This window comes from Pseudomonas sp. PA-1-6B (assembly GCF_021609545.1).
Classification (GTDB): domain Bacteria; phylum Pseudomonadota; class Gammaproteobacteria; order Pseudomonadales; family Pseudomonadaceae; genus Aquipseudomonas; species Aquipseudomonas fluorescens_BV.
This window is the reverse complement of record NZ_WJZM01000045.1, coordinates 1-48,436: the sequence shown is the minus strand read 5'-3', so window position 1 is coordinate 48,436 and position 48,436 is coordinate 1. Positions and strand designations below refer to the sequence as shown.

The 48,436-nt window shown below is 59.5% G+C and carries 51 protein-coding genes; 24 read left to right on the top strand and 27 right to left on the bottom strand.

The features are described 5' to 3' along the window. Positions 1-160 precede the first annotated feature (160 nt). Positions 161-1,087: a LysR substrate-binding domain-containing protein gene (locus GIV35_RS19900; RefSeq protein ID WP_003189553.1), complete on the top strand. Its 927-nt coding sequence runs from the start codon at positions 161-163 to the stop codon at positions 1,085-1,087. Between the two features lie 47 nt (positions 1,088-1,134). Here the strand turns inward: GIV35_RS19900 and GIV35_RS19895 are convergent, their stop codons facing one another. The 7 genes from GIV35_RS19895 to GIV35_RS19865 all read right to left on the bottom strand — a co-directional run bounded on the left by GIV35_RS19895 (position 1,135) and on the right by GIV35_RS19865 (position 7,691). Continuing rightward, positions 1,135-1,539, bottom strand: coding sequence for a hypothetical protein (locus tag GIV35_RS19895; RefSeq protein WP_105226142.1), 405 nt, complete (start codon positions 1,537-1,539; stop codon positions 1,135-1,137). A gap of 27 nt (positions 1,540-1,566) precedes the next feature. Further along, positions 1,567-2,523, bottom strand: coding sequence for a hypothetical protein (locus GIV35_RS19890; RefSeq protein WP_105226143.1), 957 nt, complete (start codon positions 2,521-2,523; stop codon positions 1,567-1,569). 41 nt (positions 2,524-2,564) lie between these two features. Next, positions 2,565-3,749 carry an amidohydrolase family protein gene (locus GIV35_RS19885; protein ID WP_236265369.1) on the bottom strand — a complete coding sequence of 395 codons (1,185 nt, stop codon included), beginning with the start codon at positions 3,747-3,749 and terminating at the stop codon, positions 2,565-2,567. Positions 3,750-3,767: 18 nt separating this feature from the next. Further along, the gene (locus GIV35_RS19880) at positions 3,768-4,787 is read right to left on the bottom strand and encodes a TauD/TfdA family dioxygenase (protein WP_197882916.1); all 1,020 of its coding nucleotides are present in this window, start codon (positions 4,785-4,787) and stop codon (positions 3,768-3,770) included. A 142-nt stretch (positions 4,788-4,929) separates the two neighbouring features. After that, on the bottom strand, positions 4,930-6,000 hold the full coding sequence (locus tag GIV35_RS19875) for a fatty acid desaturase family protein (RefSeq protein ID WP_236265367.1): 1,071 nt from the start codon (positions 5,998-6,000) through the stop codon (positions 4,930-4,932). Positions 6,001-6,180: 180 nt separating this feature from the next. Further along, positions 6,181-6,717, bottom strand: coding sequence for a hypothetical protein (locus GIV35_RS19870; RefSeq protein ID WP_052199952.1), 537 nt, complete (start codon positions 6,715-6,717; stop codon positions 6,181-6,183). A gap of 14 nt (positions 6,718-6,731) precedes the next feature. Beyond that, positions 6,732-7,691, bottom strand: a complete 960-nt coding sequence (locus tag GIV35_RS19865; RefSeq protein ID WP_236265365.1) for an isopenicillin N synthase family dioxygenase — start codon at positions 7,689-7,691, stop codon at positions 6,732-6,734. Positions 7,692-7,968: 277 nt separating this feature from the next. On the opposite strand from GIV35_RS19865, the gene GIV35_RS19860 reads away from it, so the two are divergent. Continuing rightward, on the top strand, positions 7,969-8,928 hold the full coding sequence (locus GIV35_RS19860) for a LysR substrate-binding domain-containing protein (protein ID WP_198715008.1): 960 nt from the start codon (positions 7,969-7,971) through the stop codon (positions 8,926-8,928). 32 nt (positions 8,929-8,960) lie between these two features. Here GIV35_RS19860 and GIV35_RS19855 read toward each other — a convergent pair whose 3' ends face one another. From GIV35_RS19855 to GIV35_RS19845, 3 genes are all read right to left on the bottom strand, one after another. Beyond that, positions 8,961-9,896, bottom strand: a complete 936-nt coding sequence (locus GIV35_RS19855; protein WP_202691287.1) for a LysR family transcriptional regulator — start codon at positions 9,894-9,896, stop codon at positions 8,961-8,963. 137 nt (positions 9,897-10,033) lie between these two features. Beyond that, on the bottom strand, positions 10,034-11,221 hold the full coding sequence (locus GIV35_RS19850; protein ID WP_236265364.1) for a cyanate transporter: 1,188 nt from the start codon (positions 11,219-11,221) through the stop codon (positions 10,034-10,036). 182 nt (positions 11,222-11,403) lie between these two features. Then, the gene (locus GIV35_RS19845; RefSeq protein ID WP_236265362.1) at positions 11,404-13,026 is read right to left on the bottom strand and encodes a 5-guanidino-2-oxopentanoate decarboxylase; all 1,623 of its coding nucleotides are present in this window, start codon (positions 13,024-13,026) and stop codon (positions 11,404-11,406) included. Between the two features lie 111 nt (positions 13,027-13,137). Between GIV35_RS19845 and GIV35_RS19840 the strand changes: the two genes are divergently transcribed. Continuing rightward, entirely contained in the window at positions 13,138-14,010 is an 873-nt protein-coding gene (locus GIV35_RS19840; protein WP_236265361.1) for a LysR substrate-binding domain-containing protein, read from the top strand. Positions 14,011-14,522: 512 nt separating this feature from the next. Here the strand turns inward: GIV35_RS19840 and GIV35_RS19835 are convergent. Together GIV35_RS19835 and GIV35_RS19830 are read right to left on the bottom strand one after the other, a co-directional pair. Next, entirely contained in the window at positions 14,523-15,137 is a 615-nt protein-coding gene (locus tag GIV35_RS19835; protein WP_236265619.1) for an NAD(P)-dependent oxidoreductase, read from the bottom strand. 34 nt (positions 15,138-15,171) lie between these two features. Beyond that, positions 15,172-16,038: an MBL fold metallo-hydrolase gene (locus GIV35_RS19830; RefSeq protein ID WP_236265617.1), complete on the bottom strand. Its 867-nt coding sequence runs from the start codon at positions 16,036-16,038 to the stop codon at positions 15,172-15,174. A gap of 105 nt (positions 16,039-16,143) precedes the next feature. Here GIV35_RS19830 and GIV35_RS19825 point away from each other — a divergent pair, with 105 nt between their 5' ends. Together GIV35_RS19825 and GIV35_RS19820 are read left to right on the top strand one after the other, a co-directional pair. Next, on the top strand, positions 16,144-17,049 hold the full coding sequence (locus tag GIV35_RS19825) for a LysR family transcriptional regulator (protein WP_096143699.1): 906 nt from the start codon (positions 16,144-16,146) through the stop codon (positions 17,047-17,049). Positions 17,050-17,140: 91 nt separating this feature from the next. After that, entirely contained in the window at positions 17,141-17,320 is a 180-nt protein-coding gene (locus GIV35_RS19820; RefSeq protein WP_003189580.1) for a hypothetical protein, read from the top strand. Here the strand turns inward: GIV35_RS19820 and GIV35_RS19815 are convergent. Further along, positions 17,313-18,188, bottom strand: a complete 876-nt coding sequence (locus tag GIV35_RS19815; RefSeq protein ID WP_014717471.1) for a helix-turn-helix domain-containing protein — start codon at positions 18,186-18,188, stop codon at positions 17,313-17,315. The two genes, GIV35_RS19820 and GIV35_RS19815, sit on opposite strands and share 8 nt — an antisense overlap. A 189-nt stretch (positions 18,189-18,377) precedes the next feature. Between GIV35_RS19815 and pobA the strand changes: the two genes are divergently transcribed. Next, positions 18,378-19,562 carry a 4-hydroxybenzoate 3-monooxygenase gene (pobA, locus tag GIV35_RS19810; protein ID WP_419789668.1) on the top strand — a complete coding sequence of 395 codons (1,185 nt, stop codon included), beginning with the start codon at positions 18,378-18,380 and terminating at the stop codon, positions 19,560-19,562. 66 nt (positions 19,563-19,628) lie between these two features. Further along, positions 19,629-21,146, top strand: coding sequence for an MDR family MFS transporter (locus GIV35_RS19805; protein WP_060764433.1), 1,518 nt, complete (start codon positions 19,629-19,631; stop codon positions 21,144-21,146). Positions 21,147-21,175: 29 nt separating this feature from the next. Here GIV35_RS19805 and GIV35_RS19800 read toward each other — a convergent pair whose 3' ends face one another. Genes GIV35_RS19800 through GIV35_RS19790 form a run of 3 tightly spaced genes read right to left on the bottom strand, consistent with a single transcriptional unit; the run spans position 21,176 to position 23,211 of the window. Then, the gene (locus GIV35_RS19800) at positions 21,176-22,015 is read right to left on the bottom strand and encodes a cache domain-containing protein (protein ID WP_213154006.1); all 840 of its coding nucleotides are present in this window, start codon (positions 22,013-22,015) and stop codon (positions 21,176-21,178) included. A gap of 55 nt (positions 22,016-22,070) precedes the next feature. Continuing rightward, positions 22,071-22,541: a cyanase gene (gene cynS / locus GIV35_RS19795; protein ID WP_014717475.1), complete on the bottom strand. Its 471-nt coding sequence runs from the start codon at positions 22,539-22,541 to the stop codon at positions 22,071-22,073. Between the two features lie 28 nt (positions 22,542-22,569). Then, entirely contained in the window at positions 22,570-23,211 is a 642-nt protein-coding gene (locus GIV35_RS19790; RefSeq protein WP_054919998.1) for a carbonic anhydrase, read from the bottom strand. A 112-nt stretch (positions 23,212-23,323) separates the two neighbouring features. Between GIV35_RS19790 and cynR the strand changes: the two genes are divergently transcribed. Further along, positions 23,324-24,175, top strand: a complete 852-nt coding sequence (gene cynR, locus GIV35_RS19785; RefSeq protein WP_198715000.1) for a transcriptional regulator CynR — start codon at positions 23,324-23,326, stop codon at positions 24,173-24,175. 568 nt (positions 24,176-24,743) lie between these two features. Here cynR and GIV35_RS19780 read toward each other — a convergent pair. Then, positions 24,744-25,517 carry a transporter substrate-binding domain-containing protein gene (locus tag GIV35_RS19780; RefSeq protein ID WP_105226156.1) on the bottom strand — a complete coding sequence of 258 codons (774 nt, stop codon included), beginning with the start codon at positions 25,515-25,517 and terminating at the stop codon, positions 24,744-24,746. Positions 25,518-25,882: 365 nt separating this feature from the next. Between GIV35_RS19780 and GIV35_RS19775 the strand changes: the two genes are divergently transcribed. The 5 genes from GIV35_RS19775 to GIV35_RS19755 all read left to right on the top strand — a co-directional run bounded on the left by GIV35_RS19775 (position 25,883) and on the right by GIV35_RS19755 (position 30,539). Next, positions 25,883-27,253, top strand: coding sequence for a glutamine synthetase family protein (locus GIV35_RS19775; RefSeq protein ID WP_054919996.1), 1,371 nt, complete (start codon positions 25,883-25,885; stop codon positions 27,251-27,253). 100 nt (positions 27,254-27,353) lie between these two features. Further along, positions 27,354-27,953, top strand: a complete 600-nt coding sequence (locus GIV35_RS19770; protein WP_236265135.1) for a class I SAM-dependent methyltransferase — start codon at positions 27,354-27,356, stop codon at positions 27,951-27,953. 122 nt (positions 27,954-28,075) lie between these two features. Beyond that, complete coding sequence (gene rnd / locus GIV35_RS19765; protein WP_213154002.1) at positions 28,076-29,209, top strand: ribonuclease D; 1,134 nt, start codon at positions 28,076-28,078, stop codon at positions 29,207-29,209. After that, the gene (locus tag GIV35_RS19760; RefSeq protein ID WP_003189597.1) at positions 29,206-29,499 is read left to right on the top strand and encodes a YcgL domain-containing protein; all 294 of its coding nucleotides are present in this window, start codon (positions 29,206-29,208) and stop codon (positions 29,497-29,499) included. The genes rnd and GIV35_RS19760 overlap by 4 nt, the downstream gene beginning before the upstream one ends. Positions 29,500-29,606: 107 nt before the next feature. Then, positions 29,607-30,539 (top strand): D-2-hydroxyacid dehydrogenase, encoded by a 933-nt coding sequence (locus GIV35_RS19755; protein WP_236265134.1) that lies wholly within the window; start codon positions 29,607-29,609, stop codon positions 30,537-30,539. Positions 30,540-30,661: 122 nt separating this feature from the next. Here the strand turns inward: GIV35_RS19755 and GIV35_RS19750 are convergent, their stop codons facing one another. Next, positions 30,662-31,255: a nitroreductase family protein gene (locus tag GIV35_RS19750; protein WP_003189601.1), complete on the bottom strand. Its 594-nt coding sequence runs from the start codon at positions 31,253-31,255 to the stop codon at positions 30,662-30,664. A gap of 153 nt (positions 31,256-31,408) precedes the next feature. Between GIV35_RS19750 and GIV35_RS19745 the strand changes: the two genes are divergently transcribed. Together GIV35_RS19745 and GIV35_RS19740 are read left to right on the top strand one after the other, a co-directional pair. Continuing rightward, a complete protein-coding gene (locus tag GIV35_RS19745) occupies positions 31,409-31,858 on the top strand; it encodes a YcgN family cysteine cluster protein (RefSeq protein ID WP_003172524.1) in 450 nt (149 codons plus the stop codon). A gap of 13 nt (positions 31,859-31,871) precedes the next feature. After that, entirely contained in the window at positions 31,872-33,092 is a 1,221-nt protein-coding gene (locus tag GIV35_RS19740) for a hypothetical protein (RefSeq protein ID WP_236265133.1), read from the top strand. A gap of 65 nt (positions 33,093-33,157) precedes the next feature. On the opposite strand, the gene GIV35_RS19735 is transcribed toward GIV35_RS19740, so the two are convergent. The 4 genes from GIV35_RS19735 to GIV35_RS19720 all read right to left on the bottom strand — a co-directional run bounded on the left by GIV35_RS19735 (position 33,158) and on the right by GIV35_RS19720 (position 35,353). Next, complete coding sequence (locus GIV35_RS19735; RefSeq protein WP_019818260.1) at positions 33,158-33,508, bottom strand: YgaP family membrane protein; 351 nt, start codon at positions 33,506-33,508, stop codon at positions 33,158-33,160. Positions 33,509-33,575: 67 nt separating this feature from the next. Beyond that, positions 33,576-34,043 (bottom strand): RNA methyltransferase, encoded by a 468-nt coding sequence (locus GIV35_RS19730; protein WP_003189607.1) that lies wholly within the window; start codon positions 34,041-34,043, stop codon positions 33,576-33,578. Positions 34,044-34,202: 159 nt separating this feature from the next. Next, positions 34,203-34,577 (bottom strand): YajD family HNH nuclease, encoded by a 375-nt coding sequence (locus GIV35_RS19725; RefSeq protein WP_003189609.1) that lies wholly within the window; start codon positions 34,575-34,577, stop codon positions 34,203-34,205. A gap of 89 nt (positions 34,578-34,666) precedes the next feature. Continuing rightward, entirely contained in the window at positions 34,667-35,353 is a 687-nt protein-coding gene (locus GIV35_RS19720; protein ID WP_034126624.1) for a spermidine synthase, read from the bottom strand. 78 nt (positions 35,354-35,431) lie between these two features. Between GIV35_RS19720 and GIV35_RS19715 the strand changes: the two genes are divergently transcribed. Further along, entirely contained in the window at positions 35,432-35,713 is a 282-nt protein-coding gene (locus tag GIV35_RS19715; RefSeq protein WP_034126625.1) for a hypothetical protein, read from the top strand. Here GIV35_RS19715 and GIV35_RS19710 read toward each other — a convergent pair. Continuing rightward, positions 35,710-37,752, bottom strand: a complete 2,043-nt coding sequence (locus tag GIV35_RS19710) for a S9 family peptidase (RefSeq protein WP_105226160.1) — start codon at positions 37,750-37,752, stop codon at positions 35,710-35,712. The two genes, GIV35_RS19715 and GIV35_RS19710, sit on opposite strands and share 4 nt — an antisense overlap. Positions 37,753-37,776: 24 nt before the next feature. Between GIV35_RS19710 and GIV35_RS19705 the strand changes: the two genes are divergently transcribed. The 3 genes from GIV35_RS19705 to GIV35_RS19695 are packed head-to-tail and all read left to right on the top strand — an operon-like array spanning position 37,777 to position 39,670. Further along, on the top strand, positions 37,777-38,310 hold the full coding sequence (locus GIV35_RS19705) for an MFS transporter (RefSeq protein ID WP_236265132.1): 534 nt from the start codon (positions 37,777-37,779) through the stop codon (positions 38,308-38,310). A gap of 30 nt (positions 38,311-38,340) precedes the next feature. Then, complete coding sequence (locus GIV35_RS19700; protein WP_003189615.1) at positions 38,341-39,117, top strand: class II glutamine amidotransferase; 777 nt, start codon at positions 38,341-38,343, stop codon at positions 39,115-39,117. Between the two features lie 10 nt (positions 39,118-39,127). Then, positions 39,128-39,670 (top strand): DUF2937 family protein, encoded by a 543-nt coding sequence (locus GIV35_RS19695; protein WP_034126628.1) that lies wholly within the window; start codon positions 39,128-39,130, stop codon positions 39,668-39,670. 123 nt (positions 39,671-39,793) lie between these two features. On the opposite strand, the gene GIV35_RS19690 is transcribed toward GIV35_RS19695, so the two are convergent. After that, on the bottom strand, positions 39,794-40,714 hold the full coding sequence (locus GIV35_RS19690; RefSeq protein ID WP_034126629.1) for a LysR family transcriptional regulator: 921 nt from the start codon (positions 40,712-40,714) through the stop codon (positions 39,794-39,796). A 175-nt stretch (positions 40,715-40,889) separates the two neighbouring features. On the opposite strand from GIV35_RS19690, the gene GIV35_RS19685 reads away from it, so the two are divergent. The 4 genes from GIV35_RS19685 (at position 40,890) to GIV35_RS19670 (ending at position 43,892) form a co-directional block, all read left to right on the top strand. Further along, complete coding sequence (locus GIV35_RS19685) at positions 40,890-41,630, top strand: 5-oxoprolinase subunit PxpA (protein ID WP_236265131.1); 741 nt, start codon at positions 40,890-40,892, stop codon at positions 41,628-41,630. Further along, positions 41,627-42,331, top strand: coding sequence for a 5-oxoprolinase subunit B family protein (locus tag GIV35_RS19680; RefSeq protein WP_236265130.1), 705 nt, complete (start codon positions 41,627-41,629; stop codon positions 42,329-42,331). Before GIV35_RS19685 ends, GIV35_RS19680 begins: the two co-directional genes overlap by 4 nt. Continuing rightward, positions 42,328-43,239 carry a biotin-dependent carboxyltransferase family protein gene (locus GIV35_RS19675; protein WP_105226162.1) on the top strand — a complete coding sequence of 304 codons (912 nt, stop codon included), beginning with the start codon at positions 42,328-42,330 and terminating at the stop codon, positions 43,237-43,239. The genes GIV35_RS19680 and GIV35_RS19675 overlap by 4 nt, the downstream gene beginning before the upstream one ends. A 209-nt stretch (positions 43,240-43,448) precedes the next feature. Continuing rightward, positions 43,449-43,892: a hypothetical protein gene (locus GIV35_RS19670; protein ID WP_236265129.1), complete on the top strand. Its 444-nt coding sequence runs from the start codon at positions 43,449-43,451 to the stop codon at positions 43,890-43,892. Positions 43,893-43,934: 42 nt separating this feature from the next. Here the strand turns inward: GIV35_RS19670 and GIV35_RS19665 are convergent, their stop codons facing one another. From GIV35_RS19665 to GIV35_RS19655, 3 genes are all read right to left on the bottom strand, one after another. Continuing rightward, complete coding sequence (locus tag GIV35_RS19665) at positions 43,935-45,113, bottom strand: vWA domain-containing protein (protein ID WP_003189625.1); 1,179 nt, start codon at positions 45,111-45,113, stop codon at positions 43,935-43,937. Beyond that, the gene (locus GIV35_RS19660) at positions 45,113-45,958 is read right to left on the bottom strand and encodes an AAA family ATPase (RefSeq protein WP_003189627.1); all 846 of its coding nucleotides are present in this window, start codon (positions 45,956-45,958) and stop codon (positions 45,113-45,115) included. The genes GIV35_RS19665 and GIV35_RS19660 overlap by 1 nt, the downstream gene beginning before the upstream one ends. Before the next feature lie 143 nt (positions 45,959-46,101). Further along, positions 46,102-47,178: a DUF748 domain-containing protein gene (locus GIV35_RS19655; protein WP_127881791.1), complete on the bottom strand. Its 1,077-nt coding sequence runs from the start codon at positions 47,176-47,178 to the stop codon at positions 46,102-46,104. Between the two features lie 127 nt (positions 47,179-47,305). On the opposite strand from GIV35_RS19655, the gene cysK reads away from it, so the two are divergent. After that, entirely contained in the window at positions 47,306-48,280 is a 975-nt protein-coding gene (gene cysK, locus GIV35_RS19650; protein WP_105226164.1) for a cysteine synthase A, read from the top strand. Positions 48,281-48,436: the final 156 nt, after the last annotated feature.

Sequence of the window (48,436 nt, the reverse complement as noted above, 5' to 3'; positions counted from 1 at the left end):
CGGCTGATCCACCGCCTTCGCGAGCAAGCCCGCTCCCACATTTTTATGCGCAGCAGCAACCTTGAAACGCAGATTTACCGTCCCCAACCCGTATGCACATAGACGCAGCTCCCCAGCCTTCCTAAACTGCCGCTTGTCTTGGGGAAAGGGGCAGGCGCCGATGAATCGCAATGAATTACGCAAGGCTGACATCAATCTGATGGTGGTCTTTGAAGCACTGATGCTCGAGCGCAATGTGACGCGGGTGGCGGAGAAGCTGTTTCTCGGCCAACCGACCATCAGTTCGGCCCTCAACCGCCTGCGTACCCTGTTCAACGACCCACTGTTTATTCGTGTCGGCCATCGCATGGAGCCTACGGCGCGCGCCGAGGAGATCATCCAGCACCTATCGCCGGCCTTGGACTCGCTGTCTTCGGCCCTGAGCCTGACCCATGATTTCGACCCGTCTATCAGCACCATGACTTTTCGCATCGGCCTGTCCGATGACGTTGAGTTCGGCCTGCTGCCACCCTTGCTACGGGCCTTGCGTCAGGAAGCGCCGCAGGTAGTGTTCGTGGTGCAGCATGTGGACTACTGGCGCATTCCCGACCTGCTGGCTTCCGGCGATATTACCGTCGGCATCACCCAGACCCGCGGGCTGCCGGCCAATGCCAAGCGCAAGCTGTTGCGGCACATCCGCCCGTGCCTGCTGCGCGCCGATGCCTCGGACACACCGCTGACCCTCGACGAATATTGCGCACGGCCCCACGTGTTGGTGTCCCACACCGCCAACGTCGCCGGGTTTGCCGATGAGTGGCTGGCAGAGGTGGGACGCAAACGCCATGTAGTGCTCTCGGTGCCGCAATACAGCTCGTTGCCGGCCTTGCTTGCCGGCACCGACATGATCGCCAGCCTGCCGGATTACACCGCCCAGGCCATGGCCGCCAGCGGGAACCTGTTCTGCGAGCCGTTCCCGTTCGAAACCCCGACCCTGGATTTGTCGATGGTGTGGCTCAGTCACGTTGACACAGACCCGGCGGAACGCTGGATGCGCTCGCGGCTGGAGGCATTCATGAGTGATCGCGGGTTGGTAGCGAATAAAGCCTGAGGTTTATACCCGTGCTAGGGGCAGGAGGGGGGGCGGCTCAAGAACGGCTAATCCTGAACGTGCTCTTCTTGAACGGGGTTGCCAATCAGCGACGCACGCAAAATACGGATGCGTTGCTCGGAGTGATAGGCGCCTGCTTCTGTAAACCTGAGGAATGCTCGCGCGCAACACTTACAGCCCCAGATGCTTGAAATATTATAAGGAAAGAAATCAAAGCAGATAGGCGCGTCTTCAGACCAGAAATGGGTACCGTTCGGGTGGTATTCCTCAAGGCTGAGTTCTTGTGCCCTATCGGTCGAGATTTCGCCTATGAAGCGCAACAGGCTGCTCGCCTCGAGTGTTTTGGGTAAGGTTTCCCACCCCTGCGACAAGCCCCGAATACAAGAGCAGGCAGTAGTCTCCAGCGAAGAGCGTTCGGCAATCTGCCTGATATTTTCTGGCGTGAGTATCATTTTTATGCAGTTCCAGGCGGTAATAGCTCAAATTCGATTCTTGCTTAAAACCAGTTTGTTCAAATAGCTTTCAACTTTGGGTAAAACAAACTGCAGTATCTTCGGCATGGTGTGAATAGGCAGTTGGCAGCATGCAAAATACAACGCCATTGTGGGCGATAAGCTGACACCAAGAGCAGACCATAATAACCCAACATTTCTATTGCCACCGTTGAGTGCCATGGTGAACTTGGCGATCAATGACCCGGGATATAAACAGCCCATGAGAAGCTGCAGGCAGATGTTGATGCAGTAAGCGATGGCGATCATTGAGATGGCCAACGAAGGGGTCTCCAGAATTACCTGCTGCATGCCCGCCATCGTGCCTACTGCAAAGAGGAAAAGCGCGATGACGACAATACCGTCAATAGCCAGGCCGTGCGTGGCGACGAAGGTGTGCGAAAAACGACGTATCAAAATAGCAGCACCTTCGGCGCCTCCTATCAACACGGCCAGTCTGATCGCCAGATCAACGGGGTTCAAGGAGAGTGAAAGGCCATCAGCGAATAGGTGGAGTATCAGCGGAGCGGTGACAGGGATAATTGCCATTGAGCAGAGCGCAGTCACCAGTGACATGGAAGGGTCAAGCCCGAGCATTCTCGCGACGGCTGCATTTCCGCTGGCGGGCGGGGCGGCAACAGCGATGGCTATCGCAAGGGAAAGTTCTTGATTGCCGGTGAGGTAAAGCGAAAGCATTCCAAAAATATAAGGGCATGCCACCACCATCAGGGCTGGAAATATCAGGGATATTTTCAAGTTTCTGGCTGCACTGATGACTTCAGCGTTGTTAATACGCAGGAGAGTGCCCAGAACAAATATGAAAACCATGACGGGGAGCAATGGCCTCGCCAAGTCTGCAAGATAGGGAATAGCCAATCCAATTGCGCAACCGCATGCGAGTACGGTAGGCCCTCTGCGCGTAATTTCGGGCAGAATTCTATGCATATGAGTGCTCTCGAGGCGACGTCCCTTTCGGGACGCTGCTATTAGGTACGCAGAGTTATTTCAGGTGTGACAGATGGCGGTGGCGAGTTCCTGGATTGCCTCACGACCAGGCGCCCATCGATCAGAATCGAGGTAATACTTGGAAGGTCACCACTGCTGAAACTTCCAAGTACGCTGGGTTGCGCTCCTCCCAAAGGCCCACAGGCGATCAGAATGTCGGCTTCTCTTCCGACGCCCAGAATCCCGCGATTCAACTTTCTCACCTTGGCGGTGTTACCCGTTGCGAAACAGACGGCCTTTTCCGGTGGAACGTCGCCGAAACTACTGAGCAAGGCAATTGCCCTGAGCATGCCAAGCGCGGGAACCCCACATCCGGCAGGAGAATCCGTGCCAATGACGATACGATCCAGTTGGTTCATTTCTCGTGCGTAATTCAGGGTGGTAACCGCCGCGAACTCGTTGCCGTTATGTACGATTTCCAAGGCACCCAGACAGCCTTCACACAGGCATCTGATTTGGCTGGGTGCCAGTGCGGTATAGCCGCCATTGATATGTCCGATGATATCGGGCGCAATTTCAAGGATCTCTTCTGCACCCATGCTCTGGGAGGTAGAAATTGAAGGACCGCCCGTGTGGGTAATGGAGGTCATGCCGTGTTTGCGAGCCATCTTGACCAATTCAGTTGCACGACTGACTGACTTGACCGGGCCTATCCCGACCTCTCCCAGTTGGTTGATGCCTTGAGCAACCATTGCGGCGAAATCCTCATCCGAAAATTCATCGTTGAGCAGTGGCGCGCCGGCTTCCATTTTTATTCCGCTAGGGCGCGCATTGGAGAAAGAGCGCTGCGCTGCGATTGCCATGGCGATAGTACCGACCCTGTCGGTCGGTAGCCCCGGAACGTGCACTTCCCCGGCAGAGATCATGGTCGTCACGCCGCCCTGCAAGGAGTGCCAGATCCAATTGTGGTTGCCAGAGCGCGGGCTGTACTCACCCAGGGTCGGGTGAGTGTGGTTGTCGATCAAACCTGGCATGACCGTGCTCTGCTTGGCGTCAATCAGCAGGTCTGCGTGTGAAAAATCTACATCTACTGCCTGGCCAACGTAGGTGATCATGCCATCAACACTGACGAGGGTATCTGCTGTAATGAGGGGAGTCGCGAGATCACCCGTGAGGAAAGTGCCTATATTATGAATAATTGACGTATATGGCTTATGGTTCGACATTTAATTTATCTCTTTATATCATCGAGTAACGGGTTCGAAGATCCGCGCGCCACACTTGTTGAATGAACGGAAGTTCCACAAGTTATTCGTGATGAACAAACGCTGGATCCAACGATACGCATGCCCCTCTGGATCGAAACTGGGGGTGAACTTGTCACGCGAATGGAGCATGAAACGATTGTTGATGTACACCAACTTGCCAGGTTGAATGTCCAGCGGCCGCGCTACGCTTTTAAGCGCGTGGTAAAACCTCAACAGGGTATTTTGTGCTTCGTGATCAGCGGCAATCACCATGTCCGGGTAAAACGCAGCAGTGACTCTAGGGTGAGTCAGCGGGCCGCTCAGAATTGGGTATACATGAGTTTCTTTCGCGCCTGCGGTACTGTTCCTCCAGCGGTAGGGCTGACGAATGATGAAATGTTTGCCATATAGGATTTCAATATCGGCCTGTTCCAGAACCTGAAGGGCTTCCCTCGCATCGGCCACCCAGGTTTTCGGGCCCACCCCGGCAGGGTCACCGCGAACGCCGAGAAGCAGAAGAGCCAGCGGCGAGGTGTCTCCACGGGAGTCATAAGCCTGAAAGGCATTTTCGGTGTGCAGGTCCAACTCCAGGTCCGAACCGTTGCCGGTATACTCGCCTACGGCCTCCGGATGCGGTACCAAGTCATTGACCAGTTTTGGCCCCTCATGCTTGATGGAGTAGGGCTCCGCTATCAAACTGCCCAGGGCAACCAGCACATTTTCAGAAAGATAACCACTTTTGAAGTTCAAGCTATTAGCGTCGCCTTGGGGGCTGCCAAATGTGTCATCAATCGGAAGGTTCTCAAATACACAATAAGAAGCATCGTCATCTTTAAGTGATTCAAGCTTTTTTAGAAGTCGTGCGGGAAACTTTTGATAAGCGGTCATGCGAATGAGGTGGATGTAGTCTCGCCCTCCCGTTGGCTCGTAACAAATGTCTATGAGCGCGTCCCGAATACTCTCTTTTTCAACAGCCGTCAGCCAGAAGCTGTTGGCGTCTGCACATGAATCGTCCACACGCACTCCTTTATAGATCTGATTGATTTGTCATGAGTTGAGTTATAAGTAAGTTACGACTTTCAAGCGCTGAGGTGGGGGGCTCCGTATCCACGACCTGACAGTGTCCATGCTTTGATAAGGCCCGACCTGAGTGGGTGACTCAACCTAAGAGCTTATCTGTGTACGCACCGGTGAAATGATGGGTGTTAAATTGGCCATCAGCACCATAGGGCTGTCCTTCATCGGTGCTGATGATTCTTGATAACCGCCCACGATGATAGGCAGTCATGAAGTTGAAGAATGGCGTGCTTTCTTCTCTTGTGTCCGTTATTCCGTAAAGCCGCAACTGTTTGGTTATGGCAGCTTCCAGTTGTGGCAACATATACCAAGGGCATGTTGGAAAGCAGTGGTGGGCCGCGTGGTAACCAAAATTCAAAATAATCAGATTAAGGAAGGTAAACTTTCTTGCCACCGGTACGGAGAAAGTATTCTGGATTTCGTAGTGTTTTCCATGGGTTAGCTTTTCTCCCGCCGTATACACCTGCTGGAAAGAATGCTGGAAACAGTCGACGAATCGTACGATGTGTATCCTAAGGAAGGAGGAGGCTTGCCATACCACCACAAGTATCAGGGAGAACCGGGCAAACGTAGCGAAGGCTACAACGTAAATGCACAGGCTTCCAATACCCCTTGCAACCTCGCGCCTGCTGCCACTGAATATCACGGAGTAAATATTGGTAAGCTTGATCACATAGTAGAAGGCGGGAATATATATTTTTTCTGCAACAATGATTGCACTGAATAGCCTCGGGTGAGCGACAGCAAAGTGACCACTATCGAACCCACCAATATCAATTTTTTCCGCATGATGGCGAACATGATCTTTTCTATAGGCTTCAAATGAAAAGAAAGAGAGGCCGTTAAGGAAAGACAGCAACTCTCCGATGACAGAATTGACTTTCTTCGACTTGAAAACAGAATTGTGCGCGCAATCGTGGCTCAGGTACCAGGACCAGATTTTGGCAAGGGCAATCAAGATAGTCGCACCGAGTACCGCAACGATCTGTTGAGTATACGCCAGGAATATGCCCCCTACAGTGAAGGATGCTATTGCACTTAGTACCATTACCGATGGCAACAGTCTTCGCTCTTTAGCTATTGAAATAAGCAGGGTTTTCACGTTGGCGTCTTTGATGGCGCGCAGATAATTATCAGCATACAGTAAAGACATCTCATCACCTTCAAGAGCAAAATCACTGAAACGCTTATTGAGCTGGTTTGGGGGCTAGCATTGAACAACCGATCATGCCTGGACAGGTGTAATCACTTCCGTGCGCATGTGGAACTAACGGCGGGGTTTGAATGTGTGTGCATACACAATGCCAGAGATGTATTGCAGGTGTACGGCTGGCTAGGGTTCTTTTGCTGTTGCATCTGGCACCAGTGAAGGTGGTACTAGCGAGACCGTAGCGTGCGTATCCGCGTCCACGGGTTGTTCGCTGCTACTGGATTTGTAGCCGATCAGTATCACGCCGACGATGCACAATAAAACACCGGCAATATTTAAATAAGAGAGTCCTTCTTTAAGCAGAAATACGCCGATGAAGCCGAGCGCAATATTGATAATGGCGCCGGTAACGATATTGCCCGTACTGAGGTCCCATCCACTGCGATACATCATCAAAAAGCCGATTTCCATCATCAAGATGCAAAACGCGATGCCTCCCTGAAGCCAGGTCATTTGCTTCAAGCCCGCGAGTAACGTTCCACTGCCCAAAAAAAACGGCAACATCAAGGTGGACAGGATAACGATCGCCACATAAATACTGACAATTGAAACCAAGGGGTTGATCGTAGACGGTATTTTCTTCATGAGCATGTGATAGCCCACGGTGCCCAGTATCGCTACGATCGCTGATAGATAGAATGTGTATTCTTTACCTAGCACGTTCAATACTCCTACTAGTTGGGTTCAAGTTCACGAAATGTGGTGGTTTCCAAGAACCTCTGGTCCATGTACTCACCCGCAATGATCGCTCCGTATTTCGCAGGACTGCCGTCTGCGCAACAGCTGGGCAGGCACTCCACTTTGGCGGTGTAGTCTGGGTCCATAAAGAACGCCGCCGAATGGCGTAATTTGCCGGAGGTATTTATCACTCGATGCAGCGTTGCCTTGTAACGGTCATTCGTCCAGCGAGACATTAGATCCCCGACATTGACGACAAAGGCATTTGGGATGGGTTTGACTTTGATCCAGGTGCCGTTGGCACTCTGTACCTCCAACCCCCCGGTGGCACTTTCCGAGATCATGGTGATCCAGCCGAAGTCTGTATGCTCTCCAGCACCCATCGGCGCTCCCTGCGTATATTGGGTGGAGGGATAACGCAGGACTCTCAATTGGGCCATCGGCTTCTTGAATTTATCATCGAAGTAATCGATCGGCATATTGAGCGCAAGGGCAAACACGTTTAGCAGTTTTTTTCCGAACGCAAGCATTTGCGAGTGATATTCCGTCATCGCAAGCTTGAAGTCGGGTAATTCCTCTGGCCATACATTGGGGCCGTAGAAAGGTAATTTGGCTTTTACGAACTCGTCGTCAAGCGACAAGTCCGCCGCCATGTCAAAACCCTCTTTGACATCGCCCAATATGCCATCCGACTTATCAGCGCCTTCGCTAAAGTAGCCACGCATATAGGGGGATTTATGAATTTCGATTTTTTCCTTGGCCTGAACAGGCAGGTCAAAAAACGATTCTATCTGAGAGAAGACAGTTGAAATAAGCGTGTTATCTACACCGTGATTGACGACGGTGAAAAATCCGACCTCCCTGCACGCGTTGTCGATCTCCTTTACTAGATATGGTGATATCTCTGCTCCCTGCGTCAAACTACCGACGTCAATGATAGGTATGTTCTTTTCCATGAATGCACCATTTGCTCTAAAAAAGGCGCAACGAGACCTACTCCATGAACGCTGAAGTGCACTCAGGGATAGACCGTATATAGGCCAGTGTCATTAGTTAGACTAAAGAATTCCGTCAATCCGCAAGCGCTGTCAGTAGGGACTCGACATTCTCGATCGACGCGCCTCCTGATACCGGCTAGGTGGCGTAGCCTAGAATTCACTTCTATGAAAGCGAAGGCAAATCAGATAAAGTAAGCCTGGCTTAGTTTTTTTACCATGGAAGGGGGATTGATTAATGTTCGCAAAATTGCCGTTGACAGCCATTCGTGCATTTGAATCTGCCGCAAGACTCGGTGGGTTTAAAGCAGCCTCCGCAGAGTTGTTTGTTACCCCAGCGGCAGTATCACAACAAATAAAAACACTTGAAAACTTACTGGGCAGTATGCTTTTTGTGCGCACTCCCCACGGTGTTCAACTCACAGCGAACGGTGAGAGGCTATATTCAAAGGTGCATCTTTCGTTTCTGGATATAAGCGGTAGTATGTCTTCGCTCAAGCCACCCGCCGACTCCAATACACTCCGAGTTTCTACCACGCCAGCATTTGCGTCTTTATGGTTGATTCCCCGACTGGCGAAATTTTATAGTGAACATCCAGACATTCATATCAGTGTTGAAACCAGTAATGAAGTGGTGGATTTGTTTCGTGATTCATCTGTTGATTTAGCTATTCGTTGTGGGTTTCGCGATTTTCCAGACTTGTACAGCCACGCGCTTATGCGCGAACAGTTTGGTGTTTTCTCTCATGCCCACTGGAGGCAAGAGGAAGTTGAAACTTCGTTGAAACTTATAAATATACGTTGGGCTACGTCATCGCCCGCTTCAATTAGTTGGGCGTCCTGGTGCGCGGCTGCGAATCATGAAAGTTGGCTATCAAACGCGGTCTATCGTGAATACAACGATGAGCATTTTGCGCTCCAGGCCGCTATTGCCGGGCATGGCTTGACGCTGGCGAGCACGGTCTTGGCGGCAGACTATGTTGCGAATGGATTGCTGATTCCTTACAGACCCGACATCAAGATTCCGGGCGCGCAGTTTTCAGCTGTGTGCGTGCCGGGGCGTGAGCGTTCAGGTGCCGTAAAGAAGTTTCTGGCATGGATGGTCAAAGTAATAGCAGACTGCCATATCGATTGCCCGGTCGCTCGGGATGTCGCATCGCAGGCTGTCACTAAGCGCCGAACGTCATTGGCTATCTGATCAGGGGGTGGAGAGCTTGAGCAGGCGCGTTCCTATAACAAACCCTGATCCGCACACACCTTCACCACTTGTTCCCGAAACCAGGTATTGGCGCTGTCCTGCCCACTGGTTTCGTTCCACTGCATATCCAGGGTGAACCCCGGCAAACCGTTAGGTGCTTCGCAAACACCGAATGCCGGCGCCGGTGCCAGTAACCTTTGCACGCGGCGGGGCAAGGTGACGATGAAGTCAGTGCCGGCAATCATCTTCAATGCCGCGCTGTAGCTGTTGGCCCGTGCAATCACCTGACGCTTGCGGGCCTGGCGCGCAAGCCAGCCATCGATCATGTTGGTGTCGGAGGTCCACGGCGTAGGGAATACGTGGCGCCGCTCAACGAAGGATTGCAGGCTGAACGCCTGTTCCCTGGGCGCTGAGCGTTGGTCGCACACGCAGACCAAGTCGTCCTCCAACAGCATCTGGGTCTTGAAGTCTTTGTGAGCGCGGTGAAAGTGCGGGCCGAAGCAGATCACCAGGTCCAGGCGACCTTCACGCAGGTCATCGGCGGGGATGTCGGTTTCCAGCTTCTGCACATTGACGATTACCGGCAGGTCGGCATGGTCGAAGCGCTTCAGCAGGCGCGGCAGGATCAACTGTTCGAAATATTCCGGCGCGCACACATTGAAGGTCACGGCCTGTTGGGTCGGATCAAAAGCCTGGCCACCGGCATGGCACAGGTTGATGCTTTCCAGAATCTTGTGCACGTGTTCGTACATGGTGGTGGCCTTGTACGTAGGACGCATGCCTGCGCGAGTGTTGATAAACAGCTCATCTTCAAAGCTGGTGCGCAGCTTCTTCAGGCTATAGCTCACGGTGGACTGGCTGACGAACAGCGTTTCAGACACCTCGGTAACGCTGCTCTGGTCGTAGACGGCGATAAACACCATCAAATCCTGCATATCGAGCTTTCTGAGCAAGTTACTGTTTAGCATCGGTTTCGTCCGTAAACCCTTTGTACCGAACTCAGTACAAGACTGAGCAAAATGTTAACGGAACGCTCGTACCAATAGAAAGCTCTGTAGGACCCTTCAATGTTTTGTGTGGGACAAAAAATGTTTGTAATACGACGTCAGCGGATATGACGTGCGTAATGCGCCGGGTCGAAACGCATGACGATCAGCAGCATTAGCCCGCTCACTGCCATCAATGACCACCAGGCCCATTCGAAGCTGCCCAATTGGTCGCGGATCATGCCGGCGATGAGCGGCGACAGGCCGGCGATCAGATAACCGATGCCCTGCACAAACGCGGTAAGGCCACCGGCACGGCGCGGGTTGTCGAGGTGGTCCAGGGACAGGATCAGGCTCATCGGGAACAGGCCGCCAATCCCCAGGCCGAGCAGGCAGGGCCACAACAGGCTCCAGTGTTGCGGGCTGAGGATGAGGCCGCAGAAACCCAGGATGATCAACACCAGCAACACTGCCACCACGCCACGCTTATCCTGGCGGCGGTTGGCGATGGCCGGGGTGACCAGGCCGGAGATCACTTCCATGGCGGTCAAGAATCCCAGCAGCAAGCCGGCATTCTGTTCACTCCAACCCTGCTCGACGTAGTAGGGCGCCAGCCACGCCAGCACACAGGTGTAGGACGCGGTGCCGAGGCCAAAAAAGATCGCCAGCAGCCAGGCGCGGCGATTGCTGAAAAAAGCCTCCTGAGGGCCCGAACCGGCTTGAGGCAAGGGCGGCAGTGCCGCACGCTGGGCATACCAGAACATCAGGGCCAGCAACGCCAGCAGTGCCCAGATTGCCAGGCCGATACGCCAACTGCCGGTCCGGGCTTGCACCAACGGCGAGAACGAAGCAGCCAAGGCCGCGCCGCCCATGATCGCGGTGACATACAGGCCCATGAATAACGAGACATTGACGCTGAACCGCGACTTGATTAGCGCTGGCATCAATGCCTGAATCAGCGCAATGCCGACTCCCGCCGCGATGGCACTTACTATCAGCTCCAGTGCCGAGTCCAGGAACAACCGCGACAAGGCCGCCAGCCCAATCACCAGCAGCGACAGCACAATGCTGCGATGCTCGCCCACGCGCTTGGCCAGGCCCATGCCAAAGAACATCGCCAGGCCCATGGCCATGACCGGCAACATGGTCAGTAAGGCGGCGCTGCTGAAACTTAGCGGCACATCCGCACGAATCGACGCCAGCAAGGGCCCCACGGCCGCCATCGAGGGGCGCAAGTTGAGAGCGACGAGCACCACGCTGATCATCAGCCATAGTGCGGAGGTGGATTTTGCCTGAACGTTTTCCATGGGCCTGCCTTGAATGAACAAGGGCGAATCAGGCCATGGAGCGTGCAGCGGGGCAAATCAGAAAGTCGCAGGGGCTATTGAAAAAATGCGGATGCCGAGTGGTGAGGTAAGCGCGCATTGGGCGTTGGCTGGCAGGGCGTCACGGGAGCAAGCTCCCTCGCCACAGGTCCAGCGTAGCGGGATTACAGATTCGTCAACTCCCACCGCCCTTGGTCGATTTCAAGCAGCGTCGGCCCCTGGCGATCAGCAGCAGCATGCAATGCGGTGCGAAGATGTTCGATGCCGCGGATGCTTTCTGCCGCGCAACCCAAGGCCTTGGCCACGCCGATAAAGTCCGGCGTGTAGATGTCCACACCCACCGGTTCGATGTCACGGTTGACCATGTATTTCTTGATCTCTTCATAACCCTGGTTATTCCACAGCAGCACGATCACCGGTGTACGCGCTTCCACCGCGCTGGCCAGCTCCGGCAGGGTAAATTGCAGGCCGCCGTCGCCGATCAGGCACACCACCGGTTGGCCATCGCCGCGCCCGAGCCAGGCACCAATGGCCGCAGGCAGGGCATAACCCAGGGTGCCGTAACCGGTGGAGGAATTGAACCAGCGGCGTGGGTGGTCGAGGTTCAGGGTCAGGTTGCCGCTGTACACCGGTTGAGTGGAGTCGCCCACGAACACCACGCCGGGCAATTCCTCCAGAACCGCGTTGAGAAACCGGGTTTGCGCACGCGTCGCAGCGTCCCAGGCAGGTTCCAGCTCGGCCCACAAACGGGCGACGCGTGCTGCACCCCAGTCGGCAGTGCGCGGCGCCAGCGGCTGGCGGTTGAGTGCGGTAAGCAGGGCCTGGGCGGCAATGCGCGCGTCGGCCACCAGTGCCACTTGGGGCGGGTAGTTGCGCACGGTCTGGTCCGGGTCAATATCGATGCGCAACAGCGCACCGGGAATGTTGAAACCACCGGCGAAGGTGACGTCGTAGTCGGTCTCCGCCAACTCGGTGCCGATCGCCAATACCACGTCAGCTTCAGCCACCAAGGCACGGGTGGCGGGCAGTGTTTGCGTGGAACCGATCAGCAGCGGGTGCGCGGCGGGCAACATACCCTTGGCGTTAATGGTCAAGGCCACGGGCGCGCCGAGGGCTTCTGCGAGGTGGGTCAGTTCGTCGGCTGCGTCAATGGCGCCGCCACCGGCCAGGATCAGCGGGCGCTTGGCCGCAGCCAGCCTCTGGCTCATCTGCTGCACGGCCGCCGGTGCCGCGCCAGCGCGGGCGACGCTGACAGGCGTGCTGCCCAGCAACGCGTCGGCATTTTCCACCAACACATCCAGGGGGATCTCGATATGAACCGGGCGCGGCCGACCGGCCTGGAACAACGCAAACGCCCGCGCCAGCACGCCCGGCAGTTCCGCCGCCGACATCAAGGTGTGGGAGAACGCCGCCACCCCGGCCACCAGCGCGCTCTGGTTCGGCAGCTCATGCAACTTGCCGCGCCCGCCGCCCAACTGGCTGCGTGCCTGCACGCTGGAAATCACCAGCATCGGGATCGAGTCGGCATAGGCCTGGCCCATGGCGGTGGTGATATTGGTCATGCCGGGGCCGGTGATGATAAAGCACACGCCGGGCTTGCCAGAGGTGCGCGCATAACCGTCGGCCATGAAGCCGGCGCCCTGTTCGTGGCGCGGGGTGACATGTCGGATACTGGAACGCGCCAGGCCCCGGTACAGCTCCACGGTGTGTACGCCGGGAATGCCGAACACGTGGTCCACGCCGTAGCGTTCCAGGAGGTGCACCAATACTTCGCCGCAGGTCGCCATACAGGTCGCTCTTGTGATGGATTCGAAGCGCTATTGGAGCGGTTGGCCGGTGGCGGCAACAATCGATAAAAAGTCATACTCGCCATGTCCTCCCGTCATGGCTGCGCCCCGATGAAACGCCTCCCTCCGTTACCTGCGTTGCACACCTTCTGGGTCACGGCCCAGTGCTGCAACTTCACCCGTGCCGCCGAACACCTGCACATCACCCAGGGCGCGGTGAGCCGGCAGGTGGCCGGGTTGGAAAGCCAGTTGGGCTATGCCCTGTTTCAGCGCCAGGCGCGGGGCTTGAGCCTGACGGAGGAGGGGCGCGAATGGCTGGCGTGCGCGCAACAGGTGTTTGGCTTGCTCGCTGACGCGGTGGAACACATCGGTGACCGGCGCCAAACCTTGCAGCTCAAAGCGTCCACCTGCGTGATGCGCTGGCTGTTGCCGCGCTTGCTGCAATGGCAAAAAGAGCGCCCGGATGTGCCGGTGGAGCTCACCACGACGGTGGCCTATAACGTCGACTTTCGTCGTGAGCCGTTTGACGCGGCGGTGATCTACGGGCCCATCGTCGAGCAGTCGGCCGAGGCGCGGCACTTATTCGACGAGCGCCTAACGCCGGTCTGCGTGCCTGGGTTGCTGGGCAGTTTGCGTACGCCGCAGGATTTGCAGCATCAGGTACTGTTGCACCCGACCCGAGACGAGCGCGACTGGGCGTTGTGGCTCAAGGCTGCCAATACCTGTTTGAGCGATCCCATTCAACGGCATCACTTCGAAACCTTGGACTTGGCAATGACCGTAGCGTCCCAGGGCTCCGGGGTGGCGATGGGCGACAGTGCGCTGATTGGCGAGGATCTGAGGGCGGGGCGGTTGGCGATGCCGTTTGAACTGCGGGTGTCGACGGGGATGGGGTATTTCCTGGTGTATCCGCCGGGGAAGGAACCGTCGGTTGGGCTGGTCGCGCTGATGGATTGGTTGGTGAGTGAGGCCAGTGTGGGATGACAGCCAACGCCTATCTGCCTGACTCGCCGCGATCCAAATGTGGGAGCTGGCTTGCCTGCGATGACGGCCTGAAAGCCGACATCTATCTACCTGGCACCCCAACGATCCCACTGTGGGAGCTGGCTTGCTCGCGAAGACGGCCTGACAGTCAACACAGTTGGATTGTGTACATATCCATTGCTGCGGTAACGGCCACTTAGGGTTCCGCCTGACGGCGGCTCACTTTTGAAAAGCCGGAATGCCGGCCCAGACAAAAGTAAGCAAAACGCTCTTGCCCCACCACTCGGCACCTCGCCTAGGCTCGGTGTACCCGTAATCCGCCAGTGATTTGGGGGGCCGCTGCCACGCGCCATTCATGGCGCGGGGCGGCTAAACCGGCATCCCTGCCGGTTTAGCCCCTAAATCACTGTCGAATTCCGGCCAGCGTGGTTTAACGGGGCGCTTAAGATCAAGATCAAAAGCAGATCAAGAGCTACTCGCTTCGCATCGTGGTTAGCGTTGACGGCGTTGGGTCAGTAACCGACCGTAAAGCGCTTTTGCGAGTGCTTCGGTGTTTCCACTTCATCCAGCATGGCGATGGCGAAGTCGGCAAAACTGATTGAGCTGTTGCCATCACTGTCCATCAGCAGATCATCTGTGCCCAGGCGGAATTTGCCCGTGCGCTCGGTGCCGTCGAACAGGGCCGATGGCGACAGGAAGGTCCAATCCAGCTCCTTTTCCTGGCGCAGCGTTTCCAGGAATTCAGCCCCGGCACTGGCTTCAGCTTTATATTCAGCCGGGAACCCTTCGCTGTCGATCACGCGTCCGCCACCGGGCAACAGCAGCGAACCTGCGCCGCCGACCACCAACAAACGTTTCACCCCGGCCTTTTTCACCGGGCCGATCACGGCGCTGGCGGGAAGCGTGGCGAAGTGCGCCGCGCTGATCACCACGTCGCTACCGCTGATGGCGTGTTGCAAGGCCTTGGCATCCAGGGCATCAACCTGTTTGACCGTAACGCCTGGGCGCACAGCCAGCTTGTCGGTATTGCGGGCGATGGCGGTGACGGTATGTCCGCGACGCAGCGCTTCTTCCAGCAGTTGGCTACCGGCGCGGCCGGTGGCACCAATGATTGCAATCTTGCTCATGATGTTCTCCAACAGGGTTAAGGTTTAAAGCCAGTTACCACTTCATTTCGCCCTTGGCGACTTTGGCGCTCAGTTCCAGCGAGCTTTCGTCGGCGAGGGTGGGGTAGCGTTTTTTCATGGCCGCAATCAGGGCGGCGGAGTCCTTGGCCTTGGCGGTTTCGAGGTCGAAGGCCTTGATATAATCGGCGGTGAAGTTGACCGAGGCCAGCGATGGCGTGCCCAGGTAATGGCCTGGCACCACGGTGTTCGGTTTCAGGTCTTCAATGCGCTTGAGGGTGGCCAACCAGTCTTTATGGGATTGCGCGCTCTGGGTATCAGCCATCCAGACGTGGATGTTTTCAGCGATAACCACACCACCGACCACGGCCTTGATCGACGGGATCCACACAAAGCTGCGATCTGGCTGCGGGCCGTCGAGGCCCACCACTTCAAGCTGCTGTCCTTCCAGGGTCAGGTTGTGGCCTTTAAGTACCTGCGGTACAAGGGTCTTGGCCGGTTTGTCTGCGCCCATTTTCGGGCCCCAGAAGGCCAGCTTGTCGGCGACGGTGGCGTTGATATGGTCGACCACCGGCTGCGGCGCCAGTACCTTGGCGTCGGGGAAAGCGGCGGTGAGGGTGTCCAGGCCGAAGTAGTAGTCCGGGTCGCCATGGCTGATGTAGATGGTGGTCAGGCGTTTACCGCTGGCGCGGATCTTCTGCACCAGTTGCTCGGCTTGGCCTTTGCCGAATTGCGCATCCACCAGGATCGCGTCTTTCTCGCCGCTCACCAGCACCGAGCTGACCGGGAAGATCGCGGCTTCGCCTGGGTTGTACACGTCCAGTTTCAGGTCTGCCGCCGCTGCGTGGGCAGCGAATGCCAGGGCGGCAGTAGCCAGGGTCAAGCGTTTGAAGGTCGAGAACATCGGGCAGCTCCTGCCATAGATAAGGGATGCACAGAGCTTAGTTGCATAAAACGCGACAAAAAATGCGATGCTGGGACATAGTTTGTTTCTAAAAGCGGGCAAATCATGGATCGTCTTCAAGCAATGCGCGTGTTTGTCACCGTGGTGGACCTGGGCAGCCAATCCGCCGCTGCCGACCACCTTGACCTGTCGCGCCCGGTGGTCTCGCGTTACCTGGCCGAACTGGAAGACTGGGTGGGCGCACGCCTGCTGCACCGCACCACGCGCAAGCTCAGCCTCACTGCCGCCGGGGGTGAAACACTACCGCGTTGCCGGCAATTGTTGGATTTGTGTGGGGATATGCAGGCCGCCGTCAGCGAACCCGATGATGCGCCCCGAGGTCTGTTGCGCCTGAGCGTCAGCACCTCGTTCGGCCAGGCGCAGCTGGGCGCGGCGATTGCCGAATACGTCAAGCTTTACCCCCTGGTGACGGTGGATTTGCAGATGCTTGATCGCACGGTGAACCTGGTGGACGAGCGCATCGACCTGGCGATCCGCACCAGCAACGACCTGGACCCCAACCTGATCGCCCGGCGCCTGACCGTATGTCGCTCGGTGGTGTGCGCCACACCGGCCTATCTGCGCGAGCATCCGGCGCCGCAGAAAGTCGAAGACCTGGCCCGGCACAATTGCCTGACCCACTCTTACTTCGGCAAGAGCCTGTGGCATTTCGAAGAAAACGGAGAGCACGTGTCGGTGCCGGTCCACGGCAATATCACGGCCAATGAGGCCAGCACGTTGATGCGCGTGACGCTGGCCGGGGCAGGGGTGGCGATGCTGCCCAGTTATCAGGCCGGCGAGCTGATTCGCAGTGGGGAGTTGGTGCGCTTGCTGCCGCACGCCGAGCCCCGACAAATGAACATCTATGCGGTGTACGCCTCACGCAAACACATGCCTTCGGCGTTGCGTAGCCTCCTGGATTTCCTGGTGCTGCGCTTTCCCGAAGAGCCGGTTTGGGATGTCGGGCTTTGAGCTGAAATAAGCGCGCTGAATGGCATCGCATCATGGCAAGTTGACCTATGCTTTAAACAGCACCCTGTAGATCCGTTCAGAGGTCTGTGCCATGAGCATTAAAACCAGAAAGTACCTGACAATTTTCACCCTCTGCGCATTGGCGACAGCGCTGTATGGGACTGCCGCCTACCGCGTCGAGCAAACGCGCATGCAGCCAGCGGCGTTCGCTATCAGCTGCCATCAGGACCAATGCGTTCCCCGCACCGGCAGTTTCAGTGCGCTCAGGTAGGCTGCTCTGCCTTCAGTTGTTCACGAAACGCCTTGGGTGAAAACCCGACCCTGCGGCGAAACAGCCGTGAGAAGTTGGTCGGGTCGGAAAAACCCAGCACTTCGGACATCTCGTTGATGGTCATGCTGGTGTAGGTCAGCAGGCGCTTGGCTTCCAGCAATTGGCGATCATGCATGATCTGCAACGCCGGTTGCCCACCCAACTCCCGACACGTCCCGTTCAAATGTGAGACCGAGATGCCCAGCTTGTGGGCCAGGTCTTCAATCTTCGGGTGTTCGCGGTAATGCTGTTCGACCAGTTGCGTAAACCGCCGAAAGTACTCACGACCCCGCGGCGCGCGTGGATGGCGGCGCTGGATCGCCTGGCGGCTGACCCATACCAACAACACGCTGACCAGGGCGTGCAGCATCATGTCCCGTGCCGGTTGGTCATCGGCGTATTCGTCCTGCAAGCGTACGAACAGGCTGTTCAAGTAATCGCTGTCCTTGCCCGCCGGGTAGCTGCCAAGTGTGTGCAGGCCATCGACGGTAGAGCCCAGTTGCGCCTGCAAGTGGCTGACCAGCGGCGCCGAAAGCGTTACCACAAACCCTTCCACATCCTCGGAAAAACGAAAGCCATGCACGCACAGCGGTGGCAGCACTTGCAGGCTCGACTCGTTAAGCGTGGTGCGCTGGCCCTCGATTTCCAGTTGTGCCTGGCCTTTGTGCACATACAGCAACTGGCACAGGTCCGCGTGCCGGTGGGGCTGGATTTCCCACTGGTATTCCCGACTGCGCCGGGAAATGGTTTCGCAGTGCAACAAATCGGGAGTCGGCCACTGCTGGCTTTCCCCGTAAAGCTTGAAGACCGGAATCGCGGTTTTGGTCATGGTTTCAATCCGATACTCAGGATAATGGTTCGGTAATCGCCCCGATTGGCGAAAAGCACAGGTTTTGACGCAGTTTTCACCTTCTTATGAGCCTCACTCAAGTGAAAAATGTCAGCCACAAGAGCAATGACAACTCTTTCACTCCATACGTTCGCGTGAAGCTTGAAGGTCATAAAAATAATGAAAACCCTGAAAACCCAAGTCGCCATTATTGGTGCCGGTCCTTCCGGATTGCTGCTCGGCCAACTGCTGCACAATGCTGGCATCCAGACCCTCGTTCTAGAGCGTCAGAGCGCCGATTACGTACAAGGCCGTATCCGCGCCGGTGTGTTGGAACAGGGCATGGTCGACCTGCTGCGCGAAGCCGGCGTCAGCCAACGCATGGACGCCGAGGGTCTGGTGCACGACGGGTTTGATATTGCCCTCAATGGCCAACTCACCTCCATCGACCTCAAGGCCTTGACCGGCGGCCAGTCGGTGATGATCTACGGCCAGACCGAGGTCACCCGCGACCTGATGGCCGCCCGCGCAGCCGCGGGTGCCATCACCCTGTACGAAGTCTCCAATGTTCAACCCCATGACCTGAAAAGTGAACAGCCGTGGCTGACCTTTGAGCATGAAGGCCAAGCCTGTCGCCTGGAGTGCGACTACATTGCCGGCTGCGACGGTTTCCATGGCGTGGCCCGCCAGTCGATACCGGCGCAAGCGCTGAAGGTGTTCGAACGGGTCTATCCCTTCGGCTGGCTGGGCGTGCTGGCCGACACGCCGCCGGTACATGCCGAGCTGGTGTACGCCAAACATGCGCGGGGTTTTGCGCTGTGCAGCATGCGGTCGCCGACCCGCAGCCGTTACTACCTGCAAGTGCCGGTCGAAGAGAATCTGGAAGACTGGGCGGATGAACGTTTCTGGGATGAACTCAAAAGCCGCCTGCCCGACTCATTGGCCGAACAATTGGTGACCGGCCCGTCGATCGAGAAAAGCATCGCGCCGCTGCGCAGCTTTGTGGTGGAACCCATGCAGTACGGGCGCCTGTTCCTGCTCGGCGATGCCGCGCACATTGTGCCGCCCACCGGTGCCAAGGGCTTGAACCTGGCAGCCAGTGATGTGAGCACCTTATTCCGCATCTTGCTCAAGGTGTACCGCGAAGGGCGCCTGGACTTGCTGGAAAAATACTCGGCAATCTGCCTGCGCCGGGTGTGGAAAGCCGAGCGGTTTTCCTGGTGGATGACCTCGATGCTGCATCAGTTTCCCCAGGCGGATGACTTCAGCCAGCGTATTGCCGAAAGCGAACTGGACTATTTCATTCGCTCTGAGGCTGGGCGTAAAACCATCGCAGAAAATTACGTCGGCCTTCCTTACGAGCCTATCGAATAGCCTGCTATCGTATCGAGCATTCCCACCGGTGACCGTTGCCTGTGGGCCCTGCTCGAAGGTTCTGCCGTGACACACCTCAATCAGCCCGCTCCAACCGTTCCCGCCGTACGCAGTATCCTGGTCGCGCTGATGATGGCGATCTTCCTGGGTGCCCTGGACCAGACCATTGTCGCCGTGTCCATGCCGGCCATTTCCGCACAGTTCCATGACGTCAACCTGCTGGCCTGGGTGATCTCCGGCTACATGGTGGCGATGACCGTGGCGGTGCCGATCTACGGCAAGCTCGGTGACCTGTATGGGCGCCGCCCCATGATGCTCATCGGCATGGGCGTGTTCACCCTCGCGTCGCTGTTCTGCGGCCTTGCGCAAAGCATGGAGCAACTGGTGCTGGCGCGGGTTGTGCAGGGTATCGGCGCTGGCGGGATGGTCTCGGTGAGCCAGGCGATCATTGGCGACATTATTCCTCCCCGCGAACGGGGACGTTATCAGGGGTATTTCAGCAGCATGTACGCGGTGGCCAGCGTGGCCGGGCCGGTACTGGGCGGTTATATGACCGAGTACCTGTCGTGGCGATGGGTGTTTTTGATCAACCTGCCACTGGGCGTCGGTGCCTGGTACGTGGCCCATCGCACTCTGGTGGGGCTGCCGGTGCCGCAGCGCAAGCCGATCATCGATTACCTCGGCACGGTGCTGATGATCGTCGGCCTCACCGCCTTGTTGCTGGGCATCACTGAAATCGGCCAGGGCCATTCGTGGCGTGACGATCAAGTGCTGGGGTTGCTGGCCTGTGCCCTGTTGGCCTTGAGCGTGTTTGTATGGCACGAACGCCGCGCACGGGAACCGCTGTTGCCGATGCACTTGTTTGCCAACCGCAGTGCGGTGTTGTGCTGGTGCACGATTTTCGTCACCAGCTTCCAGGCGATTTCCCTGACGGTGCTGATGCCCCTGCGCTACCAGACCGTGACCGGCGCTGGTGCCGACAGCGCAGCCCTGCACTTGCTGCCGTTGGCGATGGGCTTGCCGATGGGCGCGTATTTCGCCGGGCGCATGACCTCGGTGACCGGCCGCTATAAACCGATGATCCTCAGCGGCGCGGTGTTGAGCCCGCTGGCGATTCTCGGCATGGCCTACAGCGCCCCCCAGGCGGTGGCGCTTACCAGCGTCTTCATGTTGTTGTGCGGTATCGCCGCCGGCATGCAGTTCCCGACCTCGTTGGTGGGTACGCAGAACTCGGTAGAGCAACGGGATATCGGTGTGGCCACCAGCACCACCAACCTGTTTCGCTCCCTGGGCGGGGCAGTGGGGGTGGCTTGCATGTCGGCGTTGCTGCTGGCGCTGTTGCACGATTCCAGTTTCGCCCATTTGACGAGCGGCGCACTGGTGGCCGAAGGCAGTTCCGGCAACGTACTGCTCGACGGCCTCAACGCCGCACCCGGCCCGGCGCAGGATGCGTTGCGCGACGAGCTGGCGGTGACGTTCCGGCATTTGCTGATGGTGAGTGCGGCGGTGTCGCTGCTGGGGTTGGCCGCTGCGATAGCGATGCCGAATCGGGTACTGCGCGGCCGTGAAGACAAAGTTAGATAAGCGGACGCAGAGCGTGGGAACGATCAGGATCAGGGGCTGTAATACCCCACCGCAACCATGAAATGCCCGCTCTTGCGCACATAGGCATGCTTGTTCTCGACCTTGCCGGTCACCGGGTTTTTCCAGCGGTATTTGTATTCGCCCTGGTCCTGTTCGGCCATCATCTGGAGGATCGGCACACCCACCGGTTTGCCATCCGGGTCCTTGATCTTGGCAAAGTCGGTGTTGAGCAGCCGCAGGTTGGTGCCATGGGCGACGTAGCGCCGCGTGTTCAGGTCCACCACAAACACGTAGAGATCATCTTGCAGGAAACCGCTCTGCAAGGAGTTGATCGCCTTGAGCGTGCCGGTTTCATCCTTGACCAACGCCTCCACCGCCTTGTTGCGCAGCGCCCGTGCCTGTTCTGGCGTGGCACGCGGCAAGTAATACCCGACTGCCAGGATGCGTTCGCCCACCCGCTGATAAAACACGTGCTTATGTTCGACCTTGCCGTCATTCCAGTTCTGCCAGCGGTAGTCAGCCTGCTGGATACCCTGGTCTTCTGGCACGCTCAAGGCTTGTTTGAACGAGGCTTGCAGGTCGGGCCCGAGTACCTCGGACACATCGCGACCGATCAGCGCGGAGGAGGGCCCGCCACTGGCCAACAGTACGCCTTGGGTATTGACCACAAACACATAACGGTCCTGGTCGATGAACTCGCCCTGACGGCTGAAGGCGGCGAACGCCTTGTCACCTTGCTTGTGGTAGTACGCCAAGGCCTTTTCCAGCAGGGCCTTGGCGGCTTGGGCATCCGCTTCCTGTGCCGTGGCGGCATGCACCTGGCTGCAACACAACAGCAGCAGCCAGGTGAATCGGAGCAGTCTCTTCATTTACCCGTCCCTCGTTCTTGTTGGTGTGCCAAGAGCGTAGACGGTTGGCGGCAAATCAGAAGGGTTTGGTCGGCAGGTATTTGCCGTCCAGGGTGATGACCGCACGGGAGCCGCCGTCCGGGTCTTCGACTTTCTTGATGTCCAGTTTGAAGTTGATGGCGCTGATGATGCCGTCGCCGAATTGCTCATGCACCAAGGCCTTCAAGGTAGAGCCGTAGACCTGCAGCATTTCGTAGAAACGGTACATGGTTGGGTCGGTCGGCACACCGCTCGGGAAGCTGCCGCGCAGTGGGACGCTTTGCAGCAGGCGGCTGGCGTCCTCGTCAAGGCCGAGTTTGCCGCACACGATGTCGGCCGCCTCCTTGGGCAGCGGGTGCTGGCCGAGCAGGGCAGCGGTGACGAATGCCAGGCTCAGCCCGGTGCCGTCGGTGAGGTCCTGCCACGACAGGTTTTTGCGTGCCTTGAGGTCAATAACGGTATCGGCCAGGGCCAGGCGTGGGGTTTGGGCAAATTGGGATTGCAACATGGTGACGTCCTCTTGGGTTGAATAAGGTTCAGGCGGCGTGGGCGCGGGTGCTGGGGTGGTCGAGCAGGGAGACGAAGCGCCCGGTGTGCCCGTCCAAAGCGTCGATGCCGCCGGTTTCGATGTCGTACACCCAGCCATGCAGGTTCATCCGGCCTTGTTCCAGCGCCAGGGCGACCGAAGGGTGGGTCTTGAGATTAGCCAGTTGGGCGACCACGTTTTCGCGCACCAACGAATCCAGGCGTGCAGCGTCCGAGACATGCGTGCGGGCGGCATTGATCACCTTGGCCGACTCGGCATGGCGTAACCAATTGGCAACGGCGGGCAGGTGGTCCAGGCATTTGCAGGTGGAAATCGCGGTCATTGCGCCGCAGTCCGAATGCCCGCAAATCACAATGTCGCTGACGCCCAGCACCGCTACGGCATATTCGACTGTGGCCGACACACCTCCCGGCTCCGGGCCGTAGGACGGCACTATGTTGCCGGCGTTACGGATGACGAACAGGTCACCGGGTTCCTGCTGGGTCAACAGTTCGGGGACTACGCGGCTGTCAGAGCAGGACACGAACAAGGTGCCGGGGTTTTGCGTGGTCGCCAGGTGTTTGAACAAGTCACTGCGCGGGGTAAAGGCTTCACGTTGGAATTTGCGAAAGCCGTCGATGAGATGCTGCATGGTGGTTCTCCTTGCGTCGCTGATGGGGCAAGGATGGAAGTTTTCGGCTATAGCGTCCAAGACCGGTTTATTATGCTTTCTATAAGTCATGCCTATAGTTGGAGCGCTGCCCATGCTGTTGCGTCATATCCGTTACTTGCTGGCCGTTGCCGAGCATCGCAATTTCACGCGTGCCGCCGAGGCGCTACATGTCTCGCAACCGACCTTGTCGCAACAGATCAAGCAACTGGAAGAAAGCCTGGGCGCGCCACTGCTGGACCGCTCCGGGCGCAGTGTCAGCCTGACCGACGCGGGGCAGGCCTATGTGCGTTATGCGCGGCTGGCCTTGCAGGATCTACAGGCCGGCACCCGCGCCATACACGACGTGCAGGACCTGCGCCGAGGGCATTTGCGCCTGGCCATGACGCCGACCTTCACCGCCTACCTGATCGGCCCGCTGTTGGCACGGTTCAATGCGTTGTATCCGGGCATCACCCTGAGCATCGAGGAACTGACCCAAGACCGCATCGAAGCCGCCCTGGGCGAGGACCTGCTGGATATCGGCATCGGCTTTACCGGCGAGCATGGGCTGGAGATCGACTGTGAGGCGCTGTTTGTCGAAGAGCTGAGCCTGGTCGTCAGTGCCAGCCATCCCGAACGCACACAACCAGCCTGGCTCGAGCAGCCCCTGGTGCTACTGAACACAGGCTTCGCCACCCGCCGCTATATCGACGACTACTGCCACCAGCAAGGGGTTAAACCGCAGATTGCCATGGAGGCCAACTCCATCAGCGCGATCATCGAAATCGTGCGCAGCACGCCCCTGGCAACCATCCTGCCCCGCGCACTGGCCGAGGCTCAGGCTGGCCTGCATGCCGTGGCCATTGACCCACCATTGCCGCAGCGCACCGCGGCACTCCTGAGCCGCAAGGGCGCGTATCGCAGCGCTGCGTGTGCGGCGTTTGTAGCGTTGATCAAGGCGTAGGCCGAACCGACGCCCCAGGATCCCAATGTGGGAGCTGGCTTGCCCGCGATGACGGCCCGCCAGCCGACGCCTTTCTACCTGATGCCCCGCGATTCAAATGTGGGAGCTGGCTTGCCTGCGAAGACGGCCTGACAGTCAACACCGTGGATTGTGTACATATCCATTCCTGCGGTAACGGCCACCTAGGGTTCCGCCCTGACGGCGGGTCACTTTGGAAAAGAGCCGGAATGCCGGCCCAGCCCAAAGTAACCAAAGGGCTCTTGCCCCACCACTCGGCACCTCGCTTAGGCTCGGTGTGCCCGTAATCCGCCAGTGATTTGGGGGGCCGCCGCCACGCGCCATCCATGGCGCGGGGCGGCTAAACCGGCATCCCTGCCGGTTTACCCCCCAAATCACTGTCGAATTACGGCCAGCGTGGTTTAACGGGGCGCCTGAGATCAAAAGCAGATCAAGATCAAGAGCGACTCGCTTCGCATCGTGGTTACCGTCGACCGTTACAGCGTTGTGTAGATACTTATAGCTATCGCAGGCAAGCCAAGCTCCCACAGTTAGATCGCGTCGGCCACATTCAAGGCGCAGCCAACCACTGCCCCACAATCCCCGCATACGCCCCCGTCGCCACACTCAAATGCAACCACTGATCCACGTAACTCTTCCAGGCCACATCATCGCGCGGCAACAAAAACGCTTTTTCACTGTACTGCATCGGTTGCTCCGGGTTGACCGCACACAACCCAGGCTTGAGCTTCTGCTGATAACGCGCCTCGCTGGCGTCGGTAATCATCACATCGGCTTTGCCCGCCAGCAGCTCATCAAAAATCGTCACGTTGTCATGCAGGCGAATCTGCGTCTGGCCCAGGTGCGCACGGGCAAACACTTCATTGGTGCCACCGGCGGGTTCGATCACTCGCACCTGGGGCTGGTTGATCTGTTCCACCGTCTGGTAGCGCTGCACATCGGCGCAGCGCACCAGCGGGATCTTGCCGTCGACTCCGAGAGACTGGCTGAAGAAGGCTTTTTTCTGACGTTCCAACGACACGGAAATACCGCCCACCGCGATGTCGCAGCGTTGGGCGAGAAAGTCCGGCATCAGGGTTTTCCAGGTGGTGGGCACCCAGTTGATTTTGGCGTTGAGGCTCTTGGCCAGGGACTCGGCCATGGCAATGTCGATACCTTCATAGCCGCCGTCGCTGCGCAGCGAGGTGTAAGGCTTGTAGTCGCCGGTGGTACACACGGTGAGGGTGCCGCGCGCAATCACGTCGTCAAGGCGAGATGCAGCGGTGTCGGCCTGGGCGACAGTGGCCAGGCTTGCCAGTACACAGAGGGCCAGAGGCGCTTTCATGGGGTCGAATCCTTGGGGCACGGTCGGGGGCTCATTATTTCCAGCACAGGGCAGGGTGGCAAGGCGCGGTGAATGTTTAGCCAAACTGCAACCAAACTCCATCAAGCCTGAATTTACTCGCGTATCCTCGCGTGTGACGCTCCATTCTCTCAATCACTGTGGATCGCGCATGCACGCTTGCCCCGACACTCACACCGCGACATTGCCGTCTGCGCTTGCGTTCTGGGCCTTGTTCCATTGCCGACACGCGCGCCCGCCAGATACCTCTCTCCTACGTTGATCTACCCCCATGGATGACGCACACCTGTGCGCATCTGCCCGGCGGCGCCTGCGCGCTTGCCTGACGCAAACGTATGAGAATTCCCATGAGTGTTTTTGCCAGCCTGCATGAAGCCCAGACCTTCCTTGAACAGAACCCCGACATTGAGATGTTCGAGCTGTTTATCCTCGATAACAACGGCGTACCGCGCGGCAAGCTGCTGCACCGCGACGAACTGCTGGCGGTGTACGAAAGTGGCCGGCCTCTGCCCAGTACCATCCTCGGCCTGACCATCAATGGCGATGACGTAGAAAACTCCGGGCTGGTCTGGGAGGTAGGGGATATTGACTGCCGCGCCTACCCGATCAGCGGCAGCTTGCAGCGCATGCCATGGCGCTTGATCCCCACCGCAGCGGTGCAAGTCAGCATGCACCCCACCGAAGGCCTGCCCGCCACCGTGGCCGACCCCAGGCACCTGCTGGCCAATGTTATCGAGGCGCTCAAGGCCGATGGTTATTACCCGGTGATGGCGGCGGAGCTGGAGTTCTATCTGCTCGACCAGAAGCCCGACAGCAACGGCCGCCCGCAACCGGCGCGGGATGTGGATGGCAATCGCCCGCGTTCGACGCAAGTCTACGGCCTGCGCGAACTGGAGCAGATCGAGCCGTTTCTTGCCGACCTCTACAGCGCCTGCAAACTGCAAGGGATTCCGGCGCGCACGGCTATCTCCGAGTACGCGCCGGGCCAAGTGGAAATCACCCTCGAACACCGCACCGACGCGCTGCAGGCGATGGACGAAGCCGTGCGCTACAAACGCCTGGTCAAGGGCGTGGCACACAAACATGGAATGACCGCCTGTTTCATGGCCAAGCCGTTCGACGACCTGGCCGGCACCGGCATGCACATGCACGTCAGCCTGGCCGATGCCCAGGGCAATAACCTGTTTGCCAGTGAAGCGACCGACGGCACGCCACTGCTGCGCCAGGCCGTGGGCGGCATGCTCAGTACCTTGCTCGATTCCCTGTTGATGTTCTGCCCCAACGCCAACTCTTATCGACGCTTCCAAACCAACAGCTATGCGCCGCTCGCTGCCACCTGGGGCGTGGACAACCGCACCGTCAGCCTGCGCGTGCCCGGTGGCCCGGCTCAATCGCGGCATATCGAACACCGCATCTGCGGTGCCGACGCCAACCCCTACCTGGCGGCTGCTGCGATCCTGGCCGGCATTCATCGAGGCATCCGCGAACAGCTCGACCCTGGCGCCCCGGTGCAAGGCAACGGCTACGCCCAGGCCAAGGAACTGCTGCCCACCGACTGGCTGACCACCTTGCGCGCGCTGGAAACGTCCCGCTGGGCACCGGATGCGTTCGGGCGCGAATTCCTCGGCGTTTACCTGGCGGTCAAACGTGCCGAATACCGCCAGTTCATGGGCGAGGTGGGGGAGCAGGATTGGCGGTGGTACTTGCATCAAGCGTGACCGGTTTTAGCGGGGTGGGCTTTCGACCTTTTTTTCACGTTGCGAAGGTTAAGCTGCGGATCAAGGTCGTTCACTACCGTTTCATTCACATGAGCCCGCGATGTCGCCACAACCTCCATCCTCCATCGAGACCGAATTCACCGAGCGCTATGACCGTGAGCATGCCAGGGGCTGTGGCGACCCGCGTCCGCCCAGGCTGTTGCAGCGCCTGTCGGCGTGGCGCGATGCGCGGTTGGTACGCCAGGCCCTGAAAGTGGCGGGCGAGCCAGGGCTTATCCTCGACCTGGCGTGTGGTTCCGGGCGCTTCTGGCCGGTGCTGGCCGAACACGTCAACCGTGTGATCCTGGCCTCGGACAACTCCCAGGCGATGCTCGATCACGCGCGCACCCATCACCCGGGCGGGTTGCTCAAGCGTGTCAAAACATTCCAGGGCTCGGCGTTTTCCATTGGCCTTTCGGCGAATGCGGTGGACTGCATTTTCTGTCTGGATTTGTTTCGCCATGTGCCCGGTAGCGATGCACGACTCATGTTGTTGCACGAGTTTCACCGCGTCAGTCGCGACACGGTGATTGTTGCCGTGAACGTGGGTACGCCGGTAGAGAGCGAGTTTCGCCAAGCCGGCTTCAAAATCCTCAATTACCAAGAGTTCCTGCCGGGCTCGCGGCGATGGTGCGTCTACGTTTTGCGTAAGAGAGGATAACGCCCGTTTGTCGGACTATTCTTCATCTCCTGTCGGAGTTTTCATGATGGCGCGTGCACTGCGGATGCTCGCAAGCCCCTTTCGCGATATATACTGCGCGCCATTCTTCAAGGGAGAGCCGTGTGGCCATCGATATTCACTGGATCTGCGACAACGATAGCCTCGGCCAGCATTGCGCCGAATGGCAGCAGTTGCCATTCGTCGCCCTCGACACCGAATTCATGCGGGTCGACACCTTTTACCCTATTGCCGGGCTGATCCAGATCGGTGATGGCGTGCGCGCTTACCTGATCGACCCCCTGACCATCGACAATTGGCAACCCTTGGCCGCCTTGCTGGAGAACCCAGCGGTGATCAAGGTGGTGCACGCCTGCAGTGAAGACCTGGAAGTGCTGTCGCGCCTGACCGGCAGCTTGCCGGTGCCATTGTTCGACACCCAATTGGCAGCGGCCTACCTCAACCTCGGTTTTTCCATGGGCTACTCGCGCCTGGTGCAGGCGGTGTTGGATATCGAGTTGCCCAAGGGGGAAACCCGCTCCGACTGGCTGCAGCGGCCATTGTCGGAGACGCAGGTCAGCTACGCCGCCGAAGACGCGGTGCACCTGGCCGAGGTTTACACCCGTCTGCGCCCGCAACTGTCGGATGACAAATACGCCTGGGTACTGGAAGACGGCGCCGAATTGGTGGCCAACCTGCGCCGCGAGATCGACCCCTACGAGGTGTACCGCGACGCCAAGCTGGCGTGGAAATTGTCCCGTGCCCAACTCGCGGTGTTGCGTGAACTGTGCGCCTGGCGCGAGCAGCAGGCCCGTGCTCGCGACTTGCCGCGCAACCGTATTATTCGCGAACACTCGTTGTGGCCCCTGGCCAAATCCCAGCCGGATAACCTCGCCGCCCTGGGCAAGATCGAAGACATGCACCCGCGCACCGTGCGCCAGGACGGCCAGTTTTTGCTGGACCTGATCAAACGCACCGGTAGCGTGCCCATGGACCAATGGCCGCCTGCCGTGGCTGAGCCGTTACCCGTGGACGCTGCCGCGTTGATCAAGCAACTGCGGGCCCTGGGCCAAACCTTCGCCGAGCGCCTGGACATGGCGCCGGAACTGATGCTGCGCAAGAAAACCCTCGAAGCCCTGGTTAAAAGTGGCTACCCCGATGGGCCTTACCAATTGCCAGACTCGCTGCGTGGCTGGCGCCGCGAGTTGATGGGCCAGGCGTTGCTCGACAGCCTGGCCAATGCCGGAGAACAGCCTTGAAACGTATTTGCTCCATCTACCGCAGCAAGAAAAAAGACGGCATGTACCTCTATGTGCTCAAAAGCGATGCCCTGGAGCGCGTACCCGAGCCGTTGATGGAAGCCTTCGGCAAGGCGCATCACGCCTTTGACATGGTGCTGACGCCGGAGCGCAAGCTGTCGCGCGAAGACATCGCCGTGGTGCTGGAAAACCTCGACAAGCAGGGCTACCACCTGCAAATGCCGCCGGCCGAGGACGAGTACATCGAGCACTTGCCCGAAGAGCTGCTGCGCCGCAACGACCCGATGTGATCGACCAGTGCCCGCTTCAGGGCACAGCTTCAATGGAATCGTATTAGAGGACGGTGGCCGTAAGGATGCGGGCGGCCGTCTGCACTGTTTTTTCAAAGGTTTGAACCATGCGTGTTCTGATTGCTGAACAGGATCATCCGCTCTACGCCCAATTGCTCAGGGACGCCGCCCCAGACCTCGAAGTGCTGACCAGCGGCGACTCGGCCGAACTCTCGCGCCTGGCCGCCGACTGCCCGGTGTGGCTGGGCCAGCCCGATCTGTTGGCGACCCTGCTGCGTCAGGGCCATCACCCGCAATGGCTGCAATCGACCTGGGCGGGCATCACGCCGTTGCTGGCCGACGGCTTGCCTCGCGACTATCGCCTGACCCGAGCGGTGGGCATTTATGGCCAGGTCATGGCCGAGTTTGTCCTCACCTACATGCTGGGTCACGAGCGCGAAGTGCTGGCGCGGTTGGTCAGCCAGGTAGAGCGCAAGTGGGATAACCGCATGGGCCAGAGCCTGGCCGGGCGCAAGGCGCTGATCGTCGGCACCGGTGACATCGGCCAGCGCGTGGCCGAGTTTCTGCTGCCATTCGGCGTGCAGTTGTATGGCATCGCCAGCCAGGCCCGCGAGCAGGCACCGTTTATCGACGTGGTCGGGCTCGACCAGTTGGGCCGGCTGGTGGGGGAGGTGGATTACGTGATCAACCTGCTGCCCAACACGCCTGATACCCATGACCTGTACGACGCGGCGCTGTTCAAGCAATTCAAACCCACCGGTTTGTTTATCAACGTCGGACGCGGCGTGGCGGTGGTGGACGCCGACCTGGTCGAGGCGCTCAAAGAAGGGCACCTGGCCGGCGCGGTGATCGACGTGTGCCGTCAGGAGCCCTTGCCGCAACGCCACCCGTTCTGGACGGCATGGGGTTTGCTGTTGACCGGGCACAGCTCGGCCCCGACCTCGCCGCCAATGATGGTGGAGTTGTTTGTGCAGAACCTGCGGGCGTATCAGGCCAAGCAAGCGCTGCGCGGGGAAGTGGATTTCGAGCGCGGCTACTGACAAAACGCGGAAAAATGTGGGAGCGGGCTTGCTCGCGAATGCAGTGGATCAGTCAACACATTTTGTGGCTGCCACACCGCGTTCGCGAGCAAGCCCGCTCCCACATTGAGTGTATGCAAGTCTTAGAGACTGAAGTCACCCTCGGACACCAGCTCGCTCAACGGCTTGCGCGGGCTCGGCATTTCGCGCCCTTGCAGGTACTCCGGCAAACTCGACTTGTCACCCAGCTTGCCCACCGCCACGGCCGCATGCAGCGCATAACCCTGGGGAATCTTCAGCTCCTTGCGGGTCAGTTCCTGATCGAAGCCGGCCATGCCGTGGGTGTGCCAGCCACTGAGGCTGGCTTGCAGCGCCAGGTGGCCCCAGGCCGAGCCGGTGTCGAAGGTGTGCCACAGCGCCGGGGTTTCTTCTGTGGCGCCGGGGGCGATGAAGTCGGTTTTCGACGCGATGATGACCAGGGCCGACGCATGCTGCGCCCAATTGCGGTTGAATTCATTCAGCAGGCCCAGGAAACGCTCCCAATCCGGCGTGTCACGGCGCGCATACAGAAACCGCCACGGCTGCGAGTTGTAGGCCGAGGGTGCCCAGCGTGCGGCTTCGAAGAAACTCAGCAAGGTCTCTTGCGGGATGCTTTCGCCGGTAAAGGCACGGGGCGACCAGCGCTCGGTGAATTGGGTGTGGATCGGATAATCGGCAACACGGGGGTTATTGCTCATGGACAGACCCTGATGAAAAAAACGGGATTCAAAACTACTGCGCCCACCCAGGCCTGACAAGTCTTGCAACACCGTCAGTCGTAAGCGCTTGGCCCCAACGGGCTTGGGCACTAGACTGGCGGCCTTTTCACCTTCCGATACTGATGCAGAGCCATGGCCGCCAAAGTCGAACCTTTCTGGATACGCAAAACCCTTGAGCACCTCGACCAAGAGGAGTGGGAGTCATTGTGCGACGGCTGTGGCCTGTGCTGCCTGCAAAAGCTTGAGGATGAGGACGACAACAGCGTCTATTACACGCGTATCGCCTGCAAGCTGCTCGACCTGAAAACCTGCCAGTGCACCGATTACCCCAACCGCCGCGCCTCGGTGCCCGATTGCATCCAGCTCACGCCGGGCCAGGCCGACCAATTCAAATGGTTGCCGCCGACCTGCGGTTACCGCCTGGTCAGCGAGCGCAAGGACTTGCCGCTGTGGCATCACCTGGTCTGCGGCGACCGTGACGCGGTACACCACGAACGCATTTCCCAGTCCGGGCGCATGCTCAGCGAAGGCAGCGTGCCCGAGGACGACTGGGAGGATTACCTGATTTTCCGCGCAGGCTGAACGAGGAGTGTGTATGAAGGTGGCCGCCAAGTGGGCCGCGGGCCTGGTCGTGCTGGCGCTGAGCGGGCCGGGCTGGTGCGCGAAGAAAGTCGACCTGGATTACCACATCAAGCTGTTGCCCCAAAGCCAGCAGGCCGAGGTGCGCGTCAGCCTGTCCCAGGGCGCGGCGGTGCGCAGCCTGAACTTCGACCTGGGCCGCGACGGTGACTACAGCGACTTCAAGGCCGATGGCCAGTGGCAAGTCACGGGCAACCGTGGCCTGTGGCAACCCAGCCCTGACAAGGCCAGCCTGACCTACCGGGTGCGCCTGGCCCATGTGCGCAAGCCCGGCGTGTATGACACACGCATCACGCCCGGCTGGGCGTTACTGCGCGGCGAAGACCTGGTGCCGGCCGCACGTCTCGACCAGCAAGACGGTATCGAGCTGGTCTCACGTCTGATGTTCGAACTGCCGACGGGTTGGAAGAGCGTCGAAACGGCCTGGCCGCGCATCGGCCAGAACAAATTCCGCATCGACAACGTGTCCCGCCTGTTCGACCGTCCCACCGGCTGGATGCTGGCGGGCAACCTCGGCAGCCGCCGCCTGCGCCTGGGTGAAACCGACGTCACCGTGGCCTCGCCCAAGGGCCAGGGCATGCGCCGCATGGATGTGCTGACGTTGCTGACGTTTGTCTGGCCCCAGGTGGAAGCCGCGTTCCCGCGCCATCCCGGCAAACTGTTGATTGTCGGTGCCAGTGACCCGATGCGGCGGGGCGCTTATTCGTTACGCGATTCGATCTACCTCAACAGCCGCACGCCGCTGGTGGGCGAAAATGGCAGCAGCCCGCTGCTGCGCGAAGTGGTGCAGGCCATCGGACGTTTCAATGACCACGACAGCAGTGACTGGATCAGCGAGGGCTTGGGCGAGTACTACGCGATTGAGCTGATGCGACGTGCCGGTGGCATCACCGATGAACGCTATGCGGCGATCCAGGCGCGGCTGACCAAAGAAGGCAAAGATGTCACCACTCTCAAAGGCGAGCACGTCAACGGCGCGACGCTGGCGCGTTCGGTGGTGGTATTGCAGGAACTGGACCGTGAGATCCGCGTGAAGACCCACAACAAACGCTCCCTGGACGATCTGGCGCAGGCGGTGATGCGGGTGAACAGCGTCAACACCAAAGAATTCGTGCAGTTGGCCGAGAGTGTGATCGGTGAGTCGTCGGTGGTACTGGATTCCAAATTACTGCGCTGAGCAACAAAACTGTGGGAGCAAGCCAGCTCCCACATTTTAGATCTTCACAGTCTTGAAGACAGGGATCAGGCTTTAGGTTTCACCGCCTTTTCAGCCGCCACTTCAGCCTTGGTCTTCAGGTTCTTCAACTCTTCACCGGCACGTTCGATCTTGGTGCGCACGCTGTTCATTTCCTGGCGGCCCTGTTCCAGTTTGTCCTTGAGCGAACTGTGCCCGGTAAAGCCACGGGCCAGTGCCACGCCACCAATCGCCACCTGGATCAAGCCGAAAATCCCGCCGCGGCGCAAGCCTTTACCCACCATCATTACCCCGCCGGCCACCGAGCCGATGCGCTCCCAGCCATGCACGTTCTGGGTGGGTTGAGGCTTCAAGGGTGTGGCTTCGATGATAGGTCGCAAGGTTTTGCTGTCGCTCATGATCAGTCTCCAACAAGGGCAAGTGTTACTAGCTGACTATGCGCACGTGCCGGATGTTCCCGCAATGTCAGTACTTGGGGCCCGAACGGGTGTTATTGCCCTTGGCCAGGCGGTCGTAGAGCACCACGTTGACCGTAGCCGCCAGGTTCATGCAGCCGGTGGTGGGGATGTACACCACGTCCTCGCACCAGTCGCGGATCTCTTTGTCCAGGGAGCCGTCTTCGGGGCCGAAGATATACAGCGCGCGGTCGGGGTGGGTGTATTCAGGCAGCGGACGGGCGCCTTCGACCAGTTCCACGGCTACCGGAATGCAGCCCAGGGGCAGGATCTTTTTCAGGTCGTCGATGCCGATCAGCGGGATATCGTGGTGCACCTTCTTGGTGTCGGTGATGAAATCCCGGGCGCGCTCGTAACGCACGCCGGTGTAGAACACCGAGGCCACGCCGTAGCAGCCGGCGGCACGCATCACCGAGCCGACGTTTTCGGGGGATTTGGGGTTATACAGACCGATGCAGCTGTAGCGTTTATTGCCCACGGGGAAGGGTGCCTTGAGAAAAACGGCGATTATACGGCCTGGGGGGATGCAGTGCTTGGGCGATCGCATCGCGGGCAAGCCCGGCTCCCACAGGGAAATGCATTCCTACTGTGGGAGCTGGCTTGCCTGCGATGAGGCCGGAACAGGCAAAGAAGAACGTTAGTCGTCCTTCTTCATCAACCCCGCCAATGCCGCAAACGGGTTGTGCGTCGCCTTGGCAATGCTCGGGCTGCTGGTGGAGCCTTCGCCGAAGTACTGCTGGTCGGTGTAGCGCGAGTGTTCGTTGTCGTGGCAGTACAGGCACAGCAACTCCCAGTTGGAACCGTCCTGGGGGTTGTCATCATGGTTGTGGTTGCGGTGGTGGACGGTCAGTTCACTCAAGCGCTTGCCGGAAAACTCACGGGCGCAGCGGCCACACACGTGGGGGTACATCTTCAAGGCTTTATCGCGGTAGCCCATTTCGCGGTCGCGCTGGGCATCGGCGAGGATGCGGTCCAGCTTGGCGGTGTGGGAGGGCGGGTTGTTCGAGCTCATCATGGCTCCTGGCTATTATTGGGTGGTTCACGGACAAGGTTGATTCTAGCCGCTCCCACAGGGGATTGGCGCTATTGAATCAACCGTGATCAGCCCTTGAGCTTCTCTGCAATCCAGATGGTATGCCGCGTGCCCTTGTTGCCATGGGCAAACACTTGCACTTCCTCGGCCTTGAAACCGGCCTTGCGCAGTTTGTCACTGAACAGCTTGTCGGCACTGGCCGACCACACCGCCAGCACGCCCTTGGGCCGCAGGGCCTTGGCGCACGCGGCCAGGCCACTGGCCGAGTACAGCCAACTGTTAGCTTTTTGCGTGAGCCCCTCGGGGCCGTTGTCGACGTCGAGCATGATCGCATCAAAGCCTTGGGGCTCGGCCTGCAGTACCTTGGCCACGTCTTCCAGGCGGACCACGGTGCGCGGGTCCAGCAGCGGGCGACCGGATTTCTCCCCCAGCGGCCCACGGTTCCATTCCACGACGCCGGGCACCAGTTCGGCCACCACCACTTCGGCGCTCTTGCCCAAATGCTTGAGCGCCGCGGCCAAGGTAAAGCCCATGCCCAGACCGCCGATCAGCACCCGTGAACCCGGGCGCCCGGCCACTTTGCGGCAGGGAATCTCCGCCAGGGCATCTTCGGAGCCATGCATGCGCGTGTTCATCAACTGGCCACCGTCACCGCCCTGGATCTTGATGACGAAGTCCTCGCCGTATTCGAACAGGCACAAGGCACCGCCGTTGTCGGGGATTGGGGTGGTGTCGAGCAGAACGAAACGTTTCATGGAAATCTCATTGGGAAGGGCATTCTTGCGCGGTTGGGAGTAGCCTTAGGGCATTCCGGTCAGGCCATGGAGCCATCGATGAAGTGCAGCATTCTAACGGTCATTGTGTTGAGCGCGCTCGCATTGGGTACCGCGCAGGCTCAGGAGTTACAAACCGTACCGGTCGCGCCCACGCCAACCCCAGGCGCGCCGGGCACGCCAACACCCACGTTGTACCCGCAAGTCACGCCGCCCGTTGCGCCCAAGACCCAGAATGGCTCGCCGCCGCTGGCGCCCATCGTGCTGCCGGCGCCGCCCAAGGACCAGACGGTCCCTGGCCTGCAGCAGAACGACAGCAAGCCGAAAACGCCGGGCGGTTAGACCAACCCGAGAGCCTTGAACACAAAGGCATATTCGAGGGCGACGTCACGTAGCCCCTGATAGCGCCCGCTCATGCCGCCATGGCCGGCGCCCAGCTCGGTCTTGAGCAGCAGCAGGTTGTCGTCCGTCTTGATATCCCGCAGCTTGGCCACCCACTTGGCGGCTTCCCAGTACTGCACGCGGCTGTCGTTATAGCCGGCGATCACCAGCGTGGCCGGGTAAGCCTGGGCGCTGACGTTCTCGTACGGCGCGTAAGCCTTGATGCGCGCATACACCTCGGGTTCCTCGGGGTTGCCCCACTCGTCGTACTCGGTGATGGTCAGCGGCAGTTCCGGGTCGAGCATGGTATTGAGCACATCGACGAACGGCACTTCGGCAATCGCCGCCTGGAACAATTCCGGACGCTGGTTGAGCACCGCGCCGATCAACAGGCCGCCGGCACTGCCGCCGCTGATCGCCAGTTGCTGGGAGGTGGTCAGGCCCTCGGCGATCAAATGTTCGGCGCAGGCGATAAAGTCGCTGAAGGTGTTCTGCTTGTGTTCCTGCTTGCCGTTGCGATACCAGGCTTCCCCCAGCTCACCGCCGCCGCGCACATGGGCGATGGCAAACGCCACGCCACGGTCGAGCAAGCTCAGGCGCGCATGGGAGAACCACGGGTCCAGGCTTGAGCCGTAGGCACCGTAGCCATATAGGTACAGCGGCGTCGGCTTGCCGAGCTGGTCACGCTTGACCACCAGGCTGATGGGTACCTGAGTGCCGTCGGCGGAAGTGGCCCACAGGCGTTGGCTGACGTAATCGTCGGCGTTGAAGACGCCCAGCACCGGAGTTTCCTTGAGCACGACCTGTGCGCCTGTCGCCAGCTCAAGCTGGCGCACTTGGGCCGGGCGATTCAAGGCCTCATAGCGCAGGCGGATCTTGTCGCTGGGAAACTCCAGGCTGTTCTGCACGTAGAGGCTGTAGGCGGCGTCAGGCAATTGCACCCGATAGGCCGGCACATCCTCCGGGTGCACTTCGATGACTGGCAGGCCACCGATGCGCAGGCTCAAGGTCATGGCGTTGGCGTTCAGGCTCACGCCGTCGAGCATGACCTCGTCGCTGTGGGGGATCAGGTTCTGCCAGTCCGCTTCGGTGGGCGGCGTGCCGGTGTCGGCGGCCACGTACAGCGCATGGTTGATGCCGTCGCGGTTGCTGCGGATAAACCAGGTCCACTGGCCATTGCGCTTGCCGTGGTCGACGTCGTATTCGTGGTCTTCGACCCGTGGCGCCAGGCAGGTGAAGGCCAGGTGCGGTTGCTCGGCGTCCAGCGCCCAGACTTCGCTGGTGGTCTTGCTGCCCAGGGCCAGCAACAGTTGGCGTTCGGAGCTTGAGCGGTAGCAATGCAGGAAGAAACGGCCGTCGGGCTCGTGGAACACTTCCTGCGCGGCGGTGCCGTCCAGGCGATAGCGATACAGCTTGTGTGGGCGATGGGTGTCGTCCAGTTCGCCGAAAAACAGCGTCAGGCTGTCATTGGCCCAGGTCATGCTGCCATCGCAGTTGTCGAACGCCAGTTCGCTGACCTTGTCGGTCGCCAATTCCTTCACGAACAGGGTGTAAATCTCTTCGCCGCTGGTATCGAGGCTGTAGGCCAGGCGTTGGTGATCGGGGCTGATGCTGAACGCGCCCAGGGAGAAAAAGCCGCCATTGGCCAGCACGTTCGGGTCCAGCAACAGCTCTTCGCTGCTGGTGTCCACCTGGTTGCTGTCATCGGCCGGGCGGCGGCAGCGGTAATGGCGGGCGTATTCGTCGCCGGCGGTGGTGCGGGTGTAATACAGATACGGGCCCCAAGGGGAGGGCAGCGACAGGTCAGTTTCCAGAATGCGGCCCTTGATCTCGTCGAACAGGGTCTCGCGCAACGCTTGCTGATCGGCCAGTTGGGCTTCCTGCCAGGCGTTTTCGGCCTTGAGGTAGTCGAGCACCTCAGGGTTGTCGCGTTCTTGCAGCCAGGCATACGGGTCTGGGCCTGGGGCCTTGCGGGCAATCGGTGCGGTGGAAATAGGCATGGATAATTCCCTATCTGGCAGACGGTGGCAGGCATTGCAGCCGCGACACGCAAAAGCCGTTATCATAGCCGCCTGTTTGCCAACCTTGCCATGGACACCATGACCGAGAACGACTATCTGACCGCTTGGGGCCTTTACGCCTTCGCCGCTTTGGGCTGCCTGTTGGTGTGGTGGCGCATGACCCGCTGGATCTGGCGCTGGCTGCGCGAGCCCCTGCAATTGCTGATGGCGGTGTTGCTGCTCAGCCCGACCATTGTCGACCCGGTCAAGACCCAGTTTGCGCCGGCCGTGGCCATTACCGCCCTGGACCTGGTGCTCAAGGTCGGCAACAACGCTTGGCGCGCCATTTCCGATCTGTTCATGTACACGATGATCGCGTTTGCCCTGTACATCGTGTTTGTGCTGATTCGCTGGCCCATCGAGCGCGCCGCCAATGCTCGCCGTGAGCGCAAGGCGGCTGCGGCTGCGGATGCGGCCTTGGCCGCCGAGCCGGAAGACGACGAACCGTTCCGTCGTCCGGCGCCTGCCGGTGGTATGCGGGTCGAACCGCGCCTTTAACGTTGTTTGCCCTGCAGCGAGAGCCCTGGCATGTGTGAATTATTGGGCATGAGTGCCAACGTCCCCACCGATATCGTGTTCAGCTTTACCGGGCTGATGCAGCGCGGTGGGCGCACTGGCCCGCACCGCGACGGCTGGGGCATTGCCTTCTATGAAGGCCGCGGCCTGCGCCTGTTCCAGGACCCGGCTGCCAGTAGCGAGTCGGAAGTCGCATTGCTGGTTCAGCGTTACCCCATCAAGAGCGAAGTGGTGATCGGCCATATCCGCCAGGCCAATGTGGGCAAGGTCAGCCTGGCCAATACCCATCCGTTCGTGCGCGAGCTGTGGGGGCGTAACTGGTGTTTTGCCCACAACGGCCAACTGGCGGACTTCAACCCCCGCGCCACCTTCTACCGCCCGGTGGGCGATACCGACAGCGAAGCGGCGTTCTGCGACTTGCTCAACCGTGTGCGCGAAGCCTTCCCTGAGCCGGTGGACATCGAACAGGTGCTGCCCGACCTGATCGCCGCCTGCGCCGAATACCGCAGCAAGGGCGTGTTCAACTGCCTGCTCAGCGACGGCGACTGGCTGTTCTGCTATTGCTCGACCAAGCTGGCACAGATCACCCGGCGGGCGCCTTTTGGCCCGGCGCGCTTGAAAGATGTCGACGTGATCGTCGATTTTCAGGCCGAAACCACCCCCAATGATGTGGTAACGGTGATCGCCACCGAGCCGTTGACCGACAACGAAAACTGGACCCGCTACGAACCGGGCCAATGGAGCCTGTGGCGACGCGGTGAATGTGTCAGCCAGGGCGTTACCGAGTAAGGAATCGAGCATGTTGCTTAGCTATCTGCGGTTGGTGCTGTTTGCCGTTGGCTTGTTGGTCGGCGTGCAGGTGCCGGGGTTTATCAATGACTACGCCAAGCGCGTCGAAGCCCACCTGATCGAGGCCCAGACCGGCTTGCGCGGTTTCGAGTCCACGGCGCAGCAGTTCTTCAACGGTGATATGCAAGCCTTGGTGGCGCATTACCGCGCCAGCGATGACCCGGTATTCCAGAGCGACGCCAGCAGCCTGGGCGCTATGCTCGATCGCCAGCTCGAGTTGGACAAGCAATACCAGGCCATGCAAGGCCCGTGGTACATCCGTGCCCTGCAAGTGGCGGTGGCTGCCGACCCGGATATCCGTTCGGAGACCTGGAATGGCTACAGCTACCAGATTCTGCTGACGCCTGAAGCCATGGGCTGGGGCCTGGGCGGGGCGATGCTGTTGTCGTTCGGCATTGAATGCCTGTACCGCTTGATCGACTGGGTGGTGTTGGGCGGCCGGCGCCTGCGCCAGAGCCGGCCCATCGAAGAGCGGGACCTCAAGGGCCTCTGATCAAGGACCGACTCGGTCCAATGTGGGAGCTGGCTTGCCTGCGATAGCGGTGGGTCAGTTACCGATGTGCAGGCTGACCCACCGCTATCGCAGGCAAGCCAGCTCCCACAGTTTTGGGAACGATCAGTCGGGTTTATGCAGTTGCATGCGTTCTGCACCGACTTGCTCGGCATAGCGGGCGACGACTTTCTGGCACAACCCCACAATTTCCTCCACCAACTCCACCCCCACGCGCCACGACACCACTACTTGCAAGTTCGGCAGGCGCTGGGCCATGGGCAGCATCACCAATTCCCCTCGCTCCAGCTCTTCGCTCACCAGCACCGGCGGCAGTGCGCCGATGCCGAAGCCATCGCGCAGCAACCGGGTAATCGCCGACACCGAGTTCACGCAGTTCATGCGCGGTGCGGCCACGCCATTGGCCTGCATCAAACTCAACACGTCCTGATGCGGGTGAGAGTTTTTCGAGTAGGTGATGATGCGCTCCTGGGCCAGTTCGGCGAGGGAGGCGTAGTCGCGGTTGTAGATCGACTGGCTGGCCACGATCCAGGCCATGGGGTGGCTGGCCAGTTCCAGGCTGCGCACGGTTTCCAGGCGCAGCAGGTCGGTTTGCAGGATCAGGTCAAGAAAGCCTTTTTGTAGCTGATCGCTGAGGTTAAGCGCGGTATCGGCGATCAGCTCGATCTCCACCAGCGGGAACAGCTTCATCAGTTCAGCGACCAGCGGGCTGAGCCAGGTGTGGATCACCGTGTCCATCGCGCCGATCCGAATGCGCCCGACCTTGCTGCTGGTGGTCTCCAGAGACTGCTTCAAGCCCTGCATGGTCACCATCATTTGCTCGGCATAGTCGAGCACTTTCAAGCCTTCCGGGGTCAGGCTTACACCACGCGAATCACGTAGGAAAAGTTTCACCCCCAGCTCGCTTTCAAGCACGGCAATGCGGCTGGAAATCGAGGCCTGGGTGGTGAACAGCTTCTCGGCCGTCAACCGAAAGCTCTTGAGCCTGGCCACCCAGACGAAGGTTTCGAGGAACTTCAAATTCATGGGATCAACTTTTTCTTATGCATGGATCGGTTTTTATTAGTTGGACGTCGCACCGGGCAAGCGCCAAAAATCGAGCCGTTCCACGATAAGCGTCGTTGGGGTGCCAGGACAAGTTGCGAGTTCTGTGTAATAAATCCCACACTACAAAAAAACAAAACCTACAGGAGCGACCACCGTGAGCCGCCTGCTACTGAACTGCGACATCGGCGAAAGCTTTGGCAACTGGACCATGGGGCTGGACGCCGAAGTCATGCCGTTCATTGATTGCGCCAACGTGGCCTGCGGCTTCCATGCCGGCGACCCGAGCATCATGCGCAAGACCGTCAGCCTGGCGTTCAAGCACGGCGTGCAGGTGGGCGCCCATCCGGCCTACCAGGACCTGCAAGGCTTCGGCCGGCGCTCCATGAATTACACGTCGCAGGAAATCCAGGACCTGTTGCACTACCAGATCGGCGCGCTGGATGGCATCTGCCGCGCTCAGGGCGGGCGCGTCAGCTATGTGAAACCCCATGGTGCGATGTACAACGACATGATGGCCAACCCCGCGCAGTTGCGTGCGGTGATCCAGGCCGTGGCCGCCTACGGCGACCTGCCGCTGATGCTGCTGGCCACCCGGGATAACCGCGCGGCCCAAGCGTTGGGTGATGAATACGGGGTGACGCTGTGGTTCGAAGCCTTTGCCGACCGTGCCTATGACAGCAACGGCCATCTGGTTTCCCGCCAGTTGCCCGGCGCGGTGCACCACGACAGCGAAACCATTGTGCAGCAGGCCCTGACCCTTTCCCGTGGCGAATCGCTGATTGCCAGCGACGGCAGCTCATTGGTACTCCAGGCCAATACCCTGTGTGTGCATGGCGACAACGCCAGCTCGGTGGCTGCCGTGCAGCGTATCCGCGAAGCGTTGAAAACAGCATGAACCCACGCATCGAAGTGGTGGCGATCGACTGCCTGATGGTGCGCCTGTTTGATGTGATCGCCGAAGCCAACATGCCGTGGATGCTGGCGGCTACCGAGCGCCTGCACAATGGCTTTGGCTTGGCATTGGTGGACCTGGTGCCGTCCTACACCACCTTGATGGTGCATTACGATCTCACTGCGCTAACCCCGGCCCAGGCCCGGGCGCTGATTGACCAGGCCCTTACCGACCTGCAACCCCAGGCCCAGGGCAGCGGCCAATGCCATGTGTTGCCAGTGTGGTACGACCTGAGTGTCGGCCCGGAACTGACCTTGCTGTCCCAGCGCAGCGGGCTGGCCGTGGAGGAGGTGATCCGCCGCCACAGCGCCCACGAGTACCAGGTGTTCGCCCTCGGTTTTGCCCCTGGGTTTGCCTTTATGGGGCTGGTGGACGAAGTGCTCGCCACCCCACGCCTCAACACGCCGCGCAAACGCGTGGCCGCTGGCAGTGTCGGTATCGCCGAGCGGCAGACCGCCGCTTACCCGGTGGTGTCCCCAGGCGGCTGGAACCTGATCGGCCGCACCCCGGCCAAACTGTTCGACCGTGAGCGCGACGGCTACAGCCTGATGCAGCCCGGCGACACGGTGCGCTTCGCCTCGGTCAGCCACGCCGAATTCATCAACTTGGGTGGCGATGACACGCCGTTGGAGGCGCAAGCATGAGCCGCTTGATCATCGAGGCCAGCACGCCACTGTGCCTGTTGCAGGACGCCGGTCGTTTTGGTGTACGCCACCTGGGCGTGACCCAGGGCGGCGCGCTGGATTGGGTGTCGATGTCCTGGGCCAACTGGCTGTTGGACAATGCCCTGGATGCGCCGGTGGTGGAGATCACCCTTGGGGGCTTTACCGTACAGGCCGAGGATTATTGCCTGCTGGCCTTGGCCGGTGCGGACCTGGGCGCCTATGTCGATGAGCGAGCGATAAGCCCCGGTCGCAGTTTTATCCTGCAAAAGGGCCAGCGACTGCGCTTCACCCAGCCGTTCAATGGGGCACGCGCTTATCTGGCCGCGCCCGGTGGCTTTGATGCGCAGGCGGTACTGGGCAGTTGCGCAACGGTCGTGCGCGAAGCGTTGGGTGGGGTGGACGGTTTCGGCAAGGCCTTGGCCGAAGGCGGGCGGTTGGCGTATTCCGGTACGGGCGGCGCGATGAAGGTGCTGGCTAGCCCGGATTTGCAATCCGGTGCATCACTGGACGTGATCATCGGCGCGCAGATAGGCCAGTTCAGCGGGCAGAGTCTGTTTGATGCCTTCAACGCCGAATGGTCTCTGGACAGCCGTGCCGACCGTATGGGCGTGCGTTTGCTCGGCACGCCGTTGCAGTATCAGGGGCCGTCGTTGATTTCCGAAGGGATACCGTTGGGCGCGATCCAGGTGCCCCCGGATGGGCAGCCGATTGTGTTGCTCAATGACCGGCAGACGATCGGTGGTTATCCGCGGTTGGGCGCGTTGACGCCTTTATCCTTGGCGCGGCTGGCGCAGTGTTTGCCGGGGGAAAAAGTCCGGTTGGCCCCGGTGGTGCAGGAAACAGCGCATCGGCAGCACATAGAGTATTTACGCAGGTTTTCAGCGTAAATGGGTTTTAAAGATGAGTCCTACGACATTGCAGAATTTTGTCGTCTTTGCCCCAGCGCACAGCCATGCAAGCCTTGAGTGGCTTATTCACTATCAGGCTTTGCTATGCGCTATTTGAAGATATATGCCCAGGATGTACTCGATAACGATATTCCGGATGTGGTCTGGTCTATCTGGAGTTTTATGACACCGCCCAAACCCCCGCGCTTGTGCATCGGGCAACGGCATTTGATATTACTGACGATGGCCAGTTTGACTGGATTATTGCGGATGATCTCAATCAAGACGGCATTGTCGACAAGGTTGACCGGGAGATGGCACTGGAGTTTTCCCAGCTGTTTCTGGCGTTCCAGTGGTTCAGTCTCGATGAGCCCTTTGACAAATACCTGAAGGTGTTTGCCGGCGACTTCGATGACAACGGGATTCCTGATACGGTGCGGCTGCACTTCCATCAGGGCGAGGGAGACCCTCGAGATGAAACCATCGTCTATTCGGCGGCGGTATACAGCGACGGAAATGGTCAAGGGGCCAGTGTTTCGATCAATCAGGATGTGAACAACGACGGGAAAGTGGACCGCCAGGATTCAGAACTGATCAAACAGTTCGCTGCGCTCTTTCTCAGGTTTTCCTGGATCGACAACGAGCACTGCTGAGTGCCGTGCCTGTAGCCGATAGCATCGGCTACAGGCCAGGGTTCACTTGGATAGAAAACGCATGCCCTCTTCAAGCCCGCGCAGCGTCAGCGGATACATTTGATCCTCCACCAACTCCCGCACGATCCCCGTCGACGCCGTATAGCCCCAGGTATCTTTCGGGTAGGGGTTAATCCAGATCAGCTTCTTGTACTTGGCCATGAAGCGCTGCATCCACACATACCCCGGCTCCTCGTTCCAATGCTCGACGCTGCCACCGGCCTGGGTGATTTCATAGGGCGCCATGGCCGCATCGCCGATAAAAATCACTTTGTAGTCGGCGCCGTATTTGTGCAGCAGGTCCTGGGTGGAGGTGCGTTCGGAAGTACGGCGCTGGTTGTTCTTCCACACCGATTCGTACACGAAGTTGTGGAAGTAAAAATACTCCAGGTGCTTGAACTCGGTCTTGCACGCGGAGAACAGCTCCTCGCAGATCTTCACGTGGGCATCCATCGAGCCGCCGATGTCGAACAGCAGCAACAGCTTGATAGTGTTACGCCGTTCGGGGCGCATCTGGATATTCAGCAAACCGGCATCGCGGGCTGTGTGGTCAATGGTGCCGTCGATATCCAGCTCTTCGGCCGCGCCCTGGCGGGCAAACTTGCGCAGGCGGCGCAGGGCGATCTTGATGTTGCGCGTGCCCAGTTCCACCTGGTCGTCGAGGTTCTTGTACTCGCGCTGGTCCCAGACTTTCACCGCCTTGCCCTGACGCTTGCCGGCGTCACCGACGCGAATGCCTTCAGGGTTGTAGCCGCCAGAACCAAAGGGGCTGGTGCCGCCGGTGCCGATCCACTTGTTGCCACCGGCGTGGCGTTCTTTCTGTTCTTCCAGGCGTTTCTTGAACTCCTCGATCAGCTTGTCGAGGCCACCCAGGGACTGGATCTGCGCGCGTTCCTCATCGCTCAAGGAACGTTCGAATTCCTTGCGTAGCCATTCTTCGGGGATCAGCGCCTGCAGGTGGTCGTCGAGCTTTTCCAGGCCGTTGAAATAGGCGCCGAAGGCCCGGTCGAACTTGTCGAAATGCCGCTCGTCCTTGACCAGGATCGCCCGGGCCAAGTAGTAGAACTCGTCCATGTCGGCGAAGGTCACGCGCTGTTTGAGCGCGTTGATCAGGTCGAGCAGCTCGCGCACCGACACCGGTACCTTGGCGGCACGCATTTCGTTGAACAGGTTGAGCAGCATCAGCGATTACCGCGACGGCTCATGAACGCCAGACGCTCCAGCAACTGCACGTCTTGCTCGTTCTTCACCAGGGCGCCAGCCAGGGGAGGGATGGCCTTGGTCGGGTCGCGCTCGCGCAGCACTGCTTCGCCAATATTGTCGGCCATCAGCAGCTTGAGCCAGTCGACTAGCTCGGAGGTGGACGGTTTTTTCTTCAGGCCCGGCACCTTGCGCACATCGAAGAACACGTCCAGCGCTTCGCTGACCAGGTCTTTCTTGATGTCCGGGTAGTGCACGTCCACGATCTTTTGCAGGGTGGTGCGGTCGGGGAAGGCGATGTAGTGGAAGAAGCAGCGGCGCAGGAACGCGTCCGGCAGCTCTTTTTCGTTGTTGGAGGTAATGATGATGATCGGGCGCTTCTTGGCTTTGATGGTCTCGTCGATTTCGTAGACGTAGAACTCCATCTTGTCGAGTTCTTGCAGCAGGTCGTTGGGGAACTCGATGTCGGCCTTGTCGATTTCATCGATCAGCAGGATCACCCGCTCTTCTGATTCAAAGGCTTCCCACAGCTTGCCCTTCTTCAGGTAGTTGCGCACGTCGTGCACCTTGTCCACGCCCAGTTGCGAGTCGCGCAGGCGGCTGACCGCGTCGTACTCGTACAGGCCCTGGTGCGCCTTGGTGGTGGACTTGATGTGCCAGGTGATCAACCTGGCACCGAAGGATTCGGCCAGTTGCTCGGCAAGCATGGTCTTGCCGGTGCCCGGTTCGCCCTTGACCAGCAGCGGCCGCTCCAGGGTGATGGCGGCGTTGACGGCCAGTTTCAGGTCATCGGTAGCCACATAGGCCTGGGTGCCTTCGAACTTCATCGGTCATTCCTCGAATTCATCAATGGCCTGACTATACCGCGCAGCCCCGGCGACTGTGAACGCAGACGGGCTATTCAGTCTCTGAATGGCGGGTCACATCAGCCCTGGCCCATGCAGGGAGTGTGGAGCCAGCTCCCACAGGGTTAATCAGCGCTGGGCTTGGGCTGTTCGTAACGAGCATTGAACGCCTGGATGAACCCATTGCGCAGAATCGCGATCACCGCAGAAAACGCGCTGACATTTTGCTGATGCACGCTACCGCTCAGCTCTACACGGGTGGCGAACTGGTTTTTACGCTGGTTTTTCAGCACGGTTTCGCTGGCGCCCACCACGGCTTCCCAGATCGAACGGAAGATATTCTTGTCCTGGTTTTCAACGTCTTGTTGCCAGTCGAACACCTCCACATCGCGCAGCAGCGGCTTGATGTAGCCGCTGAGCCGGCCATTCTCAGCCTGGGCTTCGATCACCACATCACCCGTGCCAGCCTTGAAGTCGAACTTGCCATAGGCAGAGGCGAAGTCATTCATGCGTTTTAGTTGCAGGTCGCGGGCGCGGAAGCGGAACTCGAACTCTTCGAAATCGCTCAGCGGGTCAAAGGTGGCGTTGGCTTCCAGGGGCGCCTGGCCTTGCAGCAGTGCCTTGCCTTCAAAGCGTGCATCACGCTTGCCTTTGACATCCACCACATTGGTCAGGTTGTAGAAGCTGGCGTTGACCCCGGTGGCGTTTATATTCACCTGGGGCTTGGAGCTGAAGTTATGGAAGGCGATCTCGCCGTCTTCGATGCGCACTTCATTGAGGGTAATCGGCAGCAGCTTGCGCAGTTGTTCCTGCCAGTCGGTGCCTTTACCGGTCTGGGACGCCTGTTTGTTGGCCCCGCCGTCGACGAAGTTGATCTGCGGGCGCACAAAATGTCCTTCGGCCACGACGGCATGGTCGTACCACAGCGAATGCCAACTGACTGCGAACTCGATCAGCGGCGCCTTGACGAACGGTACCGGGACCTTGCCGTCCACCTTGACGATTTGCAGGCCGTTGATCCGGTATGCGCCGCGCCATAGCGCCAGGTCCACATCGGCAATCTCGCCGCGGTAATCGCCCATGTTGGCGAGTTTGTCGTTCAGGTAGTTGCGTACCAGGTAGGGCAGCGCGATGTGCACGGCAATCAGGACCAGCACCAGAGCGGCGATTGTCCCTAACGGCCAACTGTAGCGACGTTTCATTGGGCAGTTCTCCTAGCTTGTAGGGGATTGACTGTTCTGATCGTCGCAACGTTCCTCCTTCTGGACGCTTGGGAGCACGAGGCATACCCTTGGGGCCTTTCCCAAAGTCTCGACAACAGGAATCGCCATGAGCCGCATCTTCGCAGACAACGCGCACTCCATCGGTAATACGCCTCTGGTTCAGATCAACCGCATCGCACCGCGTGGCGTGACGATCCTGGCCAAGATCGAAGGGCGCAACCCGAGTTATTCGGTCAAGTGTCGCATTGGCGCCAGCATGGTCTGGGATGCGGAAAGCAGCGGCAAGCTCAAGCCGGGCATGACCATTGTCGAGCCGACTTCGGGCAACACCGGTATCGGCCTGGCGTTTGTCGCCGCCGCCCGTGGCTACAAATTGCTGCTGACCATGCCGTCGTCCATGAGCCTTGAGCGCCGTAAAGTGCTCAAGGCTCTGGGCGCCGAACTGGTGCTGACCGAGCCGGCCAAGGGCATGAAGGGCGCCATCGACAAGGCTGCCGAGATCGTCGCCAGCGACCCGGCCACCTACTTTATGCCGGCCCAGTTCGATAACCCGGCAAACCCTGCGATCCACGAGAAAACCACCGGCCCGGAAATCTGGAGCGACACCGATGGCGCCGTGGACGTGCTGGTGGCAGGCGTGGGGACCGGCGGCACGATCACCGGGGTATCACGCTATATCAAGAACACGGCGGGCAAGCCGATTCTGTCGGTGGCCGTGGAACCCATGGTTTCCCCGGTGATCACCCAGGCCTTGGCGGGTGAAGAAATCAAGCCCAGTCCGCACAAGATCCAGGGCATCGGCGCCGGTTTCGTGCCAAAAAACCTCGACCTGTCGATGGTCGACCGCGTGGAGCTGGCGACCGACGAGGAGTCCAAGGCCATGGCCCGACGCTTGATGCTGGAAGAAGGCATCTTGTGCGGGATCTCCTGTGGCGCCGCCATGGCCGTGGCCGTGCGCCTGGCCGAGAAGCCAGAGATGCAGGGCAAGACTATTGTGGTGATCTTGCCGGACTCCGGTGAGCGCTACCTGTCGAGCATGTTGTTCAGCGATTTGTTTACCGAGCAGGAAAACCAGGCCTGATCTTAAGAGCAACCCTGTGGCGAGGGAGCTTGCTCCCGCTGGGTTTGTGTGCGGGACCCTTTTTTCTCTGGTCCGTCTCTCCCCCACCCGCGGACGCTCCCCTCCCCCCAGGGTTTGTGTTTGATCTCGGCCGGGTCCGGCGCGCCGCCCGAAGGG

Bases quoted from the DNA above. Each gene is read 5' to 3' on its own strand.
- GIV35_RS19770 (WP_236265135.1), top strand. From the start codon at position 27,354: ATGTCGCCACAACCTCCATCCTCCATCGAGACCGAATTCACCGAGCGC.
- GIV35_RS19745 (WP_003172524.1), top strand. From the start codon at position 31,409: ATGGCCGCCAAAGTCGAACCTTTCTGGATACGCAAAACCCTTGAGCAC.
- GIV35_RS19660 (WP_003189627.1), bottom strand. From the start codon at position 45,958: ATGAAGTTCGAAGGCACCCAGGCCTATGTGGCTACCGATGACCTGAAA.
- GIV35_RS19885 (WP_236265369.1), bottom strand. From the start codon at position 3,749: ATGTCGAACCATAAGCCATATACGTCAATTATTCATAATATAGGCACT.
- GIV35_RS19695 (WP_034126628.1), top strand. From the start codon at position 39,128: ATGTTGCTTAGCTATCTGCGGTTGGTGCTGTTTGCCGTTGGCTTGTTG.
- GIV35_RS19700 (WP_003189615.1), top strand. From the start codon at position 38,341: ATGTGTGAATTATTGGGCATGAGTGCCAACGTCCCCACCGATATCGTG.
- GIV35_RS19850 (WP_236265364.1), bottom strand. From the start codon at position 11,221: ATGGAAAACGTTCAGGCAAAATCCACCTCCGCACTATGGCTGATGATC.
- GIV35_RS19800 (WP_213154006.1), bottom strand. From the start codon at position 22,015: ATGAAGAGACTGCTCCGATTCACCTGGCTGCTGCTGTTGTGTTGCAGC.
- GIV35_RS19715 (WP_034126625.1), top strand. From the start codon at position 35,432: ATGAAGTGCAGCATTCTAACGGTCATTGTGTTGAGCGCGCTCGCATTG.
- GIV35_RS19725 (WP_003189609.1), bottom strand. From the start codon at position 34,577: ATGAGCTCGAACAACCCGCCCTCCCACACCGCCAAGCTGGACCGCATC.
- GIV35_RS19865 (WP_236265365.1), bottom strand. From the start codon at position 7,691: ATGGAAAAGAACATACCTATCATTGACGTCGGTAGTTTGACGCAGGGA.
- GIV35_RS19815 (WP_014717471.1), bottom strand. From the start codon at position 18,188: ATGACCAAAACCGCGATTCCGGTCTTCAAGCTTTACGGGGAAAGCCAG.
- GIV35_RS19775 (WP_054919996.1), top strand. From the start codon at position 25,883: ATGAGTGTTTTTGCCAGCCTGCATGAAGCCCAGACCTTCCTTGAACAG.
- GIV35_RS19750 (WP_003189601.1), bottom strand. From the start codon at position 31,255: ATGAGCAATAACCCCCGTGTTGCCGATTATCCGATCCACACCCAATTC.
- GIV35_RS19735 (WP_019818260.1), bottom strand. From the start codon at position 33,508: ATGAGCGACAGCAAAACCTTGCGACCTATCATCGAAGCCACACCCTTG.
- cynS (WP_014717475.1), bottom strand. From the start codon at position 22,541: ATGTTGCAATCCCAATTTGCCCAAACCCCACGCCTGGCCCTGGCCGAT.
- GIV35_RS19875 (WP_236265367.1), bottom strand. From the start codon at position 6,000: ATGTCTTTACTGTATGCTGATAATTATCTGCGCGCCATCAAAGACGCC.
- GIV35_RS19755 (WP_236265134.1), top strand. From the start codon at position 29,607: ATGCGTGTTCTGATTGCTGAACAGGATCATCCGCTCTACGCCCAATTG.
- cysK (WP_105226164.1), top strand. From the start codon at position 47,306: ATGAGCCGCATCTTCGCAGACAACGCGCACTCCATCGGTAATACGCCT.
- GIV35_RS19855 (WP_202691287.1), bottom strand. From the start codon at position 9,896: ATGCTAAACAGTAACTTGCTCAGAAAGCTCGATATGCAGGATTTGATG.
- GIV35_RS19845 (WP_236265362.1), bottom strand. From the start codon at position 13,026: ATGGCGACCTGCGGCGAAGTATTGGTGCACCTCCTGGAACGCTACGGC.
- GIV35_RS19830 (WP_236265617.1), bottom strand. From the start codon at position 16,038: ATGTTCTCGACCTTCAAACGCTTGACCCTGGCTACTGCCGCCCTGGCA.
- GIV35_RS19890 (WP_105226143.1), bottom strand. From the start codon at position 2,523: ATGCATAGAATTCTGCCCGAAATTACGCGCAGAGGGCCTACCGTACTC.
- GIV35_RS19790 (WP_054919998.1), bottom strand. From the start codon at position 23,211: ATGCAGCATCTCATCGACGGCTTTCGCAAATTCCAACGTGAAGCCTTT.
- GIV35_RS19895 (WP_105226142.1), bottom strand. From the start codon at position 1,539: ATGATACTCACGCCAGAAAATATCAGGCAGATTGCCGAACGCTCTTCG.
- GIV35_RS19690 (WP_034126629.1), bottom strand. From the start codon at position 40,714: ATGAATTTGAAGTTCCTCGAAACCTTCGTCTGGGTGGCCAGGCTCAAG.
- GIV35_RS19675 (WP_105226162.1), top strand. From the start codon at position 42,328: ATGAGCCGCTTGATCATCGAGGCCAGCACGCCACTGTGCCTGTTGCAG.
- GIV35_RS19780 (WP_105226156.1), bottom strand. From the start codon at position 25,517: ATGAAAGCGCCTCTGGCCCTCTGTGTACTGGCAAGCCTGGCCACTGTC.
- GIV35_RS19655 (WP_127881791.1), bottom strand. From the start codon at position 47,178: ATGAAACGTCGCTACAGTTGGCCGTTAGGGACAATCGCCGCTCTGGTG.
- GIV35_RS19740 (WP_236265133.1), top strand. From the start codon at position 31,872: ATGAAGGTGGCCGCCAAGTGGGCCGCGGGCCTGGTCGTGCTGGCGCTG.
- cynR (WP_198715000.1), top strand. From the start codon at position 23,324: ATGCTGTTGCGTCATATCCGTTACTTGCTGGCCGTTGCCGAGCATCGC.
- GIV35_RS19680 (WP_236265130.1), top strand. From the start codon at position 41,627: ATGAACCCACGCATCGAAGTGGTGGCGATCGACTGCCTGATGGTGCGC.
- GIV35_RS19840 (WP_236265361.1), top strand. From the start codon at position 13,138: ATGAAACGCCTCCCTCCGTTACCTGCGTTGCACACCTTCTGGGTCACG.
- GIV35_RS19665 (WP_003189625.1), bottom strand. From the start codon at position 45,113: ATGCTGCTCAACCTGTTCAACGAAATGCGTGCCGCCAAGGTACCGGTG.
- GIV35_RS19820 (WP_003189580.1), top strand. From the start codon at position 17,141: ATGAGCATTAAAACCAGAAAGTACCTGACAATTTTCACCCTCTGCGCA.
- GIV35_RS19720 (WP_034126624.1), bottom strand. From the start codon at position 35,353: ATGAAACGTTTCGTTCTGCTCGACACCACCCCAATCCCCGACAACGGC.
- GIV35_RS19900 (WP_003189553.1), top strand. From the start codon at position 161: ATGAATCGCAATGAATTACGCAAGGCTGACATCAATCTGATGGTGGTC.
- GIV35_RS19825 (WP_096143699.1), top strand. From the start codon at position 16,144: ATGGATCGTCTTCAAGCAATGCGCGTGTTTGTCACCGTGGTGGACCTG.
- GIV35_RS19860 (WP_198715008.1), top strand. From the start codon at position 7,969: ATGTTCGCAAAATTGCCGTTGACAGCCATTCGTGCATTTGAATCTGCC.
- GIV35_RS19835 (WP_236265619.1), bottom strand. From the start codon at position 15,137: ATGAGCAAGATTGCAATCATTGGTGCCACCGGCCGCGCCGGTAGCCAA.
- GIV35_RS19710 (WP_105226160.1), bottom strand. From the start codon at position 37,752: ATGCCTATTTCCACCGCACCGATTGCCCGCAAGGCCCCAGGCCCAGAC.